55 protein-coding genes, 1 tRNA gene and 1 riboswitch (1 of these 57 only partly in view) are annotated in these 56,364 nt (G+C 65.6%); of the genes, 12 read left to right on the plus strand and 44 right to left on the minus strand.

Translation table 11 applies throughout. The features are described from left to right. Nucleotides 1-206, minus strand: a 206-nt coding sequence (locus tag GY791_10605) for a hypothetical protein (GenBank protein ID MCP4328872.1), incomplete at its 3' end; no start/stop codon positions are given. A gap of 607 nt (nucleotides 207-813) precedes the next feature. Further along, a riboswitch (TPP riboswitch) is annotated at nucleotides 814-912 on the plus strand. Here GY791_10605 and GY791_10610 point away from each other — a divergent pair. The 4 genes from GY791_10610 to GY791_10625 all read left to right on the plus strand — a co-directional run bounded on the left by GY791_10610 (nucleotide 901) and on the right by GY791_10625 (nucleotide 5,467). Further along, nucleotides 901-2,061, plus strand: a complete 1,161-nt coding sequence (locus GY791_10610) for an amino acid ABC transporter substrate-binding protein (protein ID MCP4328873.1) — start codon at nucleotides 901-903, stop codon at nucleotides 2,059-2,061. Its footprint overlaps the riboswitch before it by 12 nt. Before the next feature lie 39 nt (nucleotides 2,062-2,100). Beyond that, a complete protein-coding gene (locus tag GY791_10615) occupies nucleotides 2,101-2,973 on the plus strand; it encodes a branched-chain amino acid ABC transporter permease (GenBank protein ID MCP4328874.1) in 873 nt (290 codons plus the stop codon). A 2-nt stretch (nucleotides 2,974-2,975) separates the two neighbouring features. Then, a complete protein-coding gene (locus tag GY791_10620; GenBank protein ID MCP4328875.1) occupies nucleotides 2,976-4,760 on the plus strand; it encodes a branched-chain amino acid ABC transporter ATP-binding protein/permease in 1,785 nt (594 codons plus the stop codon). Next, the gene (locus GY791_10625) at nucleotides 4,757-5,467 is read left to right on the plus strand and encodes an ABC transporter ATP-binding protein (protein MCP4328876.1); all 711 of its coding nucleotides are present in this window, start codon (nucleotides 4,757-4,759) and stop codon (nucleotides 5,465-5,467) included. The genes GY791_10620 and GY791_10625 overlap by 4 nt, the downstream gene beginning before the upstream one ends. 3 nt (nucleotides 5,468-5,470) lie before the next feature. Here the strand turns inward: GY791_10625 and GY791_10630 are convergent, their stop codons facing one another. The 17 genes from GY791_10630 to GY791_10710 all read right to left on the minus strand — a co-directional run bounded on the left by GY791_10630 (nucleotide 5,471) and on the right by GY791_10710 (nucleotide 28,762). Beyond that, on the minus strand, nucleotides 5,471-6,250 hold the full coding sequence (locus tag GY791_10630) for an alpha/beta fold hydrolase (GenBank protein MCP4328877.1): 780 nt from the start codon (nucleotides 6,248-6,250) through the stop codon (nucleotides 5,471-5,473). Nucleotides 6,251-6,253: 3 nt separating this feature from the next. Further along, nucleotides 6,254-7,645, minus strand: coding sequence for a Re/Si-specific NAD(P)(+) transhydrogenase subunit beta (gene pntB, locus GY791_10635; GenBank protein MCP4328878.1), 1,392 nt, complete (start codon nucleotides 7,643-7,645; stop codon nucleotides 6,254-6,256). Between the two features lie 3 nt (nucleotides 7,646-7,648). After that, nucleotides 7,649-9,211 (minus strand): Re/Si-specific NAD(P)(+) transhydrogenase subunit alpha, encoded by a 1,563-nt coding sequence (locus GY791_10640; protein ID MCP4328879.1) that lies wholly within the window; start codon nucleotides 9,209-9,211, stop codon nucleotides 7,649-7,651. A 19-nt stretch (nucleotides 9,212-9,230) separates the two neighbouring features. After that, nucleotides 9,231-11,309, minus strand: coding sequence for a dihydrolipoyl dehydrogenase (gene lpdA, locus GY791_10645; GenBank protein ID MCP4328880.1), 2,079 nt, complete (start codon nucleotides 11,307-11,309; stop codon nucleotides 9,231-9,233). Nucleotides 11,310-11,330: 21 nt separating this feature from the next. Beyond that, on the minus strand, nucleotides 11,331-12,665 hold the full coding sequence (gene aceF, locus GY791_10650; GenBank protein ID MCP4328881.1) for a dihydrolipoyllysine-residue acetyltransferase: 1,335 nt from the start codon (nucleotides 12,663-12,665) through the stop codon (nucleotides 11,331-11,333). 48 nt (nucleotides 12,666-12,713) lie between these two features. Next, on the minus strand, nucleotides 12,714-15,383 hold the full coding sequence (aceE, locus tag GY791_10655) for a pyruvate dehydrogenase (acetyl-transferring), homodimeric type (GenBank protein MCP4328882.1): 2,670 nt from the start codon (nucleotides 15,381-15,383) through the stop codon (nucleotides 12,714-12,716). A gap of 88 nt (nucleotides 15,384-15,471) precedes the next feature. Beyond that, nucleotides 15,472-16,791 (minus strand): glycolate oxidase subunit GlcF, encoded by a 1,320-nt coding sequence (gene glcF, locus GY791_10660; protein ID MCP4328883.1) that lies wholly within the window; start codon nucleotides 16,789-16,791, stop codon nucleotides 15,472-15,474. Nucleotides 16,792-16,834: 43 nt separating this feature from the next. Further along, nucleotides 16,835-18,124, minus strand: a complete 1,290-nt coding sequence (locus tag GY791_10665) for a glycerate kinase (protein MCP4328884.1) — start codon at nucleotides 18,122-18,124, stop codon at nucleotides 16,835-16,837. A 161-nt stretch (nucleotides 18,125-18,285) separates the two neighbouring features. Continuing rightward, a complete protein-coding gene (locus tag GY791_10670) occupies nucleotides 18,286-18,627 on the minus strand; it encodes an MFS transporter (GenBank protein MCP4328885.1) in 342 nt (113 codons plus the stop codon). Next, nucleotides 18,590-19,108, minus strand: a complete 519-nt coding sequence (uraD, locus tag GY791_10675) for a 2-oxo-4-hydroxy-4-carboxy-5-ureidoimidazoline decarboxylase (protein ID MCP4328886.1) — start codon at nucleotides 19,106-19,108, stop codon at nucleotides 18,590-18,592. Before uraD ends, GY791_10670 begins: the two co-directional genes overlap by 38 nt. A gap of 224 nt (nucleotides 19,109-19,332) precedes the next feature. After that, nucleotides 19,333-20,238, minus strand: coding sequence for a 2-hydroxy-3-oxopropionate reductase (gene glxR / locus GY791_10680; GenBank protein ID MCP4328887.1), 906 nt, complete (start codon nucleotides 20,236-20,238; stop codon nucleotides 19,333-19,335). A gap of 29 nt (nucleotides 20,239-20,267) precedes the next feature. Continuing rightward, the gene (hyi, locus tag GY791_10685) at nucleotides 20,268-21,056 is read right to left on the minus strand and encodes a hydroxypyruvate isomerase (protein MCP4328888.1); all 789 of its coding nucleotides are present in this window, start codon (nucleotides 21,054-21,056) and stop codon (nucleotides 20,268-20,270) included. Nucleotides 21,057-21,147: 91 nt separating this feature from the next. After that, nucleotides 21,148-22,965, minus strand: a complete 1,818-nt coding sequence (gene gcl, locus GY791_10690) for a glyoxylate carboligase (protein MCP4328889.1) — start codon at nucleotides 22,963-22,965, stop codon at nucleotides 21,148-21,150. Nucleotides 22,966-23,233: 268 nt separating this feature from the next. Next, entirely contained in the window at nucleotides 23,234-24,067 is an 834-nt protein-coding gene (locus GY791_10695; protein ID MCP4328890.1) for a helix-turn-helix domain-containing protein, read from the minus strand. A 138-nt stretch (nucleotides 24,068-24,205) separates the two neighbouring features. After that, on the minus strand, nucleotides 24,206-25,414 hold the full coding sequence (locus GY791_10700; GenBank protein MCP4328891.1) for a glycosyltransferase family 4 protein: 1,209 nt from the start codon (nucleotides 25,412-25,414) through the stop codon (nucleotides 24,206-24,208). Nucleotides 25,415-25,521: 107 nt separating this feature from the next. Continuing rightward, nucleotides 25,522-28,239, minus strand: a complete 2,718-nt coding sequence (locus tag GY791_10705; protein ID MCP4328892.1) for a cation-transporting P-type ATPase — start codon at nucleotides 28,237-28,239, stop codon at nucleotides 25,522-25,524. A gap of 7 nt (nucleotides 28,240-28,246) precedes the next feature. Continuing rightward, a complete protein-coding gene (locus GY791_10710) occupies nucleotides 28,247-28,762 on the minus strand; it encodes a host attachment protein (GenBank protein MCP4328893.1) in 516 nt (171 codons plus the stop codon). 91 nt (nucleotides 28,763-28,853) lie between these two features. On the opposite strand from GY791_10710, the gene GY791_10715 reads away from it, so the two are divergent. Beyond that, the gene (locus GY791_10715; GenBank protein MCP4328894.1) at nucleotides 28,854-29,837 is read left to right on the plus strand and encodes an endonuclease; all 984 of its coding nucleotides are present in this window, start codon (nucleotides 28,854-28,856) and stop codon (nucleotides 29,835-29,837) included. Nucleotides 29,838-29,987: 150 nt separating this feature from the next. On the opposite strand, the gene GY791_10720 is transcribed toward GY791_10715, so the two are convergent. After that, on the minus strand, nucleotides 29,988-30,164 hold the full coding sequence (locus tag GY791_10720) for a hypothetical protein (GenBank protein MCP4328895.1): 177 nt from the start codon (nucleotides 30,162-30,164) through the stop codon (nucleotides 29,988-29,990). 118 nt (nucleotides 30,165-30,282) lie between these two features. Continuing rightward, nucleotides 30,283-31,743 carry a GMC family oxidoreductase gene (locus GY791_10725; GenBank protein ID MCP4328896.1) on the minus strand — a complete coding sequence of 487 codons (1,461 nt, stop codon included), beginning with the start codon at nucleotides 31,741-31,743 and terminating at the stop codon, nucleotides 30,283-30,285. A 414-nt stretch (nucleotides 31,744-32,157) separates the two neighbouring features. Here GY791_10725 and GY791_10730 point away from each other — a divergent pair, with 414 nt between their 5' ends. Continuing rightward, a complete protein-coding gene (locus GY791_10730; GenBank protein MCP4328897.1) occupies nucleotides 32,158-32,667 on the plus strand; it encodes a hypothetical protein in 510 nt (169 codons plus the stop codon). Nucleotides 32,668-32,697: 30 nt separating this feature from the next. Here GY791_10730 and GY791_10735 read toward each other — a convergent pair whose 3' ends face one another. After that, complete coding sequence (locus tag GY791_10735; protein MCP4328898.1) at nucleotides 32,698-33,165, minus strand: NUDIX hydrolase; 468 nt, start codon at nucleotides 33,163-33,165, stop codon at nucleotides 32,698-32,700. Between the two features lie 36 nt (nucleotides 33,166-33,201). Here GY791_10735 and GY791_10740 point away from each other — a divergent pair, with 36 nt between their 5' ends. After that, complete coding sequence (locus GY791_10740; GenBank protein MCP4328899.1) at nucleotides 33,202-33,963, plus strand: sugar transferase; 762 nt, start codon at nucleotides 33,202-33,204, stop codon at nucleotides 33,961-33,963. Here GY791_10740 and GY791_10745 read toward each other — a convergent pair. Next, entirely contained in the window at nucleotides 33,957-35,099 is a 1,143-nt protein-coding gene (locus tag GY791_10745; protein ID MCP4328900.1) for a glycosyltransferase family 4 protein, read from the minus strand. The genes GY791_10740 and GY791_10745 overlap by 7 nt on opposite strands. Nucleotides 35,100-35,175: 76 nt before the next feature. Between GY791_10745 and GY791_10750 the strand changes: the two genes are divergently transcribed. After that, complete coding sequence (locus tag GY791_10750; GenBank protein MCP4328901.1) at nucleotides 35,176-35,985, plus strand: WecB/TagA/CpsF family glycosyltransferase; 810 nt, start codon at nucleotides 35,176-35,178, stop codon at nucleotides 35,983-35,985. Here the strand turns inward: GY791_10750 and GY791_10755 are convergent. The 9 genes from GY791_10755 to GY791_10795 all read right to left on the minus strand — a co-directional run bounded on the left by GY791_10755 (nucleotide 35,941) and on the right by GY791_10795 (nucleotide 43,851). After that, entirely contained in the window at nucleotides 35,941-37,557 is a 1,617-nt protein-coding gene (locus tag GY791_10755; protein ID MCP4328902.1) for an efflux transporter outer membrane subunit, read from the minus strand. The genes GY791_10750 and GY791_10755 overlap by 45 nt on opposite strands. A 49-nt stretch (nucleotides 37,558-37,606) precedes the next feature. After that, the gene (locus GY791_10760; GenBank protein MCP4328903.1) at nucleotides 37,607-38,755 is read right to left on the minus strand and encodes an HlyD family secretion protein; all 1,149 of its coding nucleotides are present in this window, start codon (nucleotides 38,753-38,755) and stop codon (nucleotides 37,607-37,609) included. 21 nt (nucleotides 38,756-38,776) lie between these two features. Then, a complete protein-coding gene (locus GY791_10765) occupies nucleotides 38,777-39,115 on the minus strand; it encodes a DUF3302 domain-containing protein (GenBank protein MCP4328904.1) in 339 nt (112 codons plus the stop codon). Between the two features lie 118 nt (nucleotides 39,116-39,233). Further along, nucleotides 39,234-40,406, minus strand: a complete 1,173-nt coding sequence (locus tag GY791_10770; protein ID MCP4328905.1) for a coenzyme F420 hydrogenase — start codon at nucleotides 40,404-40,406, stop codon at nucleotides 39,234-39,236. 156 nt (nucleotides 40,407-40,562) lie between these two features. Further along, on the minus strand, nucleotides 40,563-41,792 hold the full coding sequence (locus tag GY791_10775) for a diaminopropionate ammonia-lyase (protein ID MCP4328906.1): 1,230 nt from the start codon (nucleotides 41,790-41,792) through the stop codon (nucleotides 40,563-40,565). Between the two features lie 110 nt (nucleotides 41,793-41,902). Continuing rightward, the gene (locus tag GY791_10780; GenBank protein MCP4328907.1) at nucleotides 41,903-42,286 is read right to left on the minus strand and encodes a hypothetical protein; all 384 of its coding nucleotides are present in this window, start codon (nucleotides 42,284-42,286) and stop codon (nucleotides 41,903-41,905) included. Nucleotides 42,287-42,470: 184 nt separating this feature from the next. Beyond that, nucleotides 42,471-42,884, minus strand: coding sequence for a hypothetical protein (locus tag GY791_10785; GenBank protein MCP4328908.1), 414 nt, complete (start codon nucleotides 42,882-42,884; stop codon nucleotides 42,471-42,473). A 66-nt stretch (nucleotides 42,885-42,950) separates the two neighbouring features. Further along, a tRNA-Arg gene (locus tag GY791_10790) sits at nucleotides 42,951-43,027 on the minus strand. A 113-nt stretch (nucleotides 43,028-43,140) separates the two neighbouring features. Next, complete coding sequence (locus tag GY791_10795) at nucleotides 43,141-43,851, minus strand: glycosyltransferase family 25 protein (protein ID MCP4328909.1); 711 nt, start codon at nucleotides 43,849-43,851, stop codon at nucleotides 43,141-43,143. Between the two features lie 256 nt (nucleotides 43,852-44,107). On the opposite strand from GY791_10795, the gene GY791_10800 reads away from it, so the two are divergent. Beyond that, a complete protein-coding gene (locus GY791_10800; GenBank protein ID MCP4328910.1) occupies nucleotides 44,108-44,773 on the plus strand; it encodes an exopolysaccharide biosynthesis protein in 666 nt (221 codons plus the stop codon). Between the two features lie 28 nt (nucleotides 44,774-44,801). On the opposite strand, the gene GY791_10805 is transcribed toward GY791_10800, so the two are convergent. Genes GY791_10805 through pip form a run of 3 tightly spaced genes read right to left on the minus strand, consistent with a single transcriptional unit; the run spans nucleotide 44,802 to nucleotide 46,837 of the window. Beyond that, nucleotides 44,802-45,401: a 2-hydroxychromene-2-carboxylate isomerase gene (locus GY791_10805; GenBank protein ID MCP4328911.1), complete on the minus strand. Its 600-nt coding sequence runs from the start codon at nucleotides 45,399-45,401 to the stop codon at nucleotides 44,802-44,804. 3 nt (nucleotides 45,402-45,404) lie between these two features. After that, nucleotides 45,405-45,848: a hypothetical protein gene (locus tag GY791_10810; protein MCP4328912.1), complete on the minus strand. Its 444-nt coding sequence runs from the start codon at nucleotides 45,846-45,848 to the stop codon at nucleotides 45,405-45,407. An 8-nt stretch (nucleotides 45,849-45,856) separates the two neighbouring features. Then, a complete protein-coding gene (gene pip, locus GY791_10815) occupies nucleotides 45,857-46,837 on the minus strand; it encodes a prolyl aminopeptidase (protein ID MCP4328913.1) in 981 nt (326 codons plus the stop codon). Nucleotides 46,838-46,911: 74 nt separating this feature from the next. On the opposite strand from pip, the gene GY791_10820 reads away from it, so the two are divergent. After that, entirely contained in the window at nucleotides 46,912-47,679 is a 768-nt protein-coding gene (locus GY791_10820) for a thermonuclease family protein (protein MCP4328914.1), read from the plus strand. Between the two features lie 15 nt (nucleotides 47,680-47,694). Here the strand turns inward: GY791_10820 and GY791_10825 are convergent, their stop codons facing one another. Next, nucleotides 47,695-48,186, minus strand: coding sequence for a molybdenum cofactor carrier (locus GY791_10825; protein MCP4328915.1), 492 nt, complete (start codon nucleotides 48,184-48,186; stop codon nucleotides 47,695-47,697). Nucleotides 48,187-48,366: 180 nt separating this feature from the next. Between GY791_10825 and GY791_10830 the strand changes: the two genes are divergently transcribed. Continuing rightward, a complete protein-coding gene (locus GY791_10830) occupies nucleotides 48,367-50,298 on the plus strand; it encodes a hypothetical protein (GenBank protein MCP4328916.1) in 1,932 nt (643 codons plus the stop codon). 127 nt (nucleotides 50,299-50,425) lie between these two features. Here GY791_10830 and GY791_10835 read toward each other — a convergent pair whose 3' ends face one another. From GY791_10835 to GY791_10865, 7 genes are all read right to left on the minus strand, one after another. After that, nucleotides 50,426-50,656 (minus strand): hypothetical protein, encoded by a 231-nt coding sequence (locus tag GY791_10835; protein MCP4328917.1) that lies wholly within the window; start codon nucleotides 50,654-50,656, stop codon nucleotides 50,426-50,428. A 44-nt stretch (nucleotides 50,657-50,700) separates the two neighbouring features. Then, the gene (locus tag GY791_10840) at nucleotides 50,701-50,940 is read right to left on the minus strand and encodes a hypothetical protein (protein MCP4328918.1); all 240 of its coding nucleotides are present in this window, start codon (nucleotides 50,938-50,940) and stop codon (nucleotides 50,701-50,703) included. 85 nt (nucleotides 50,941-51,025) lie between these two features. After that, nucleotides 51,026-51,265: a hypothetical protein gene (locus GY791_10845; GenBank protein MCP4328919.1), complete on the minus strand. Its 240-nt coding sequence runs from the start codon at nucleotides 51,263-51,265 to the stop codon at nucleotides 51,026-51,028. A gap of 92 nt (nucleotides 51,266-51,357) precedes the next feature. Further along, nucleotides 51,358-52,158 (minus strand): hypothetical protein, encoded by an 801-nt coding sequence (locus tag GY791_10850; GenBank protein MCP4328920.1) that lies wholly within the window; start codon nucleotides 52,156-52,158, stop codon nucleotides 51,358-51,360. An 83-nt stretch (nucleotides 52,159-52,241) separates the two neighbouring features. Further along, entirely contained in the window at nucleotides 52,242-52,721 is a 480-nt protein-coding gene (locus tag GY791_10855; protein ID MCP4328921.1) for a CarD family transcriptional regulator, read from the minus strand. Between the two features lie 296 nt (nucleotides 52,722-53,017). Continuing rightward, on the minus strand, nucleotides 53,018-53,353 hold the full coding sequence (locus GY791_10860) for a ferredoxin family protein (GenBank protein MCP4328922.1): 336 nt from the start codon (nucleotides 53,351-53,353) through the stop codon (nucleotides 53,018-53,020). Between the two features lie 55 nt (nucleotides 53,354-53,408). After that, nucleotides 53,409-53,873: a TerB family tellurite resistance protein gene (locus GY791_10865; protein ID MCP4328923.1), complete on the minus strand. Its 465-nt coding sequence runs from the start codon at nucleotides 53,871-53,873 to the stop codon at nucleotides 53,409-53,411. 79 nt (nucleotides 53,874-53,952) lie between these two features. On the opposite strand from GY791_10865, the gene GY791_10870 reads away from it, so the two are divergent. After that, the gene (locus GY791_10870; protein ID MCP4328924.1) at nucleotides 53,953-54,567 is read left to right on the plus strand and encodes a DUF938 domain-containing protein; all 615 of its coding nucleotides are present in this window, start codon (nucleotides 53,953-53,955) and stop codon (nucleotides 54,565-54,567) included. A 12-nt stretch (nucleotides 54,568-54,579) separates the two neighbouring features. Here GY791_10870 and GY791_10875 read toward each other — a convergent pair whose 3' ends face one another. Together GY791_10875 and GY791_10880 are read right to left on the minus strand one after the other, a co-directional pair. Beyond that, complete coding sequence (locus tag GY791_10875) at nucleotides 54,580-54,966, minus strand: RNA-binding S4 domain-containing protein (protein MCP4328925.1); 387 nt, start codon at nucleotides 54,964-54,966, stop codon at nucleotides 54,580-54,582. Further along, nucleotides 54,963-56,364, minus strand: the 3' portion of a protein-coding gene (locus GY791_10880; protein ID MCP4328926.1) for a disulfide oxidoreductase. The gene runs 1,106 nt beyond the window's last position; only the last 1,402 of its 2,508 coding nucleotides appear in the window; the start codon falls outside the window, past its right edge; the stop codon is at nucleotides 54,963-54,965. The genes GY791_10875 and GY791_10880 overlap by 4 nt, the downstream gene beginning before the upstream one ends.

The raw sequence follows: 56,364 nt of genomic DNA on the forward strand, positions 1-56,364 counted from the left end.
AATCCACGGTCCCCACTTGTCCTGCGCAGCCGCCTCGTCCACCGGCAGCTGCGCCGCCACCGCCACCGTCGCCGCGCCGCCACCGCAACCGTCGCCGCGCCGACCAGCAACGTGGTCTTCAGCGAGGCCGCCGGGCGGGCGGGCGAAAACTTGCTCGGAATGTTGGAAAGGTTGGCTAGCTTGGCGTCGTCAACGCGTGCGGCCATTTGGGCGGCTCCCCTTGCTCGCGCCGCTGCCAATCGCCTGAGGGTGCGGCGCCGATTGCTCTATGCGTGGGTACCGTCTGAAACGCAAGAATCGACGGCACCTCGGTTCATTCCGCACATTGCGCGCGCGGATTGGAGCCCATCTTGCCACCTTTGCGCGGCGATTTCCAGCCTCGTTCGGCACCGATTCCGGCCCGAATTCGGTCATTTTCGCCATTTCATGGTCCCGTGCGCGCCGCGGCGTCTTGGTGACGCGGACCCGGAACTTCGCCATTTCATGGTCCCGTGCGCGCCGCGGCACCTCGGTGACGCGGACCTGGTGCTCGAATTGCCCCTCACCCAGCTCCGGCTATTCTCGGCAGCGCCTCGCCGAGCCTCCGCATCCCTCTCCCCAATAGGGGCGAGGGACAATGCGCCGCGCTCGGTCGAACTCCCTCTCCCCTCGAGGGAGAGGGTCGGGGTGAGGGGGGATCGAAACAACCGGTCCTGCGCCGCGCCCGGGATGACGCATGAACCCGCGGGCATGGGGATGGCGGGGTCGGCCATGCCGGCGATTCAGCGCTGTGCGACGCGCTTTGACTGGCGCGCGGCAGGGAGTACACTGCCCCACGATACGCTGGGGTGCCGGACATCTGCGCCGGCTGAGAGCATACCCATCGAACCTGATCTGGATCGTGCCAGCGGAGGGAGCGTCATGTCGTCCAGCCTCAAACGCCTGTTTTCAGCCATTTCGACCCGTATCATTGCAGCGTTCTTGTGCTGCGCCGCGTTCGCCGTGCCGCCGGCCGACGCCGCCGATGCGAATATCCCCGTCCTGGTGCCGATCACCGGGTTCCTGTCGCTCGAAGGCACCAGCCAGCGCAACGGCGCGGTGCTGGCGCTGGAAAACCCGCCCGCCGAGATCTCGGTGACCTACGACGTCGCCGATACCTCGACCGCGCCGGAAGTCGCGGTCAACGCCCTCGAACGCGCGCTTGCCGACGGCGACGCGACGGCGGTGGCGGCGTCGATGTTCGGCCCCCAGATGCTGGCGATGATCCCGCTCGCCGACCGCCACGGCGTGCCGCTGGTCACCGTCTCGGGCACGGCCAAGATTACCGAGCTCGGCAGCCCGTGGGTGTTCCGATTCTTCCCCGGCGACACGGTGGCCAAGGTGGCGCAGGTCGACTACGCGGTCAACGAACTGGGCATCACCAAGCCGGCGATGATTTACCAGACCACCGCCTACGGCCAGTCGGGCGCCGCCCATATCGGCGAAAATCTGCGCCGGCTGGGGATCGCGCCGGTGCTCGAGGAGGGGCTCGACGTCAAGGTCAAGGACATGACGCCGGTACTCGCCAAGGCGCGGGCGGCGGGCGCCGACGCGCTGCTGCTCCAGCTCCATTCGGGACCGACCGCGCTGTTGGTGCGGGCGGCGGCAGCCGGCAATCTGGGCCTGCCTATCGTCGCCGGGTCGGCGATGCACCAGCCGTCGACGGCGGCGCTGCTCGACCCGGGTGAACTCGACGGCGTGTGCGCGGAAAGCGCGTCGTCGCCGATATCGGGCGGGACACCGGAGATGGATGCCTGGCTCGAGCGCTACCGCGCCGCTTTCGGCACCGAACCGGACGCCTTCGCGCTCGGCCAGTACGACGGCACCATGATGGTGTTGAGCGCAATCGCCGCCGGCGCCCGCTCGCCCGCGGAGGTGCGCGACTATCTCGCCGGCAATTCCCATGACGGGCTGGCCATGACCTACCGCAGCGACGGCAGCGGCAACATGGCCCATTCCGCGATCATCGTCTGCTATGACGGAGAGACCCGTATCCCCCGGGTCGTCAAGGTCTTCGACAACGTCACCGGCGCGCTCGACTGACCGCGGAATGACCGGCCGGCGGCGGAAGGCGGTCGTCCGATGACGCTGCTTCAGCTGGTCATCAACGGTGCCGCGCTGGGCGCCGCCTATGCTCTGGTGGCGCTCGGTTTCGTGCTGATCCTGAACGCCACCAACGCGGTCAACTTCGCCCAGGGCGACCTCGTCGTCGCCGGCGGTTTCGTCGCCGTCGCGCTGGCCGGCTTCCTGCCGGTCCCCGGCATCCTCCTCCTGCCCCTGGTGCTGATACTGACCTTCGTCCTCGGCCTGGCGTTCTCGCTGCTCGCCTATTTCCCGCTGCGCGACCGGCCGCCGGTGGCGGTGTTCATATCGACGATCGCCCTCGGCATCGTCTTTCAGAACGGCTTCAACGCCGGGTTCGGCCCCGACCCCCGCGCCACCCCGCCCTTATTCGCCGGCGGCTTTTGGCAGCTCGACGGGCTGACCATCGAGAAGCAGGGCGCGGCCATCGTGGTCACCGCGGCGGTGCTGATCGTGGCCCAGCACCTGGTATTCACGCGCACCCAGTTCGGCCGCCGCCTGCGCGCCACCGCGCAGGACCGCGACATGGCCCGTGCGCTCGGCGTCCGCGTGACCTGGATGATCGCGCTGACCTTCGGCTGGGCGGCGGCGCTCGCCGGGACCGCGGGGCTGCTGCTGTCGAACAAGTTCTTCGTCACGCCGACCGACGGCACCGCCTACATGATCCTGGCCTATATCGCGGTCACCATCGGCGGCTGGGGCCGTATCGCCGGCGCCGTCGCGGGGGCGGTATTGATCGCCGTCTTCGAGGTCGTCGTCTCGGCCTATCTGAGCTACACCGTCGCCATCGCCGCGCTCTATGGGGCGGTTCTGCTGGTCCTGTTTTTCAGGCCCCAGGGGCTGTTCGGCGACGTCATCCAGAGGCGGGCCTGACCATGGCCTGGCTCGGCCGCGGCCTCAATCTGCCGCTGGCGCTGGCGGCGCTGGCGCTCGCCGTCTACGCGCTCGGTTTCGCCAACGGCTACCAGCTGCGGCTGCTGACCGTCGCCGGCATCTACGCCATCCTGGTCATCGGCTATCAGTTCATCTTCGGCCACGCCGGCGCGCTGTCGCTGGCCCAGGGCGTGTTCTTCGGCGTCGGCGCCTATGTCGCCGGCGTCCTCGGCGCCAACCACGGCTGGTCCTTCGTCGAGACGTTCCCGCTGGCGATCCTGGCGCCGACGCTGCTGGCGGCGATCGTGGCGGTCCCGGTGCTGCGCCTGGAATCGCACTATTTCGCATTGGCGACTCTCGGCATCGGCCAGGTCGTGCTGTTGGTCGCCGTCAACTGGCAGAGCGTTACCGGCGGCGCCAACGGTATCCCCGGGGTCCCCGGCATAACGCTCGGCAATCTCGCCGTCGGGCGCGGCCTGCCGACCTTTCTGTTCGTCTGGGCGTGGGTCGCGTTGTGCGGGTTTACCGCCTGGCAAATCATGCGCGGCCTCTATGGCCGCATGTTCGAGCTGATGCGCACCAACGACTTCGCCGCCCAGGCGATCGGAATCAATATCGGCCGCCTGCGCCTGGCCGCCTTGCTGCTCAGCGCGGCAATGGGCGGCCTGGCCGGCACCCTGTACGTGCACACCCTCGGCGTGATCTCGCCCGATGCGCTCGAATTCCCGGTCATGGTGACCTGCCTGACGATCGCCGTGGTCGGCGGGCGCTACAGCGTCGCCGGGGCGATCATCGGTGCCGTGCTGCTGATCCACCTGCCGGAATGGTTCCGCTTTCTCGATAAGTACTACCTGATCGCTTACGGCGCGACGATGCTGGCGGTGATCGTCGGCGCGCCCTATGGCTTGGCCGGCGCGGCCCACCGGCTGCGCGACAAATGGCTGCCGCCGACGCCGGGACCGATGCCGACAGCGGCAACGATCGGCCCGGTTCGACCGGCCGCGACGACGCCCGCCGCGCCGGCGCTGGCGATATCGAATTTGGCCAAGCGGTTCGGCGGCGTTCATGCGGTCGACAAGGTTTCCTTCACCGCCACTCCGGGCGAAGTTCTGGGAATCATCGGACCCAACGGCTCCGGCAAGACGACCCTGATCAACCTGATCACCGGGTTCTACCGGGCCGACGCCGGCAGCCTCCATTTCCGCGGCCGCGATATCACCCGGGCCCTGCCCCATGCCATCGCGGCGGCCGGCATCGCCCGCACCTTCCAGAGCTGCCGCCTGGTCCCCGACATGACCGCGCTCGACAACGTCGCCGTGGCGCGCCACGCGGCGATCGGTGAAGGTCTGCGATCGGCGTTGAGCGACATTGGCGGCCTGTCGCACCTGGAACGCGCCCGGCGCGAGGCGGCGCCACTGCTCGATCGGCTCGGCGTTGCCGATGTCGCGTTGCAATGTTGCGGCACCCTGCCCTACGGCACCCAGCGACGAGTGGAGATCGCCCGCGCGCTGGCGACCGAGCCGGCGATGGTGATGCTCGACGAGCCGGCGGCGGGGACCAACGAGGACGAGCAGACCGACCTGGCGGCGCGGCTGCGCGGGTTGGCCGCCGACGGCCTCGCCCTGGTCATCGTCGAGCACAATATGCCGTTCCTGCTGCCGGTCGCCGACCGCGTCATCTGTCTCGACGACGGCCGCATCATCGCCGCCGGCAGCGCCGACGAAATTCGCCGCCATCCGGCGGTAATCGCCGCCTATCTCGGCACCACCGGGAGCGGCGGGCGGTGAGCGCGCCGCTGCTCCAATTGCGCGGACTGAGTGTCGCCTATGGCGCGCTCACGGCGGTGCACGAGGTGGACCTTGCGGTTGCCGCCGGCGAGGCGGTGGCGCTGCTGGGCGCCAACGGCGCCGGCAAGTCGACGCTGATCAACACCATCGCCGGGCTGGTCCCGGCGGCCGCCGGATCGATCCACTACAACGGCCGGGAGCTCGGCCGCCTCCCACCGGAGGCCAGGGCCAGGGCCGGCCTCGGCTATAGCCCGGAGGGGCGCCGCATATTTCCCGGCATGACGGTGCGCGAAAACCTCGAGGTCGGCTGCTGGGCGCCGAAGCGCGAGCGGGTGCGGCGTTTCGAACGCGTGTTCGATCTGTTCCCCGGGTTGCGCCAACGGTGCGACACGCCGGGTTGGCAATTGTCCGGCGGCCAGCAGCAGATGGTGTCGATCGGCCGCGCCCTGGTCGGCAATCCTCGCCTGATGCTGCTCGACGAGCCGAGCCTGGGCCTGTCGCCGATCCTGGTCGCCGAAGTGTTGGCGACGGTGCGCCGGATCGCCGATACGGGCACTGCCGTGCTGCTCGCCGAGCAGAACGCCGCCCGCGCGCTCGACGTCTGCGACCGGGCCTACGTGCTCAAGCTGGGCCGGGTGGCGGCGTCGGGGCCGGCCGCCGAGCTGCGCGACGGCGACCGCCTGCGCGACGCCTTCCTCGGCGGTTAGGCACTATCCGGTCGAATCGAGAAACCCGGTGACCGCGGCGACGAATTTGTCGGGCTGGTCGGCGTGGACCCAATGGTCGGCGTCGGCCACCGTCTCGACCACCGCCCGCGGGAACAAGCGCCCGATCAGGTCGCCGTGCTCGGCGCCGACGAAGTCGGAGCGCGCGCCGGCGACGAACAACGCCGGACCGGTGTAGCGCCGGTCGAGCAGCGGGCGCGGAAAATCCACCAGGCGCGGCATCTCGGCGGCCAGCGCGTCGAGATTGAGGCGCCAGGCCGCCCCGCCCTCGACCGGGGTCAGGTTCTGAAGCAGGAAGGCGCGGATGCCGGCGTCGGGGATCGCGTCGCGAAGGCGCGCATCGACCTCGCTGCGGCGCCGCGCGACGGCGAGGTCGACGGCCTGCATCGCCCGTACATAGGGCAAGTGTCTTTGGTCATAGGTCACCGGGGCGATATCGACGACGACCAGCGCCGAGACCCGGGCGCCTTGCTCGAGGGCCAGCGCCATCGCCGCCTTGCCGCCCATGGAATGGCCGATCACCGCCGCCGTTTCGAGCCCCTGAACGTCCATGAAGGCGACCACGTCCGCCGCCATGTCGATGTAGTCCATCGACGGATCCCAAGGCGAGTCGCCGTGGTTGCGGAGGTCCAACGTATAGACCCGGTGGCGGTCGCCGAGACGGCGGGCGATCGAGGTCCAGTTGCGCCCGCTGCCGAAGAGGCCGTGCAGGATGATCAGCGGCGGCCCCTCGCCGGCCGCCTGATAGGCCAGCTCGAGCGCCATGGATCAGCTTTCGACGTGACGCAGCACGCCGTCGACGCTGTCCTTGGCGTCGCCGAACAGCATGCGGGTGTTCTCCTTATAGAACAGCGGGTTGTCGACGCCGGCATAGCCTGTCGCCATGCTGCGCTTGAGCACCACGGCGGTCTTCGCCTTCCACACCTCGAGCACCGGCATGCCGGCGATCGGGCTGTTCGGATCCTCCTGGGCACCCGGGTTGACGATGTCGTTGGCGCCGATCACCAGCACGACATCGGTTTCCGGAAAGTCGTGGTTGATCTCGTCCATTTCGAGGACGATGTCGTAGGGCACCTTGGCCTCGGCCAGCAGCACGTTCATGTGCCCCGGCAGACGCCCGGCGACCGGGTGGATGCCGAAGCGGACCTTGATGCCCTTGGCCCGCAGCTTGGCGGTGATGTCGCTGACCGCGTTCTGCGCCTGGGCCACCGCCATGCCGTAGCCGGGCACGATGATGACCGCATTGGCGTCGCTCAGCATCGCCGCCACTTCTTCGACCGAGGTCGCGATGACTTCGCCGCCTTCGCTCTCCGCCGCAGCGCCGCCGCCGGTGCCGAAGCCGCCGAGGATGACGCTGATAAAGCTGCGGTTCATCGCCCGGCACATGATGTAGCTGAGGATCGCGCCGGAAGAGCCGACCAGGGCGCCGACGACGATCAGCAGGTCGTTCGACAGCATGAATCCGGTCGCCGCCGCCGCCCAGCCGGAATAGCTGTTCAACATCGACACCACCACCGGCATGTCGGCGCCGCCGATCGCCATCACCAGGTGGACGCCGAGAACGAAGGCGATCGCGGTCATGACCAGGAGCGGAAATAGCCCCCAGCCGACCGAGGCGGCGGTGAGGAATTCCCAGCCCAGCCACAGGCAAACTAGGATCGCCGCCAGGTTCATCCAGTGACGCGCGGGCAGCATCAGCGGCTTGCTGGAGATTCGCGCGTCGAGCTTGCCGAAGGCGATGACCGAGCCGGTGAAGGTAATGGCGCCGATGAACACGCCGAGATAGATCTCGACGTCGTGGATGACCTTTTCGGTCCCTTCGAAATGGGAGTCGGGGGCGATATAGGTGGCTATGCCGACCATCACCGCGGCGAGACCGACGAAGCTGTGCAGCATGGCGACCAGCTGCGGCATCTGCGTCATCTCGACCTTTGAGGCGACATAGGCGCCGGCGATGGCACCAAGAATCATCATCGGCACCAGCACGGCATAGCCGGTGACCTCGGCGGCGAGGATCGTCGCCGCGATGGCGATCGCCATGCCGATGATGCCGAAGATGTTGCCGCGGCGCGCCGATTCCTGGTGGCTCAACCCGCCGAGGCTGAGGATGAACAGGATGCTGGCGGCGATATAGGAGACGGTAACGAGCCCTTGGGTCATGGCCTAGCTCCTGCGGAACATTTTCAGCATGCGCTGGGTCACCAGGAACCCGCCGACGACATTGATCGACGCGATCAACACCGAGAACGCGGCCAGGATGACGACGATGACCGACGGGCTCGACACTTGGAGCAACGCGCCGATGACGATGATGCCGCTGATCGCGTTGGTCACGCTCATCAGCGGCGTATGCAGCGCCGGGGTGACATTCCAGATCACCTGGTAGCCAATGAAACAAGCCAGCACGAAGACCGTGAAGTGGGCCATGAAGTCCGGCGGCGCTACGCTGCCGATACCGATCAGGGCGAGCGCTCCCAGCGCGATGACGATCAGCGACGCGATGCCTTTCTTGCGGGCCGCTTCGGCCGGCGACGGCGGCGGCGGTGCGGCCGGCTTGGCCGCCGCCGGCGCGATCGCCGGCACTTTGGGCGGCGGCGGCGGCCAGGTGATCTCGCCATCCTTGATGACCGTCGTCCCGCGGACCACGTCGTCGTCCATGTCGACCACGATCTGGCCGTCCTTTTCGGGCGTCAGATCGGTCAGCATGTGACGCAAATTGGTGGCGTAGAGCTGGCTCGACTGGGTCGCCAACCGGCTCGGCAGATCGGTATAGCCGACGATCGATACACCATTGCGAACGACCACGTCACCGGGTTCCGTGAGCTCGCAATTGCCGCCCTGCTCGGCAGCCATGTCGACGATGACGCTGCCGTCGCGCATGCTCTCGACCATGCCGGCGGTGATAAGCTTGGGGGCCGGCTTGCCCGGAATCAGCGCGGTGGTGATGATGATATCGACCTCCATCGCCTGTTCGGCGAAGAGCTCCATTTCGGCCTTGATGAACTCTTCGCTCATCACCTTGGCATAGCCGCCGGCGCCCGAACCTTCTTCCGCGAAATCGAGCTCGAGGAACTCGGCGCCCATGCTCTCCACCTGCTGCTTGACCTCGGGCCGGGTGTCGAAGGCGCGGACGATGGCGCCGAGGCCGCGCGCCGCCCCGATCGCCGAAAGCCCGGCAACGCCAGCGCCGATGATCATGACCTTGGCCGGCGCGACCTTCCCCGCCGCGGTGATCTGGCCGGTAAAGAAGCGGCCGAAGCGGCCGGCGGCTTCGACCACGGCCCGATAGCCGGCGATGTTGGCCATCGAGCTCAAGGCGTCGAGTTTCTGCGCCCGCGAGATTCGCGGCACGCTGTCCATCGCCAAGACGGTCACCTTACGCGCCGCCAATCGCTGCATCAGCTCCTCGTTCTGGGCCGGCCAGATGAAGCTGATCAAGGTCGCGCCCTCGGGCAGCAAATCGGCTTCGTGCACGCCGAGATCGGGATGGATCTGCGGCGGCCGGACCTTGAGTACGATCTCCGACTGCACCCAAAGCGCCTTGGCATCGCCGACGATTTCGACGCCAACCTCGCGGAAGGCGTCATCCGAATAATTCGCTCGCGCGCCGGCGCCGGCCTCCATCGCCACCGTGAACCCGAGTTTCGCGAGCCGCTCGGCCACTTCCGGTGTCGTCGCGACGCGGCGTTCACCGTCGTGGATTTCTTTCGGTACTCCGATCTTCATTTCATTGCCCACAGTTCGTTTATTTCATTTTCGGCATGTACAAATCCGTGATCGTGCCCTCGAAGGCCTCCGCCGAGAAGGCGACGGTTTCCGAAAGCGTCGGATGGGCGTGGACGGTTAGCCCAATGTCCTTGGCGTCGCATCCCATTTCGATCGCAAGCGCAACCTCGGCGATCAGGTCGCCGGCGTTCGGACCGACGATACCGGCGCCAAGAACGCGCTCGTTTTTGTCATCGAACAGCAGTTTTGTCACGCCCTCATCGCGACCCAGACTCAGCGAGCGTCCGCTGGCTGCCCACGGGAACACGCCCTTGCCGACCTTCAGCCCCGCCGCCTTGGCTTCGCCCTCGGTCATACCGACCCAGGCAACTTCGGGATCGGTATAGGCGACCGACGGGATGACCCGGGCGTCGAAAGCCACCTTCATGCCTGCCGCCGCTTCGGCCGCGGTCTTGCCTTCATGGGTCGCCTTGTGGGCCAGCATCGGCTGACCGACGATATCGCCGATGGCGAAGATATGCGGCACGTTGGTGCGCATCTGCTTGTCGGTCGCGATGAAGCCGCGGTCGTCGACCGCGATGCCGGCGTTCTCGGCACCGATCGATCCGCCGTTGGGACGGCGGCCGACCGCGACCAGAACCTGATCGAAAGTATCGGACTTGGTTCCATCCGGACCGTCGAAGGTGACTTCGAGCCCGTTCGACCTCGGCTCCACCGCCGTCACCTTGGTCTTGAGAAAGATGTTTTCGTAGCGCTTCTTGATACGGTTGTGGAGCGGCCGCACGATGTCCTTGTCGGCGCCCGGGATCAGCGCGTCCATGAGTTCGACAACGGTGATCTTCGACCCCAACGCGTCGTAGACGGTCGCCATCTCGAGCCCGATGATGCCGCCGCCGAGGACGAGCAGGCGCTCGGGGATCTCGCCCATCGCCAACGCTCCGGTCGAATCGACCACCCGAGGGTCGTCGTGGGGCACGAACGGTAGCTCGACGACCCGCGACCCGGCGGCGATTATCGCCTGGTCGAACGACACCGAAGTGGTGGCGCCATCCGCGGTTTGGACCGAGATCAAATTGGCGCCGGCGAAGCGTCCGTAACCGGTCACCACTTGGACCTTGCGCTGTTTGGCCAGCCTGGCAAGACCGCCGGTCAGTTTGGCGACCACGCTTTCCTTCCACCCGCGCAACTTGTCGAGGTCGATCTTGGGCCGGCCGAAGGCGAGACCGTGTTCGGACATCTCCTCGGTCTCGGCGATCACCTTGGCGGCATGAAGAAGCGCCTTGGACGGGATGCAGCCGACATTGAGGCAGACGCCGCCGAGCGACGGATAGCGTTCGATGAGGACGGTCTTGAGGCCGAGGTCGGCGGCGCGAAAGGCCGCCGTATATCCGCCGGGGCCGGAGCCGAGTACGACGACCTCAGCATGGACATCGCCTGACATCGTGACCGGCCGCGCCTTCGTTGCCGCCGCCGGCGCGACGGCCGCCTCCGGTGCCGCGACCGGTACCGCTTCGTCCGGGACGTCGCCGGTCTCGAGGATCAGTATCAGCGAACCCTCCGACACCGTGTCGCCGACCGCCACCTTGAGCTCCTTCACCGTTCCGGCGACAGGAGACGGGACCTCCATCGACGCCTTGTCGCTTTCCAGGGTGATCAGCGGGTCCTCGGCTGCCACCGCATCGCCCGGCGCGACCTGGATTTCGATGATTGGAACGTCCTTGAAGTCGCCGATGTCGGGGACCCGCACATCGACGAATTCGTAATCGCCGCTCGGCGAGCCGTCGCTCGGCGGATCCGGCGGCGCCAACGCGGCGGGTTCCTCCACCTCATCGCGCGGCGCCGCTTCCGCCGTCTCACCTGCCTCCTCGAGCAGCAAGATGACCGAACCTTGGGCGACCTTGTCGCCGACCGCGACCCTGACCTCCTTGACCACCCCGCCTTGGGGCGCCGGCACCTCCATCGTCGCCTTGTCGCTCTCGAGTGAGATCAGCGCGTCTTCGGCGGCGATGTGGTCGCCGGCGGTGACATAGATCTCGATAATCGGCACATCGGTAAAGTCGCCGATGTCGGGGACGGCGATTTCGACAACCTTGCTCATGGCTCTCCCCCTCCCCGGCGGCTAGTGCAGCAACCGGCGGACGTCGCCGAGGAGGTGGCACAAATGGGCGGCGAAGCGCGCCGCCAGTGCGCCGTCGATGACCCGATGATCGTACGACAGTGAGAGCGGCAGCATCAGCCGCGGCTTGAAGTCGGCGCCATTCCATACCGGCTTCACCTGCGACCGGGTGACGCCGAGGATTGCAACTTCGGGCGCGTTCACGATCGGCGTGAAGCTGGTGCCGCCGATGCCGCCGAGGCTTGAGATCGTGAAGCAAGCGCCTTGCAAATCGTTGGGGCCGAGCTTGCCGTCGCGAACCCGTGCGCTGGTCTCGCCCATCTCCCGGGCCAGCTCGACAACGCCCTTGCGGTCGACGTCGCGGAATACCGGGACGACCAGGCCGCCCGGCGTGTCGACGGCGATGCCGATGTGGAAATATTTCTTGAGGATCAGGCTCTGCCCGTCGGGCGATAATGAAGAGTTCACCTCGGGGAACTGCTTGAGCGCCGGGATGCAGGCCTTCATCAGGAAGGCGAGCAACGTGATGCGGTAGCCCTGTTCCTTGGCGGCCGTATCCATTTCCTTGCGATAGGCGTCGAGATCGGTGATGTCGGCCTCGTCGTTGTGGGTGACGTGGGGAACGTTGAGCCATGACCGGTGCAGCGCCGGACCGGAGAGACGTTTGATGCGGCTGAGCTCGACGGTCTCGATGTCGCCGAACTTGGAAAAATCGACCTCGGGGACCGGCGGGATGCCGACACCCGCCGCGCCCGCGGGAACCGCCGCCGCGGTTTCGGCGCGCGGCCGGATCAACTCGCCCTTGACATAGGCGATGACATCCTCGCGCACGATACGGCCCTTGGCGCCGGTGCCCTGAACCCGGGACAGGTCGGCGCCGAGCTCGCGCGCGAAGGCGCGCACGGACGGGCCGGCATGAGCCTTGCCGAACCCCGCCTCATCGACCGGCGCCAATGGTCCACCCGCGGCGGCGCCGCTTGGCGGCGGCGGCGGCGGTGCCGGGGTATCCTCGGTGCTTTCGACGACCGGTGCCGGGGGTTCCGAATCCGGTTCCTGGACCCCTTCCGGCGACGGCGGCGCCACCGGAATCGACGCTTCGCCGGGCTCGATCAGCGCGACCACGGTCCCTTCGGAAACGCGGTCGCCGAGCCCGACCTTGATTTCCTTGATCTTGCCGGCGTGGCTCGACGGGATTTCCATTGATGCCTTGTCGCTTTCCAAGGTGATCAGCGGATCTTCTTCGTTGACCGAGTCGCCGGCGCCGACATGCACCTCGATGACCTCGACATCGCTGAAATCGCCGATGTCCGGCACCTTCAACTCAACGAGATCGGCCATGGTCACACTCCCCTGAATGAGTTTTCCGTTGCGGTCCGGCACGCCGACTTAGGCCAGGCGTGGATCGGGCCTTTCGGAATCGATTTCATACGCCGTGATCGCTTTGGTCACCTCCGACGTCGGGATCGTTCCTTCGTCGGCCAACGCCTTCAATGCCATCGCCACGATGTGAAAGCGGTCGACCTCGAAATGCCTGCGCAATTGCCGCCGCGTGTCCGAGCGGCCGAAGCCGTCGGTGCCGAGGACGTGATAGGACCGCGGCACGAAGGCGCGAATTTGTTCGGCGTAGTTCTTCATGTAGTCGGTCGCCGCGATTATCGGGCCGGACCGCTCACGCAGGCATTGTTCGACGTAACTCGTCTTCGGCTGCTGTTCCGGGTGGAGTCGGTTCCAGCGCAGACAATCATGGCCTTCGCGTGCCGCTTCGTTGAGGCTGGGCGCACTCCAGATATCGGCGGCAACGCCGAAATCCTGTTCCAACAGTTCGGCCGCCGCGATCGCTTCGCGCAGTATGGTGCCGCTGCCGAGCAGTTGGACGCGCTTTTTTTTCGCCCGCCCGCCGGCTTCGCGGAACAGGTAGAGCCCCTTGCGGATGCCGTCCTCGGCGCCCGCCGGCATGGCCGGATGGACATAGTTCTCATTCATCACGGTGACGTAGAAATAGACGCTCTCGCGATCGACGAACATACGCCGCAGCCCGTCCTGGATGATGACCGCGAGCTCGTAGGCGAAGGTCGGGTCGTAGGAGATGCAATTGGGCACCGTCCCCGCCAGGATATGGCTGTGGCCGTCCTGGTGCTGAAGCCCCTCGCCGGCGAGTGTGGTCCGCCCCGCGGTGCCGCCGACGATGAAGCCGCGAGCGCGGATATCGCCCGACGCCCAGCACAAATCGCCGACGCGCTGGAAGCCGAACATCGAATACAGAATAAAGAACGGAATCATCGGCACACCGTGATTGGCGTAGGAAGTGGCGGCCGCGATCCACGACGACATCGCGCCGGCCTCGTTGATGCCCTCCTGCAAGACCTGGCCCTTGCTGTCCTCCTTGTAGAACATCAGCTGGTCGGCGTCCTCGGGCCGGTAGAGCTGGCCCGCCGGCGAATAGATGCCGAGCTGGCGGAACATACCCTCCATGCCGAAAGTACGGCTTTCGTCGGGCACGATCGGGACCACATATTTGCCGATCGCCTTGTCACGGCACAACGTGTTGAGGATGCGGACGAGCGCCATCGTCGTCGAAATTTCTCGCTCGCCACTGTCTTTGAGCTGTGCGTCGAACGCCTTGAGATCGGGTATGGGCAAGGCCGGTACGTCGTGGTGCCGGGCCGGCGTCGCGCCGCCGAGCGCGGCGCGCCGTTCCTTGAGGTACTTGGCCTCGGCGCTGTCCTCGGGAAAATCGATGAACGGTGCGTTTTCCAGCTCGTCGTCGGGGACGGGAATATTGAAGCGGTCGCGGAACGCGGTCAGTGCTTCCTCGCCCATCTTTTTCTGCTGGTGGGTGATGTTCTGCCCCTCGCCGGCGATGCCCATGCCGTAGCCCTTGATCGTCTTGGCCAGGATCACCGTCGGCTGACCGCTGTGGGCAACGGCGGCGGCGTAGGCGGCATAGACCTTGTGCGGGTCGTGACCGCCACGGTTGAGGCGCCAGATATCCTCGTCCGACATGGTCGCGACCATTTCCTTCAACTCGGGATACTTGCCGAAGAAATGCTCGCGCGTATAGGCGCCGCCCTTCGCCTTGAAGGCTTGGTACTCGCCATCGACGCATTCCTCCATCCGCCGGCGCAACAGACCGGTCTCGTCGCGCGCCAGCAAGGGATCCCAATTTGCCCCCCATATTACCTTGATGACGTTCCAGCCGGCGCCGCGGAACTCGCCCTCCAGCTCTTGGATGATCTTGCCGTTGCCGCGCACCGGCCCGTCGAGGCGCTGCAGGTTGCAGTTGATGACGAAAACCAGGTTATCGAGGTCTTCACGCGCGGCCAGGCTGATCGCGCCCAGGGATTCCGGTTCGTCCATTTCGCCGTCGCCGAGGAACGCCCAGACCTTGCGGTCCTTCATGTCGATCAGGCCGCGATTGTGGAGGTACTTCATGAACCGCGCCTGGTAGATCGCCATCAGCGGCCCGAGCCCCATGGATACCGTCGGGAACTGCCAAAAATCGGGCATCAGCCAAGGATGGGGGTAGGATGACAGCCCACCGCCGTCGACCTCCTGGCGGAATTTGAGCAACTGCTCTTCGGTCAGGCGGCCTTCGAGGTAGGCGCGGGCATAGATCCCGGGCACCGCATGGCCCTGATAATAGACGAGGTCGCCGCCGTGATCGTCGTTGCGCGCGCGCCAGAAATAATTGAGCCCGGTGTCATAGAGTGTCGCCGACGAGGCGAAGCTGGCGATGTGTCCACCGAGCTCGCTTGTGATGCGGTTGGCCCGCAGCACCATCGCCATCGCATTCCACCGCGTGATCGCACGGATACGCCAATCGAGACCGGGATCCCCGGGAATTCGGGCCTCCTGCTCGCGCGGGATCGTGTTGAGATAGGCCGTGGTCGGGCGGTAGGGAAGGTTGGCCCCGGCGGCGCGGGCGCGGGCCATCGTTTTCTCGAGCAGAAAATGCGCGCGATCGGGCCCTTCGGCATCGATGACAGATTCGATCGAATCCAGCCATTCGCGCGTCTCGATGGGATCGATATCGTGGTCGTCCTGGGGTCGTGGCATGGGTCTTTCTCCCCGTAATCCGCGGCCTTGCCGTCGGCCGCGAGCGCGGCGAGCCGCACTCGATTCGTCCCTTTGGGTCGCCAGCGCGCTAGTTCGGAAGCGCGCTCATCTCGACCGTCCTGCCCAAGGCGTCGACAGGTGCCGGCCCGCCGGTCGCCCAGTCGAGAAGGGCGATCGTGTGTACGATTGGAATATCGGTCCCGCCGGCGATCTGCATCATACATCCTATATTGCCGGTGGCGATAACGTTGGGCCTGGTGCGCTCGATATTGGCGACCTTGCGGTCCCTGAGCCGCGCCGCGATCCGCGGTTGCATGAGGTTGTATGTTCCGGCGGAGCCGCAACAGAGATGGCTTTCCGGTACGTCGTTGACGGTGAACCCCGCCCCGGCGAGCAGTTGCTTGGGAGGTAATCGAATTTGTTGACCGTGCTGCATCGAGCAGGCCGAGTGATAGGCGACCGCGGCATTTGTCCGCCGCACCGGCGGCATGAGCTCGAGCGTGGCCATGAATTCGGTAACATCCCTGGTGATCGCGGAGATGCGCGCGGCCCGCTCGGCCCAGTCGTCGTCGTGGCGCAGCATGTAGCCGTAATCCTTGACCGTGGTGCCGCAGCCCGAGGCATTTATGACCACCGCGTCCAGACCGTCGCCTTCGAGTTCGGCGGTCCACGCCGCGATGTTGGCCTTCGCCGCCGCCAGGGCGGACGCCTCCTCGCCCATGTGATGGACCAGAGCGCCACAACATCCGGCACCCTTGGCGATGATCACCTCGACCCCGTGGCGGGCCAGCAGGCGCACGGTCGCCTCGTTGATCTGCGGGGCCAGCACCTGCTGGGCACAGCCCGACAGAATGGCGACGCGGGCCCGGCGGTCGCCCTCGGCGGGAATGATCTGCGGCCGGTCGACCGGGCTCGGACTGGCGATTCGTGCCGGCGCCATGCCGACGATGGCCTTGAGCCGTCCCGGGAACAAGCGCGCTGCCCGCCGTACGAACCACGCACCGAGCAACGACAGGCGAAACAACATCGGGTTGGGCAGAACGATCTGCAGGATGCGGCGCAGCCAGCGCTCAGGCGCCGGCCGCGTAAATGTCTCCGCGATGTGCGCGCGCGCATGATCGACGAGATGCATGTAGTGGACGCCGGATGGGCAGGTCGTCATGCAGGACAGGCAGGAAAGGCAGCGATCGATATGCTTGACCACATGGCCGCTGGCCGCCTTGCCGTTCTCCAGCATGTCCTTGATCAGATAGATGCGGCCTCGCGGGCTGTCCAATTCGTCGCTGAGCAACACGTAAGTCGGGCAAGTCGCAGTGCAGAACCCGCAATGGACACAGGCGCGAAGAATGCGCTCCGCTTCCTCGATATCGGGGTTGGCCAATTGGGCAATTGAGAAATTGGTTTGCATGGAAGCGTCAGTCTAGAGCGCTGTGCGTTCAGGTACAGACATTCTATGCGTCGTACCGCGCTTCGATCAAAATGGCGCGGAAATCGTTGACGTTGGTGAGCGTGGGACCGGTCTTGATCAGATCGCCGAGGGCCTCGAAAAACGCGTAGCCGTCGTTGCGGCCGAGATAGTCCCGCCGGTCCAGGCCGGCGACCCGGGCCCGCGCCAGGGTGTCCGGCGCGACGAAGGCGCCGGCGTTGTCCTCGGTGCCGTCGATGCCGTCGGTGTCGCAGGCCAAAGCATAGACCCCGCCCAGGCCGTCGAGGGCAATGGCGAGCGCAAGCAGGAATTCGGCGTTGGGACCGCCGCGCCCATCGCCGCGGACGGTGACCGTGGTCTCCCCTCCCGACAACAGGACCGCCGGTGGCGCCACCGGTTGACCGTGGGCTGCCACCTGGCGCGCGATCGCGGCATGGACGGCGGCGACGTCGCGGGTCTCGCCCTCGATGCGGTCGCTCAGAATGGCCGCCGTCAAGCCGGCTGCCTCGACCGCCGAGGCGGCTTCCTCGAGCATGGCCTGGGGGGTCGCGATCATGTGGATCTCGGAGCCAGCGAGGCCGGGATCCCCGGGCTTGGGCGTTTCCGAGTCCGCGCTGCGGAGGAGCGCGGCGACGCGTCCCGGCACATCGATACCATACTTTTCGAGAATCTCGATTGCGTCGGCCGACGTGGTCACATCGGGCACGGTCGGGCCCGACGCGATGACCGAGGGGTCATCGCCGGGAACGTCGGAGATCGTCAGCGTCACCACCCGAGCCGGCGCCGCGGCGGCGGCCAACCGCCCACCCTTGATCGCCGACAGATGCTTGCGGACGGTGTTCATTTCGTGAATCGTGGCGCCGGATTTGAGCAGCGCCCGGTTGACGTCCTGCTTATCCTCGAGGTCCAGCGGCGGGGCCGGCAACGACAGCAGCGACGAACCGCCGCCCGAGATCAGACAGAGCGCGAGATCGTTCGCTGTCAGGCCGCCGACCAGTTCGAGGATGCGCCGCGCGGCATCGCGGCCGGCAGCGTCCGGTACCGGGTGCGCGGCCTCGACCACTTCGATGCGGTCGCATGGCACCGTGTGTCCATAGCGCGTGGTGACCAACCCTTCGAGCGGACCGTCCCAGTTGTCCTCGACCGCGCGTGCCATCGCCGCCGCCGCCTTGCCGGCACCGACGACGACGGTTCGGCCGGGCCCCGGCTCGGGCAGATAGGGCGGCACGCAACGCGCCGGGTCCGCGGTCGCAAGCGCGCGATCGAGCAGGAAGTGGAGGAACTCACGTTGGGATTTGTGCGTGGGATTTACCATCGATCGGCGTTATCTCCGTTTGAACCGGTCATCCGGGACCTGCCCCCGGCCTCGTCCACATCACGAGCGCGAGGATCGATCCCGCCAACGTGCCGGCGGCAACGCAGAAGCGAATTACGCCGGTGGTTCCGTGATTCGATCCGCCCCGCTTCGGCGCGTCGTCAGGCTGGCTTCTTGCGCTTCCGGATAAAGACCAAAATCAGCACCAGAGTCATGGCCTCGATGGCGGCGATCCCGAATAACCCGATCGACAGCTCGCCGGTCGCGTCGCGGATCGCGCCCAACGCCCAGGGCGCGCCGAACCCGGCCAGATTGGCGATCGAATTGATCAAGGCAATGCCGCCGGCGATCGTCGCACCCGTAGCGGGCTGGGACCCGGCTTCGTCGAATGTCTGATGGATGCTGTCCTCCTCGGTACCGATTGGGCGCCGCCCAATGTCGACGGCCGGGGCCCGGTCATGGCGGTCAGCCGGTGTCGGCGGCGGGCTCCGCAAATCCGCCACGGTCCGGAACGATGTCCTCGAGTCGCAATCGGGTGATCGCGAATACCTGCTTCAGATCATTGGTGAGTTCGGTCTCAGGTTCGTTACCCAAGCGCTGCTCGAGTTCATTGAAAATCGAACCCTTGGTGTGATTTCGAACCGCGATGATAAACGGAAAACCGAACTTCTCTCGATACTCCGCGTTGAGCCGTCTGATGCGGGCGGCTTCCTCAGACGACAGAGCATTGAGGCCGACGCCCGATTGCTCGTCTTCCGAATAGGACGTCAGCGCGCCGGCATCCGCTTCCTTGCCCGAAAGCTCCGGATGGCTGCACAGCAATGCCAGTTGCTTGTCGCGATCCGCGGCTTCGACTACGCCGGTCATGGCACGATGAAGGTCGTCGGTGGAGGAGAAGGGCCGCGCCTGCCAAGCCTCGCGGGCGACCCAGGGCGAATGTTCGAAAACGCCGCCGAGCAAGTCGACGAAAGCCGTCTGGTCCATCGCATTGATGTCAGCGAGGCTTGTCGCTCTAGGCCCTTGTGCCACCCCCTTGCCTTTCTTGTATGGATCCGAATGGGATACAAAAGATTTTCATTTATGGATACAATACTAAAACTGCACTGTATTCACAAGCAGGAACCGAGCGCCGATGGAGCGCTCCCGACAACCGGAAACCGCTGCCGCCTGGCGAAACACCGCGGCGGAGAGCGGACTGGCGGACATGATCATCCCGCGGCGCCATCCGTGCCCTGGCCGATTTCATGGGCGGCCAACAGTTCCAGCGCCTTGACCATGGCCGAATGATCCCACGCCGCGCCGCCGTTGGCGACGCAGCCATTGAAGAGTTCCTGGCAGGTCGCGGTATTCGGCAACGCGACGCCGAGGGCGCGGGCGCCGCTCAAGGCCAAGTTCAAATCTTTCTGGTGCAACTCGATGCGGAACCCGGGATCGAAGGTGCGCTTGACCATGCGCTCGCCATGGATTTCGAGAATCTTCGACGACGCAAACCCGCCCATCAGCGCGCCACGCACCTTGGCGGGGTGGGCGCCAGCCTTCGATGCGAACAGCAACGCCTCGCCGACCGCCTCGATGGTCAAGGCGACGATGATCTGGTTGGCGACCTTGGTCGTCTGACCGTCGCCGTTGCCGCCGACCAGGGTCACATTCTTGCCCATCGCGTCGAACAGCGGCTTGACCTTGTTGAAGGCATCTTCGGGCCCACCGATCATGATCGTCAGGGTCGCCGCCTTGGCGCCGACCTCGCCGCCGGAAACCGGCGCATCCAGATAGTCGCACCCGGCCTCGTTGATGCGGCGTGCGAAATCCTTGGTTTCGATTGGCGAGATCGAGCTCATATCGACGACCGTCTTCCCCGGGCTCAAGCCTTCGGCAACACCGCCGTCGCCGAACAGTACATCTGCGACATGCGGGGTATCGGGAACCATGGTGATGATAATGTCGGCCTGTTCCGCTACTGCCTTGCCGTTCGCGCACGCCACCGCGCCGGCGTCGATCAACCCCTGCGGCGGCGCGGAACGGCTATGAACGAACAGCTCATTGCCGGCGGCCAGAAGATGCTCCGCCATCGGCGCGCCCATGATACCGAGTCCGATAAACCCTACCTTTGCCATTGCGGTTTTCCTTTCGAAATGGGGATGCGTTAAGCCGTGCCCGAGAGGTATGGAGCGGCCCACGACAGGCCCTCGACCGTCGTTGTCGCGGGCTTGTATTCGCAGCCGATCCAACCGTCATAGCCGAGCCCATCGATGAAGCCGAACAGGAACGGATAGTTGATCTCGCCAGTCCCCGGCTCATGTCGTCCCGGATTGTCGGCGAGCTGGAGATGGTCGATGCGGGCCAGGTTGGCCTCGATGGTCGGCGCCAGGTCGCCCTCCATGATCTGCATGTGGTAGATGTCGTATTGCAGCCAGAGATTGTCCGAACCGACCGCATCGATGATGGCGCAGCCCTGCGCCGTGCCGGAGAGGAAGAAGCCTGGAATATCGCGCGTGTTGATCGGCTCGATGAGCAGTTTGATGCCGGCGTCCGCGAGCTTGCCGGCGGCAAAGCGTAGATTGTCGACCAAAGTCGAGGAGAGCCGGTCCGGATCGACACCATCGGGTGCGATCCCGGCCAAACAGTTGATCCGAGGGCAATCGAGCGCGCGGGCGTAGTCGATGGCGGTGCCGACCCCGTCCTGAAACTCGCCGACCCGGTCGGGGAGACAGCCGATTCCGCGTTCGCCGGCACCCCAATCTCCGGCCGGCAGATTGTGCAGGACCTGAACCAAATTGTTGTCGTGCAGGCGTCGGGCCAGTTCGGCCTTGTCGAAATCATAGGGGAACAGGTACTCGACACCCTTGAAGCCGGCCTCGGCGGCGGCCTGGAAGCGATCGAGAAAGTCGACCTCGTTGAACATCATCGTCAGGTTGGCGGCAAGCTTGGGCATGGCGGTGTTCCTCACCTATTGGCAGTCGATCCTGGTTCGTTTCGCGCTCCCCGGCCGGCCAGTCATTCGCCGATCATGGGGCGCGACCCTGTCATCGTCCCGGCGCCGCTCCGTCGTCGTCGCCGGTATTGAGAACGGATCCCGAGACGTCATCGATCGTCAGCGACGGATCGAGGCACAGGATCTCCTCGAACTCATTGACGCCGTCGACTTCGGTCCCCATCGAGATATTGGTGACCCGCTCGAGAATGAACTCGAGCACGACCGGAACCCGGTGTTCCGCCATCAGCTGGGCGGCGCGGTCGAAGGCCTCCTTGAATTCGTTCGGGCTCTTGACCCGGATCGCCTTGCAGCCCAGCCCTTCGGCGACCGCCACGTGGTCGACGCCGTAATCCTGCAGGTCCGGCGCGTTGATGTTCTCGAACGACAGCTGGACGTTGTAGTCCATCTCGAAACCGCGCTGAGCCTGGCGGATCAGGCCGAGATAGGAATTGTTCACGACGATATGCAGGTAGGGCAGCTTGAACTGAGCACCGACCGCCAATTCCTCGATCATGAATTGAAAATCGTAATCGCCGGAAAGGGCGACGATCTCACGGTCGGGGCAGGCCTTGCGCACGCCGAGCGCGGCCGGCAGGGTCCAGCCCAAGGGGCCAGCCTGGCCGGCGTTGATCCAGTTGCGCGGGTTGTAGACGTGGAGGAATTGGGCCGCCGCGATCTGCGACAGACCGATGGTCGTGACGTAGCAGACGTCGCGCCCGAAGGCTTCGTTGATTTCCTGATAGACGCGCTGCGGCTTGAGCGGCACGTTGTCGAAGTGGGTCTTGCGCAGCATGTTGAGCTTGCGGTGTTCGCCCTCGGCGGCCCATGCGCTGCGGTCCTTCAGCTTGCCCGCCGCGCGCCATTCCTTGGCCACTTCGACGAACAGCTCGAGCGCCGCCTTGGCGTCGGATACGATGCCGTAGTCGGACATGAAGACGCGGCCGATCTGGGTCGGCTCGATATCGACGTGAACGAAGGTCCGCCCCTTGGTATAGGTTTCGACCGAGCCGGTGTGGCGGTTGGCCCAGCGGTTGCCGATGCCGAGGACGAAATCGGATTTAAGAAAAGTGGCGTTGCCGTAGCGGTGGCTGGTCTGCAACCCAACCATCCCCACCATCAGCGGATGGTCGTCGGGGATCGTGCCCCAACCCATCAGGGTCGGAACCACGGGGACACCGGTGATCTCGGCGAATTCGACCAGCAAGTCGGACGCGTCGGCATTGATGATGCCGCCCCCGGATACGATCAACGGACGCTCGGAATCGTTGAGCATCGTCATTGCCTTCTCGATCTGCCGGCGGCTCGCCGTCGGTTTGTAAACCGGCAGCGGTTCGTAGGTCTCGTCGTCGAACTCGATCTCGGCCATCTGGACATCGATCGGCAGATCGATCAGCACCGGACCCGGGCGGCCCGACCGCATGACGTGAAAGGCCTGCTGAAAGACCCGCGGCACCAGCGCCGGTTCCTGCACCGTGATCGCCCATTTGGTTACCGGTTTGGCGATCGATTCGATATCGACGGCCTGGAAATCCTCCTTGGCCAGCTTGGCCCGGGGCGCCTGCCCGGTGACGCAGAGGATCGGGACCGAATCGGCGCTCGCCGAATAGAGCCCGGTGATCATATCGGTGCCGGCGGGGCCGGACGTGCCGATACAGACGCCGATATTGCCCGGCTTGGCGCGGGTATAGCCCTCGGCCATGTGGGAGGCGCCTTCGACATGCCGAGCCAGAACATGGTCGATCGTCTGCCGACGTCGCATCGCCGCGTAGAGCGGGTTGATGGCCGCGCCGGGGACGCCGAAGGCGACCGTCGCGCCTTCCCGCTCCAATACGCGGATTGCCGCTTCCGCCGCGTTCATTCTTGCCATCGGTGTCCTCCCGAGAATGCATAGCTTTTGTCCGGCCCATGATCGCGAGTGACGGCTCGCCCGTCAACAAAAATGAACTATCATTCCGCATCATGGGATATTCACAGAAAAATATTTAATCACAATATGTTACCTATTTCTTTTTTCGGATACATGCGCGATTTCGAAGCCGGACAAGCGAATCACGGCCGGATTGGCGGGTTGCCGGGAAGCAGGTGCGGAACTCCAACACCGGGCCGAACGACGGGCCGCCGCGTGTGGCGATGTGCTAGTCGGGCGGGCGGCCGCCCATTTCAGTGGTAATACGGCCGGCCATGGCCTTGACCGTAGTTCCAATCACCGGCAACCGCTCATCGTCGATCCGCGCCTTGGGGCCAGACACCGACAACGCCGCCAGCGGGCGAGTGTATTCATCGTAGATGACCGAGGCCACGCAGCGCAGGCCGATCGCCTGCTCTTCGTCGTCGTAGGCATAACCCTTGCGGCGGCATTCGATGAGCTCGTCGCGCAGCACCGCCGGCGAGGTGATCGTGTTGGGGGTCAGCTTCAGCAAACCGCGCTTGCGCACCATCTTGGCGACGGTCGCCTCTGCCTGCGCCGCAAGCAGCGCCTTGCCGACGCCCGAGCAATGAAGCGGCGCCTGCGATCCGGGTACGACGAAGGCCCGCATAACCTGGGCGCATTCGATCTGGGCCAGATAGACCGCGATGCCGTCGTTCTCGACCGCCAGGTTCGCGGTTTCCCCGGCCTGCTCCATCAATTCCTGCATCACCGGATAGGCGATCGCGACCAAATTCCGCGACCGGATGAATGAGTTGCCGACGATGAAGGACTGCACGCCGACGGTCCACACGCTGCGGGCGGAATCGAAACGCACATAGCGCTCGGCCTGCAGTGTGGTTAGCAGCCGGTGCGTCGTCGATTGGGCGAGACCGACGCTTTGGGCAAGATCGGAGAGACTGAGGCCGAATTCATGCTCGGCCAGGCGGCCCAATATCCGCAGCGCCCGTGACACCGACTGCACCTGACCGGCGGCGCGATCGTTCTCCGGTTTGGCGGCGCGTCGCTTCCTGGCGGCGCCCGATTGATTTCTTGCGACCATTCTCTCCATCCGCGGCAGTGTCAAAGATCGATCTCATCGCGAGCGCGGGCCGGCTTGACCCAATTTTCTCCCAATTCCACATTATGGAATGAAATACCACGGAACGGCAATAGCGCTGTGGTCAGGAGCGCCGCATAGTCACGACGAAGCTGACAGCGCCGGTTCGGGCCCGGCCCGGGCACGGATGAGTTGCAAGAGCTTCGCCTCGAGACCGGCGGTTATGACCGCCAGATCACGCCGATCTTGCATTTTTCGCCGCACCGCCGCGCCAATGCGCCGACGGCGTTCGCTGTCCTCCAACAGGTCCATGAGCGTCCGGGCCAAGGCGCCGACATCGCCCTGCCGGTAAAGCACGCCATCGATGCCGTCGTCGATGATTTCACGCGACGCGGGAATATCGCTGGCAACGACCGCCGCCCCACAGGCCATGGCCTCGAGCAACGCCAGGGGCGCGACCTCGGTTGACGAGGCCAGCACGAAAAGGTCGGCCATGCGGTAGTAATCGGGCAAGGCCTGATGCGAAACCCAACCCGGAAAGCGAAACCGGTCAGACAATCCCAGCCCCGCCGCCTGCGCCTCCATCCCGGCGCGTTCACCGCCCTCGCCGACGAGGACATAGAAGATATTCGGGTCGGCGGCCATCGTCTCCGCCGCCGAGCCGACGATGTCGGCGATGCACTTGACCGGTTTGAAATTGGAGACATGGAGGACGATGCGGGCATTCCCCGGGATTCCCAACCGGCGTCGCAGCCAGCCGTCGTCCGGTCGCGGCGCGAAGTGGCCGACATCGACGCCATTGGGGTGGGCCGACACGTTTACCAACCCCTTCCGTTCAAGGTCTGCGGCCAGATGGCTGGCGACCGGAATGGCCCGATCGGCCTCCCGGCACCCATCGATCACCAGAGACCCGAATTCGGGATCGGCGAAGGTATCATTCGCAATGGCCTTCATGATGCCATGCAGGAACACGACCCAGGGCGTGTCCCATCGTCGCGCGACATCAGCCACGCCCGGTATGAAATCCTCGCGGCAAACCCAGATCAGATCGTACGAATCGGTAGCGAGCGCACGTCCAAGCCGGGTCACGACCTGATGAATTTGGCGATCCCGATAGGCTTGATCGAAAGTAGAAAAGATATCCGTTGCCATGTAGGGCATCTGGAACCGTTCGATCTCTATGCCCGGCCACGAATCCACATTCTCAGCGTCCACCGACTCGCCGGCAACGGTCGGCGTGATGATTCGGATGCGGTGACCCTTCGCCGCCAACCGGCTCAGATAGGACCAGGAACATACCGCCGAACCACCCCGATGCGGCGGCAGTGTTCCGACATAGAGTATACGCATAACGGCAATATCCCCTGACCGGCCGTTGGTGTGGATGTCCGGTTCTTGGTGGCTTTGATATCGAAAAAGCGAGGTGCTGTCGATTGCCTGGCTTCGGATTCCTGCGATCAATCTTCGAACCACCGGCGGGCCGCCCGTTTGTAGGCCTCCATGATCAGGATCAACGAGGCGGCGATGACCGCGACGACAACCCAGTCGAAGACGCCCACTGGAGCAATACGAAGGACGGACGACAGTCCGGGCAGGAACATCGCCACGACGTGCAGACCCTGGGCGCTGACGATTGCGATCAGTAGAAACCAATTCGCCGCCAGGGGAATTCGAAAGACGGATCGGCGTTCCGAGCGCGCGTTCAAGGCGTGGGCGTTCTCGAACAGCACCATCAGCAGCAGGACGAGATTCCGAGCGATCTCAACCACCATTCCCTGGCTCAGAAACCAGGCGAATGCAACGAAGCTCATCGCCCCCATATACGCCCCGGCGACGACGACCTGAGCGATCATCCGCCGGTCGAACAGCGCCTCGTGACGGGGCCGCGGCCGGCGCAGCCCAATCGCCGGCTCGCCCTTCTCGAAGGCCAGCGCCACGTCCTGAATCCCGTTGGTGACCAAATTCAACCACAGCAGTTGAACCGCGAACAGGGGCGGTGGCAGGCCGAACAAGATGGCGAGAACGAACAGCACGATCTCGCCGAGGCCGGTGGCAATCAGCAAATAGATCAGCTTGCGAATATTGTCATAAGCAATTCGCCCCTCTTCGATGCCGGCGACGATGGACGCGAAATTGTCGTCGGCAAGAACAAGGTCGGCGGCGCTTCGCGCCACGTCGGTTCCACCGCGTCCCATCGCCACCCCGATATCGGCCGCATGGAGGGCCGGCGCGTCATTGACGCCGTCGCCGGTCACCGCAACCACATGGCCGGCGCCTTGAAGCGCCTCGACGATGGCCAGCTTCTGAACCGGGTCGACGCGGGCGAACACGCGCCTGCGCGCCACGATGTCAGCGAACCCCGTCGAGCCGGGCGCATGTTTCCTGAGCTCCGGTTCGCCGGCAACGTCGTCCGCCGAGGCCGCAATGCCGAGCTCGCGCGCCACGGCCAGCGCAGTTGCCGGATGGTCGCCGGTGATCATGCGCACCGAAATGCCGGCGTCGCGGCAGCGCGTCACCGCCGCCGGCACCTCGGGCCGGACCGGATCAATCAGGCCGACGAGACCGAGAAGCCGCAAGTCATGGAGGGCCCTTTCCGGAGCCATCGCCGCGGTGGCCGCATCGACCGGTCCGGAAGCGACCGCGAGAACGCGGTAACCCGCCTCAGCGAGCCGATCGGCCTCGGCCAATATGCGTTGCTGGTCGACGACGCCGCACATCGGAACCAGGGTTTCCGCGGCCCCTTTTACATGAGCGATGATGGCAGTGTCGGCGGCGCCGTCCCGCCGCGCCGACATGACGGCCGCAAAGCGGCGCTCCGGCTCGTAGGGGATCACCGCGACGTCACGCCAAGCTGCGCGCCAGCGGTCGAGATCGATGCCCAATTTCGCGGCAAAGACCAGAAACGCCACGTCCACGGTGTCGCCGAGATGCTCGGCGCCGTTTTCGGTAAACCGCAGCGCGGCCTCGTTGCAAAGCGCCACGCTCTCCGCCATCGGACGAAGGCGCGAATAGTCGCCCGCCGGGTTCGGTGGGCGATGCGGCAGCAGCGCCTCGTCGACTTCGTAACCCTGACCGGGAATGTCGACGGCGGCGTCGGGCACACCATCGCAAAATGGCAGAGCCACCTTCACCGTCAATTGATTGCAGGTCAGCGTCCCGGTCTTATCGCTGGCGATCAAAGTGCAGGCGCCCAAGCCCTCGACCGCCGGCAGCGACCGGACGATAACCCGCCGCCGCTGCATCCGCTTGACCGCGACAGTCAGGGCGACCGTGATGGCAACCGGCAGCCCCTCTGGAATGGCGGCCACCGCGAGCGCGATCGCAATCAGGAAAACCGAAGCCAGGGTCGCCCCCTGGGCGAACAATGCGACAGCGATGGCGAGAATCAGCACGACCGTTATCGCGCCGATGACCCGCCCCAGGCGGTCCAGTTGGCGCAACAGCGGTGGCGGTGTCGTGTCGGCGGCTCGCAGCGATTCGGCGATGCGGCCGATCTCGGTGGCTTGTCCGGTAGCGACGACGATCCCCCGCCCGCGACCGGCGGCGATCGTCGTTCCCGCAAAGACCATGTTCGCCCGGTCCGCCACCGCGACATCAGCGGCCAGGTCCGCGCCGGCGTTCTTGTCGACCGAGACCGATTCGCCGGTCAACAGCGACTCATCGATCAACAGGCCCTTGCTCGACAACAACCGCAAATCGGCGGCCACCTGCTCGCCGCTTTCCAGCCGCACGATATCGCCGGGCACGATCTCGTGCGCCGAGATTTCGATCCAGGCATCGTCTCGTCGCACAATCGAACGATGTCTGATCAGATGGTCGAGTTCGGCGGCGCTCTTCTGCGCTTGCCATTCCTGGGCGGCGCCGATCAGCGCATTGATCAGCAGAACCGCGAATATGAAGATCGCGTCGAGAACCTGGTCGATGAACAACGATACCGCCGTCGCAGCCAGCAACAGATAGACCAACGGATTGCGGAACTGTCTGACGAACAGCGCGGCGAGGCCCGGACGCGCGGGGGGCGGCAGCACGTTGGCGCCATATTGCGCGCGGCGCGAATCGATCTCGGCCCGGGACAGACCGTCCCGACCGCTGTCGAGGCGGCGAAGGACATCGTCGACCGACCCGATGTGCCACGGCGCGGCTGGTTTTTTCCGGATCACAACGGCGTGCCGCAGTGCAGGCCTATAACAGGACGATCCCGTCTAACGCATCGACGATCGCCGCGGCCGGAGCGGCGACAAGATCCTTGTCCAAATCGCCGACAACCTTGGCCCGCGTCTGCGGCGACAACTCCGCGCGGAGCCCGCCGAGGGCATGCGGCGCGGCGACGACGACAATGCGGTCACAGCGACCTTCCGCACACGCCTTGTCGAGCCAATCGGCAACCCCGCGCAGAAACGCGTGCCGCTCGTGGCGCGCCGGATCGCTGCGCGGTTGCTTGGCGTGGCGCCCGACGCCGTGAGAATCGAAGGTGCGTCCGGGCCGGTCGCTGACCACCTCCCGGTCCGGCCGGTTGGGGCCCGCGAAGACTCCGTCCTCCACCTCGACTAGGCCGCGGCCGGGGCCCGTGTTCTCGAGCACCCGCGCCTTCGTGCCGTTGGCAACCACGACCCAAGTTATCGTCTTCCTCATCACGAACCCATCCTGGACGACATTGAAACCCGGCCGCGCCACCGGGATCATAGTGCACACCGCCACTGCGGCGGCTCATTGATTCATGTCAAATCCGGCGCCATCGGTTACCGCTAGGAAGGCATCGGACGCCGGGCCGAGACGACCCGGCAGCAGCATGGAAGAGCGGCCGATGCGGCTGGCGACGTACAATCTGGAAAACCTCGATATCGAAGCCGGCAACCGGCACAGCGAACACCGCTTCGCCCTGCTGCGCCGCCACCTGGTGCAGGTCTCGGCCGATATTCTGTGCCTGCAGGAAGTCAACGCGCAACATCCGTCGCGCCCCCGGCGTGGCGAACCGCGCGAACTCCGCGCCCTCGACCGACTACTCCAGGGCACCCCGTATGCGAACTACCATCGCGCCGCGACCCGATCGCCGGTCGGCGGGGGCTATGCCGACGTCCACAACTTGGTCGTCCTGAGCCGCTGGGAAATCGGCACCGAACGCCAGATCCACCACGACATCGTGACCGCCCCTGTCTATCGGCCGGCCATGGCCGCGGCCGAACCGGCATTGCCGATTCGATGGGACCGGCCCATCCTGTGTGCCGAAATTCCGCACCCCGGCGGCCGAACGCTGCATGTTCTGAACCTTCATCTCCGTGCCCCCTTGGCGGCCCCGGTCGGCGACGCGAAGGCCGGAGCCTCGTCGTGGAGCGACAGCGGTGCGTGGGCCGAGGGTTACTATCTCGCCGCCCTCAAACGCGGCGGCCAGGCGCTCGAGGCGCGCCTCTATGCCGAACGGCTGCTCGATAGCGACCGCGATGCCCTGATCGCCGTCTGTGGCGATTGCAACGCCGAGCTTTCCGAGGTGCCGTTGCGGATTCTCGCGGCCGCGCCGGAGGATGTCGGCACCCCGGACTTGGCGGCGCGGCGCCTGATCGCGATCGAAGAGCGGCTTTCCGACGAGCATCGCTTTTCCCTGCTGCATGACGGCCGCAAGGTGATGTTCGACCATATCCTGGTCAGCGAAGCGCTCCATGCTCATTTCCTCCGCGCCGAAGTGCACAACGCCGATCTCAGCGACGAATGCCGCACTTCGACACCGCGATCGGGGTCCTATCACGCGCCCGTGGTCGCGATCTTCGACCTCCCGTGACACCGCGCGACCGCGTTTGACCTGCCGCGTCCACGAGACGGTCCGCAAGACCTACATGATCCGGTAGCGCGGAGGGGCCGGGGGATTAGGCCAGGCGAAAGGCGTGCACTCCGCGCCCCCGGTATCACCGATCGTGGCGCCTTACCCGGTCTAAAGGGTGGTTCGGTCTATGTCCTCTCGACGCAGAATCCAGCCGTCGACGACCACAAGCGCGCCGTCGCTGCGCGCCGGCCGCGAAACCGGCGAAATCGCGACCAGCGTCAGGGCGGCGAAGGCTTGCAAGACCCGACGTCGCGCCACCGCGGCGGAAAAAATGGAACTGGTCATCGCATCGTTTCCCCCTATCAGGGTGCTGTCCGTGCCCCGGCGGGAGCGACCGTGCCCACCTTGATAGCGCGACCGGGCCGGGCGGTCACGTTTTTCGGCGGACCGGTCCGGCCGGACCTCATGCCCGGTCACGCAGATGCTCGGCCAAACGCAAGGAAAGCTGCACGATCGACAGGGTCGGGTTGGCCACGCCGAAGGTCGGGAACACGCTCGATCCGGCGATGAACAGGTTGGGCGTGTCGAAGACCCGGCAATCGGGGTCCACCACGCCGTCGCGGGGGGACACCGCCATGCGGGTTGTTCCCATGTGGTGCGATCCGCCGATCAGGTCGTCATCGGGAAATTCGGCGTCCCCGTCGAGCACCCAATCGTAGATCTTGATGCGGCCCAGGTTGGACCGCGCGTAATATGCGCCGAGAGCGATCGCCGGCTCGCTCAGTGTCCGCCGGTCGATTGGGAGGCGGCGCCATTGCAGCCGCACGCGCCGCAAACCGAACTCATCCCGATCGTCCGACAGCATGACGCGGCTGGCCGGATTGGGCGCCTGCTCGGTCATGATGCGGAGCAAGCCGGCCCGGCACTCGCGGCCCTGGCCGCCATAGATCCAACGTGCCAATTCGGGTGCCGCCCGGCAGAGTTCATGGGTGATTTCCGACCGTGCGGCATGATGGTAGGCGGTCTCGTCGAGGACTTCGGCGATGATCGCGGACGACAATATCCCGCTGCGTTGCTTGAAGGCGCGCGACGGCATCACGAACCGGCGTTGCCGGCCGAGCCAATCGGAGAGATCGACATACAGGCCGATGTCGAAGTGAAGGTGATCGCTGAAGTACCGGCCCACAAGATCGTGCCGATTGCCGATTCCGTCCACGGCTTGACGGTTCGCGTTCAAGAGAATTCGGGCGTTTTCGATCCCGCCGCAGGCCAGCACAAAGCGGTCGGCCCGGATGTCCATTGTCGGTGCGGCCGCCCCGTAGCCGCGAACGGCGAAGCCGCGAACGGCGCCGTTGTCCGGGTCGATCGGGATATCGACGAGGTTGGCGTTCAGGATAACGGTGACATGCTCCGAATCGGCAAGTTCTTGGCCGTATTTCGCCCCGAAGGCTACGTACGGACTGAAGGACCAGTGCGCGTTTTCGAAGTCGCCCGACGAGCCCGGCATCGCGACATTCGGCGGCGGCGGTTCGATCTCCAGGATGCGGGCCGCCTCGTCCAAGTGGCGCCGCAGCGCCAATTGCGGGATCGGCCAACCGCTAACTGCGACATTGGCCCTAGACTCGAAGACGTCGCTGTCGAGTTCGCGGCACCAACCGCCCCAGTGATTCGTCGACCCGCCGAAATACCGCAGTCGGCAGGTATCGAGTGGCAAGTAGGGTTCGCCCGCATTCTCGCCGGCATAAATGTCTTGGGAACGGCCGGAGATCTCCATCGATCCGGCTTCGAGCAGGATCACGCGGCGCTGGGCCTTGGCCAATTCCCGCGCGATCGTGATACCGGCCGCGCCGGCGCCCGCGATGCACACATCCGCCGGGCCGAGAACGGCGGCATCCGGCTCGAGATCCTGTGCGTCGACGATCATTTCCGGTTCCGACCCCGGGCGGATACCGCCCTCGGCGGCACCGCAAAATGGACCGCATCGGTCGACGTGCGCCGACTCAAGACGAGTCCCGCCGTATCGGAACGGTCAAACACTGAGACTTTCCTCGCTTTCATTGGGCCGCGACGCGAGCACCCCTACGCAAACTGAGGAGCCGGGTCCAGTACCCTATGGGCCGTCGATGTGGCAGAGCTGTGGCAAATTCGGCCACGGTCAGGTCGTGGCCACCATTTGCTCGCCGGTTTCGTGTCGCGGGTTGATTGCAACGCGGACAGAAATGCCCCAGCATGCTCTCAACAGCACGGACACCCATCCGAAAATCATATCAAAGGGGCGACGAGTGCGGCGTCCCGACCGCCGATTGGACATGCCCTATCGATTGAATGGAGCATCAATATGACGAAACGACGTTTTGGTATTGCAGGTCTCGTTGGCGCCTTGCTTTTGCTGGCGTTTCCTTTGTGCGCGACGGCCGAGAACGGCACGCCGCCCTTCCTCTATGTCGTGGTCGCGGATGAAGGTGAAATACGGAAGCATGGTGAAGACTACGTCATTAGTTTGGAGAAGGACGACATCGACCACGTCCTTGAGATCGGCGAATCGCCGTTCAAGCTCGAGAACTACATTTCCGCGGATCGTATCGAATCGACATGGAAGGAGGGGGCCGGAAATTTCGGCCCCGGAGTGACAATGAAGGGCACCATTCTTTCGGAGGACGGTGCCATACCCGGCATCAACATCAGGTCGATTTCGAAGACCGCCGATGAGATGGTCTTGGTCTTCTTTCTCGACAACAACGCCCCGATTGATTCTCGCCTTCTCGGCGAGATCGAGGACGTGACAATTGTCAACTATTGCTGCCATCCAACAGGCGGCAGCGGCGAGTGGCTGTGGGGAGAAAGGTAGCGCTCGACCGGCACCAGCGGCCGATCTCGATCACGGCGTCGATCGATCAGGCGGTAGGTCGCTGTCCAACGGCGGCAGACCGTTGGGGAACGCGGTTTCCCACGGCACGAACTCGGCCCGCACGATCTCGCGCCCGTCGACCCGCAATGCCGGAATGTCATCGAGGTCGAGGGCGAAGACCATATGGTGCAGCCGGCGATAATTGGCGGTCACCCGTTCACTGCCGAGATAGCGTAATGCCGCGGGATCGGCTCGGATTCCCGTCTCCTCCGACAGTTCCCGGGCGGCGGCATCGGCCGCGTCCTCACCGCGTCCGACATAACCGCCGGGAGGGGCCGAGCGACGGCGATAGGAAGGCCGTACCACCAGGACATTTCGATCGCAGCGGACGATCACCGTCACGCACCGTTTTTCGGGACGGGTGACGAACGCCCAGCATGTGGCCGCGCGATAGGCGGCTCGGTAGCCGATACGGACTATTGCATTCCAGACGTTCATCGCTACAACATTGCTACAATAGCCGGGAAGACTACCATGCTCCGGTCGGCTCCCCTGCAGGCAACCCGAATGGTCATCATGGACGGATTTTTCCACGATTACGACGACAAGGCTGGACTGACCGTCTCGGCCATGGATGTGGCCGCGATCGAATCGGCTCACCATAGGGGGTTGCCGCTATATCGCCGTGCGTGGCCGGCGAAACGCGCCGTCGACGTCGCCGCCGCGTTGCTATTGTTGATTGTTCTGGCCCTGCCGATGGCGGTGATCGCCATCGCTATCCGGCTCGAAAGCAAGGGACCGGCGATCATCCGAAGCGGCAGGATGGGGCACCGGGGTGACGCCTTCGGGATGCTTAAATTCCGCACCATGCAGGTTCGTGCCGACGACGTCCTCGCCGCCCATTTGGCGGACTGCGCCCGCGCTCGAGCGGAGTTCGCCCGCTTCCGCAAGCTGCGCGACGATCCGCGTCGGACGCGGCTCGGCCAATTTCTGCGGCGCTACAGCCTCGATGAACTGCCGCAACTGATCCATGTCCTCCGCGGCGAGATGACGCTGGTCGGACCACGGCCCTACACCCCGGACGAGGCCGCCACCCTGACCGGCGTCGCGAAGGACATTCTAAAAGTCGTACCCGGCCTGACCGGACCGTGGCAGGTTTCGGGACGGAGCCTGCTGTCGTTTCGCGACCGGGTCCGATTTGATCTCGATTACGCCAAGGGTTTCACTCCGGCGCTGGATCTGTCGGTGTTGCTCAAGACCCCGCGCGCCGTCCTTTCCGCCGACGGCGCCTACTGAACGCTCTCCACTTTTTCGTCGGCCAAAAGTCGATCGTAGGTCCGGACGATCTCGGCACAATGCCGCCCAATGCCAAACCGCGTCTGCTGCCGCTGTCGGGCGTTGCCGCCGAGTCGGGTGCGCAGTCCGGGATCGATGACCAGACGGCGCAGGGCACTGGCGAGCGCCGCTGCGTCTCCGACCGCGACCAGGAGCCCACATTCTTCGTCGATAATCGCCTCCGGAACGGCGCCGACCGGTGTCGCCACCACCGCGCAGCCCGCCGCCATCGCTTCGAGGAGGGCGATCGACTGGACCTCGCCATGGGATGGCAGCACGAATATATCGGTCCCGGCGAGCAGCCGGCGGACCTGATCCAACTCCTGCCAGGCGAGGATGCGAACCCGGCCGTCGAGGCCCCGCGTGTCGACCTCGCGCCGCCAGGGCTCGAGCGGACCGGGTCCGGCGAGCACGGCTTCCCACGCGAGCTCGGCGAGGCACGTGTCGGACAGGGCCGCGAGCAGGTCGGGGGTGCCTTTTTTCGCCTCCAGTCGCCCCAAGTAGGTGATGCGGCAGCTCGTCACAGTTCCGGAATCATCATTTTCCGCCAAATCCGGGACCGCGTTGGGAATGATCGTGATGCGATCCGAGGGGACGCCGAATCGGTCGGTCGCTTCCCGCTTCAGTGCCTGGCCGATGACGATGACCCGGCCGGCGCCGTTGAGCAGTCGCCGCAACATCCAACGACCGGGCCGGGGCAGCCAATCGTCGAAGCCGGCGAACGCCGATCCGTGCAGATGCAATACGACCGGCCGTCCCAGCAGCCGCGCCAGCCAGACGAACGATCCCTCGCGCAGGCTGCTGCCATGGGTCGCCATATGAACGTGGAATAATCTGCAACGCCGAAAGCCGGCCAGAACGCGCATTACGGCATATAGGTAATGAAACGGCATCGCCGCGAAGCGCATACGCGGCCCATAGGAATCGACAATCCATAACCGGTAATTCGAACCGGCGTCCCAGGCGTCGACCTCGTAGCGAACCAATCGCGCGATGCCGCCGCGGCCAAGGATCCCGCCAGGTGAAATAATGCAAACGGTCGTCGCCGCCGGTGGTTGCTGCGCGTCGCCGGAAATCGCTTTATTGTCGACCGTCATGCCGGACCCATCACCAATAGCCGCCTCGGTCTCAACGGATTGCGGCGACGCCGTTCGCCGGACGAAGGTATTCGGGTTGGATTTCGACATCCTCGACGTCGAAGGCGCGAGCGACCGGATCATGGATTGTCTGAACCGCGGCAGCAAGATCCACGTCGTCACGCCAAATCTATACTCGCTCCATTTCTGCCGCACGCTGCCGGCCTTCGATCACGCGATCCGTGCCGCCGATATGCGGTTGGCCGACGGCATGCCGGTCGTCTGGGGCAGCCGCTTCGCAGCCTTTCGCCTGCCGGCGCGGGCGTCGGGCGCCGACCTGTGGGAGCCGCTGTGCCGCAAGGCCGCCGCTCAAGGCCGCTCGGTCTTTCTCTTCGGCGCCACCTTCGCCACCTTGACCCGTGCAGCGCGGCGTCTGGTAGGCCGATTTCCCGGCCTCGTCATCGCCGGCATTTACGCGCCACCCATGGGTTTTGAGATCGGAACCGCGGCCGATCGCGACGCCCGGTCCTTCATCACGGCGTGCCGACCCGACATCGTGATCGTCGGGTTGGGCGCACCGGTCCGCGAGATCTGGGTTCACGACAACCTGGCCGACCTACCGCGCGCGGCCTATCTGAGCATCGGCGCCGCGGTCGATATCATCGCGGGTAGGCGAAGGCGGCCGCCGGCATGGGTCAGTCGGGTCGGTTTCGAGTGGCTGTGGCGCTTCGTCGCGGAACCGCGGCGCCTCGGCCACAGGACTGCGATATGCCTCGCCCTGTTCCCGGTCGTGATGACCGAACAATGGCGCGCCTGGCGCCGGTCGAAGAAGCGGCGCGAACCGCATTCGCCGGATGGTTCCCTACCAATCCGGGGTCCGGGTGAAGAAGGTCGGCGGCTCCGGTGACGGCGGCGGGTCCAAGGATTCGTCCATTTCGGGAATCGCCTGGGGGCCAAGGATATCGCCCCAGTCGGTGCGCCGCCGCATTTCTTCCTTGGTCGCCTCGGGCAGGAACGGATGGCCGGCACGGATCTGCCAACCGCCGCCCAACGCCTTGTAGACCGCGATCAGGTTGGCGACGATCTCGCCCTTGGTCGCGGTCAGCCGGTCCTGGGCGTTGACCAGCGCATTCTGCGTGTTCAGGACTCGCGTGTAGTCCGCCGTGCCTTCCTGATATTGGAGCAGCGCGAGACCCACCGAGTGCGCCGCCGCCGCCGCGCTCACCGCCAGGTACTGGGCCTGCCGTTGCGCTTGCAGGAAGGCGACAAGCGCGTTCTCCACTTCGAGGTAGGCATTGAGAACGGTGTTTTGGTAGTTCACCAGCAGTTCCTGGAACACCGCGTCCTGGACCCTGACGTTGTTCTTGATGCGCCCGTAATTGAAGATGTTCCACGACACCCCGGGATTGATGAATCCGGTGAAGCTGTTGCCGGTGAACAACTCGGCGAAATCGCTGGCCTCGAAGCCGACCGAGCCGGACAGCGTAAACGCCGGATAGAGGTCGGCCTCGGCGATGCCGATCTGGGCGCTTTGCGCCGCCGCTTGCAGTTCGGCAGCGCGGATATCGGGCCGGCGGCGCAGCAGATCGGCGGGCACGCCGACGCCGACGTCGGGCGGCGGCACCGGGATCGTGCCCGGTTCGACGAGGATCCGGCCGAGATCGCCCGGCGGCATGCCGAGCAGGACGCTGAGCGCATTCTTCGACTGGCGGAGCGCGATCTCGAGCTGGGGAATCGTCGCCCGGGTGTTGTTGAGCAGCGTCGTCGCCTCGTCGACATCGAGTTCGGTCGCGACCCCGTTGCGGAACCGCGCCCGCGCGATTCTCAATCCTTCTTCCTGAAGCTTGACGTTTTCGTGGGCATCGACGAGCCGTTGCTCGATGGTGCGGATGTTGACATAGGTGCCGGCGACGTCGCCGGTCAGTGTGACGATGACGTCGTCGTAATTGGCGATCTGTGCCACCAGGTTGGCGTCGGCGGCCTCGATGCCGCGGCGAAACTGACCCCAGATATCGAGCTCCCAGCCGGCGTCGAAGCCCAATTGCCAGCGGCTGAACGTGTCGTTGAGCGGAACCACCGAGGAGATCTCGCGCAGGATGCCGACATTCTCGCTGATCTTCTCGTGCTTGAAATCGGTGCCGACCGATTGTTGCTGGGGATACTGTTCGCCGACGACGATGCCGAGCTGGGCGCGCGCCGCGAAGATGCGAATGCCCGCCGTGCGCAAGGTCAGGTTCTGCGCATAGGCGGTCTCGATGAGATCGTTGAGCACCGGGTCGTCGAACAGGGTCCACCACTCGGTGACCGGCTCGTCGCGCGGGTCGACTTTGTCCTTGTCGCCGGCCTCGTCGGCATCGATCCAGGTCTCCGTCGTCGGCGCCTGCGGGCGCTCGAAATCGGGGCCGACCACGGTACACCCCGCGATCGTCGACAGTACCAGCCCCAACCCTGCCGCGCGGATCGGCCGCGACGGCGTCATGGGGCGGGGTGGGCGCGCAGCAGATCGAATAGGCAACGCCCCCTCGTATCTAGATGAAGTCCAGCGGATAGAGGTAGTTTGCCCACGTATAGAGGCGAATGCCAATACGCCGCAGGGGATCGGTCTGCGTCCCCTTGCCGGTATAGATGGCGGCCGCGCCGTGGGCGCCGGCCGGGAGATTGACCTGGTGGAGATTGTCGATGCGGATCTGCACCGCGAACCGCCCCTGCGGCTTGGGGAACAGGAACATCGGAATATCCCCGGACGGCTTGTACTGGCCCTGGCCGGTCGCCCACCAAACGTTGTCGACGACACCGTCGAGGATCACCCCGGGATAGATGTCGAGCGCCACCTCGACCGGTTGACCGGTTTCGACGAACTTCAGATGCTCCTGATAGAACGAGGCCAAAAGATACGGCGCCTCGTGCGAAACGAAGCTGGCAATGGCGCCGACGCGGAGGATGCCGACGACGAGGCCGGGCCGCGCCTGCAGGTTGGTGATGAAGCCGTCTTCGGGGGCATAGATGGTCGTCTGCTCGAGATAGTATTTCGCCTGCGCCAGCTGGGCCTCGGCCTGGGCGACGCCGGTGTTCACGCCGTCGACCTCGGAATCGAGGGCGACCTTCGTCTTCACCAGATTGGCTTCGGCCTGTTTGAGCTGGGCCTGACGGCTATCGAGCTCGTCGTTCCAGCGATCGAGGTCCTCCTGCCGCGCCGCACCTTGCCGCGCCAATTTGGCGAACCGCGCCTGCTGCGCCTCGGCGAAGGCCAGATTGGCCGCGGCAAGGACCACGCCTTGTTCGGCCTCGACGACGTCGGCCTCAAGGATGAGGACGTTCTGCTTGGCCGCCTCGAGCTGCGCCTCGGCCTCGAGCACCTGGGCCTCGTATAGCGTGCGGTCAAAGCGGAACAGCGGGTCGCCCTTCTCGACCGGCACATTGGCCTCGACCACGACTTCCTCCAGTGTGGTCGGGTGGGGCAGCCGCGGCACGAGCTGGATGGTGTGGCGGATGATATGGGCGTCGATGGTATAGGGCTGAAAAAAGCGCAGCATGATGACGATGACCAGCATCAGGTGGAAGCCGACCCAGAACGAGACGATGCCCCACACGATGTTGAATTTGAGCAGCTTGAGCTTGAAGAAGATCAGCCAAACGAAGGCGCCGTAAAAGAAGGTGATGAGAAGGACGACGACCATGAACGTTCTCTGCCCGGAATATTAGGCGCTGGCCTCGGGTTTGGGCTCGTCCTTCTTGGCACCGAGACGCTCCAGCTCCTCATCGATCGCCTTGGCCTCTTCCTTGGGGAAGCGCCGGACATCGATCGTCAGCGAATCGTGGAACGCCCAGATGAAGGCGTGGATCCAGGGCAAGACGGCGAACAGCCCGATCCAACCCATCAGCTTGACCGTTTCCGCGTGCGGATGGCGCCGCCGCATGGCGATCTTGCCCGGCAGGCCGCCGATATAGATGAAGATCATCATGAACGCGATGAGGATCAAAACCAGTACGCCGAACGTCAGGTAGTCCCACGAATCGACCGAGTCGAATGCACCCATCACGTCCTCTTCCGCCGTCAAGCCGAGCCGATTATGCCCGACCGCCGCCGTTTGCGCCAACCGACAAATACCCGGCGAATGAAACCTATGGCAGTCGCGCCGGAACCGCGCCGACGGCTCAGTCGGTCGCCGCGCGCGGACGCGGCTCGCGGGCGCGGCCTTCGCGCGCCCGGCGCCGGGTGCCCTTGGCTTGGGCTAGATTGGCGGCGATACCGTTGTCGCGGGCAAGTTCGACGAGACGCAGCCGGCGCGCGTCAGGCGCCAGCTGCCCGGCGGCCTTGAGCCCGACATATCGCGCCCACGCCGCATGCTTCTTGCGAACCTGGTGCGGTTGATAATCGTCCATATCGCGGGCGGTGATTTCGCACTCGATCGAAATCGCACCGGCCGCCGCCGCGGCCGCCAAGAGCTCGGCCCCGGCGCGGGTCCGCGCGACGACGCCGTTGGTTCCCTTGTCCCCGGCCTGCCCGTCCCAGGTCGGCGAGCCCCCGGGCCAGGTATCGGAGGCGGCGATGTCGGCCGCCTCGCCGATACCGTCGGGGCAGATTTTGCAGCGAAACGGTAACCGCCACGCGGCTTCGTCCTCGCCCCACATGTCGAGATAGTTCTTCTCGATCACACGCCCATCGGTGGTCTCGATTCGGGTCGGTCCCGGACAGCCGTTGCCGCGATAGTCGAACTTGGCGAGCTGCCGTTCCGCGATGTTCAGACTACGAAGGAACGCGCGCATACCGACCGGCTCCATGAACCCGCCGCAGACGGGAACCATCTGATAGCGGCACAGCGCGTCGACCCGGTCGTCATACCGCGCCAGGTTGCGCACCGCGGCGACATCGCACGGCTTGCCGATGAAGGCAAACGGTCGGCCGCGGTCGAGAATTTCACGAAAGTCCTTGAGCGGCGCCGTCGGCCCATAGCGCGATCCGGCGCCCGCCACGATCTCCGCCCGATCGAAGCTGAGGTGCCGCTCGCCCCATGTCGGATGGGTCGTGGAAGCCTTGGCATGGACGATGAATTCGGCCCGACCGCTGTCGAGCAGATAGATCGCCAAGGCGGTGAGAACGCCGCCGGTCGAGGCGCGAAAGCGTATTTCGGGATCGGCGGCAAAAGCGCGCACGATGCGCAAATGAGGGCCCCACACCGGATCGATCTCGGCCGCCGGATCGAGAAGCGCTTGCGGAAGCCCCTCGACCCGGGTGCCGGGGCAGGTTTCGTAGATTCGATCGACGGTCGCCGTATCGAGCGGCGCCTCAACCACCGGCCGCTCGGTCCCCTCCGGGGTCAGCACCATGCGGATGCGCTGCGGCCCGGCGACGCTCTGGCACAGCCCGCAGCCGATGCACAATCCCTCTTCGACAATGCGGTAGAAGCGATCGGTCGGCTCGCCGGGACGGTCGCGGCGGTCGTTCACCGGCTTGGGTCCCCTGCGTCGGATTGAACGGAGCGCTTAGGCGGCGCGGGCGTCGACCGCCTCTGCCGTTTCGCCGACGACCTCGGCAAATACCTCGCCGTCGGTCGCCCCTTCGCTGCCGATAACGACGATCCGGGCCGCATCACCGAGGCCGAGCGCGGCGGCGAGATCGCCGTCCTGGGCCGCGGCGATAAGACCGGCCAAGGCGGCGGCGCCCGATTCACCGGCGACCACGGGGCGGTCGCCGTCGATGCCGCGAGCCAGGACTCGCATGGTCTCGGCGGCAGCCTCGTCGGGCAGGCTGACGACATCGTCGACGGCCCGCGCCAAAACCGGCCATGCGATCGGCGATATTTCTCCCGCCGCCAGGCAGGCCATGAAGGTCTCGTAATCGCCCGGCACCGGCGTCGGTTCGCCGGCGGCGATGCTGCGGAAAATGCAATCGGCGCGGGTCGGCTCGACGACGACCACGCGCGGGCGCCCGGCGCCGAGGGTGCGCCACATATGGGCCGCGACGGCGGCGGCGATGCCGCCGACCCCGCCGGGGACGAAGACATGGCTCGGCGGCTCGGCGCCGATCTGGTCGAGGAATTCCTGGACCAGGACCGTGTAGCCCTGCATGACGTTGATCGGCACCGACTGGTCGCCGCCGCCGGCATTGGTATCGGCGACCAGCACCCAGCCCTCGCGGGCGGCGTCGGCGGCGCATTGCCGGACCGAATCGTCGTAATTGCCGGCGACCCGCACCATGGTGGCGCCGTAGCGGGCGATCTCGCGCTCGCGTGATGCGCTGACATGGGCGTGCAAATAGATCGTGCAGCGGGCGCCGAACATGCCGGCACCCCAGGCGACCGAACGGCCGTGATTGCCATCGGTGGCGCAGGCCACGGTGACCTCGCCGGCCTGGTCGCGGTGGGCGCCGGCGATCAGATCCGCGGCCGTCACCCCGGCCAACCCGTGCCTCCGTTCGAGATGTCCTTGCAGCGCCCGCAGCACGGCATAGGCCCCGCCCAGCGCCTTGAAGCTCTTGAGGCCGAAGCGCCGGCCCTCGTCCTTGTAATGGATTTCGCCGATCCCCAACCGGCCGGCGAGTCCCGGCAGTTCGACAAGCGGGGTCGGCGCATAGCCGGGCCAGGACCCGATCTCGGCGCGCGCGCCGGCGAACCCGTCGGCATCGAATATGAGACGCGCGTCCTCGCCATAGGGCGCATCGGGGATCGCACCGGCGTTATGGACGTGGCGGGCGGGAAAGCGGGCGAGGTCCATGGTTGCAGCCTCAATTGATGTGACGGGAGCGGCGCACCGAGCGTCCGCGCCCCTTTTCATCATCATTCGGCCGCCGGCGCAACCATGCGGATGGGGGACCGTTCAGCGGGTCATGATTTTTTGTGGCCGGCGGATTCGAAATCGGCCGGGATACAATTGATCGCGATAAACGTCATACCGATATCGGCCTTGCTGTCACAATCCAGGCCCTTCTTCGCCCCGTGCGGCGGATCGATGTTGTAGACCTTGTGGCCCGGATCGTCGGCCGGTTCGCTCACCCGGAGCGTGGACTCGCCATCGCTGCAGGTGACGCTCTTGTAGTCGTCGAATACCGCAATGGGCACGATGAAAATATGCGCGAAGTCGCGGCTGGCGGCGCAGAACTTATTGCGGAAGTCGTCATAGGCGACCGCCTGCGTGACCATGCTCTGGGATGCCGCCGGGCCGATCGAGAAGAACGCAAAAGCACATGCGAGAGCAATCAATCGATACATTTTTCTATCCTATTCCTTGTGCTTGCCATCAACCATGACCAGGACTATGCCACAGCGCACGGCGCAACATCAAAGGCGCCGTGCCGAGGCGGCGGTGGCCAGGATAGGGGCGGAGGCGATTGCGATTGACACGACAGAGCAGAATAGGGCCGGAACCTTATCCGCCGACGCGCGTTCGCGTTTCCTACGGATCGACGACGTGGAGCTCTTCGAACTCGAATTCCTGAAGGATCAGCGGTTGGCGTCGCAGCGGGTTCAGTTTCTTCACCACTTCTTGCCGTCCCATCGCGTCGTGCCACCTGTCCACATCGGTCCCGTTCAAAAAGATCGAGACGGTGACCACTTCGCTGGCGTCCTCATGGACCAAGAAAAAGGTGAGCCGGTCCTTGCCGTGATCCGCCATCGCTTTGCTGAAACCCTCGATAACCAGCTTCTTGCCGGCCTCGAAATGCTCGGGCTTGAACCGGTTGGTATAGACGACGACCGGATCGCCATCGTTCGGAACGGTTAACGCCATATCCTCGGCCGCCGCCGGGCCGCCAAGCAATGACAAACCGTACACCGCCAATCCCGCGACAAGAATCCCAGACTTGGTCATGCGTGTCATCCCTCCTCTGTGCTCGACCCAGTTCGACGGCGGCATCTCGGCAAACGGGAAGGCTCGTGGCGCGCCCGGCAGGACTCGAACCTGCGACCCCCTGATTAGGAATCAGGTGCTCTATCCGGCTGAGCTACGGGCGCATGGCGGCGGTTATAGCGCAACGGGCGGCCGCTGGCGACGGTCAACGGTGCCTGGCTCCGCGATCCGCGGCGCGAGAGAGGCGCCGGCCGTCGACGCCCGGGGCCGGAGCCGCCTATCCGCCAGGGTAGACATTGGAGCGAAACCTTTCACCCCAATACCGCGACCGCAGCTGTCCCAAATTTTCGATCAACCGTCCGCTGGCGCATTTCATGACGATCCCGCCGCGCGCCGCCAATGCCGCCACCATCATGTCGCCGTGATCGCCGACGGTCCGAAACTCGGCCGCCAGCTTCGCCGCTCCATTGCCGCTCACCAGGTAGGCCGACCGGCCATAGCCCGGGACGAACCGGACCACGCTCCCCGACGATTTCGCCCTCCCGACGGCGAGTCCGTCGTGGAATTGGGGGTGGACATACAAATGGACGAAATCGCAGCCGCTACCCTTTTGAGCCCGGATGGCGGCGAGTTCGATCTCGAAGTCGTCGAGAACCGCGATGTCGTCCTCCAATACGACCGCCTGCGGGATTCGCTCCTTGACGATCGTTTGCCACACGCGAAGATGCGATATCGTGCAGGCGAGTTTCGAGTCCGTGACCTTCTTATAGCTTGACCGATCGACCGCTGTCGGGTTGCGGGCCAGCCATTCCGCGACCGCGCCCGACTGGTAATCGGTGGCGTCGACAACCCGCGCCGACGGCAGCCGCGGCAAAATGTTTTCGTAGACATGGCGGCGCCGGACCGCATCCCTTTCGAGCGAGATGACGAAGATGGGGAGGCCGGTCGCCGCCGCGCGCGCACTCGGCAGGTATGCGTTCTTATACATACAGGGCCTCCCCAAACGCCGCGATACGCATGCGTTACCCTTTCACCGCCGCCCGGAGAGCCGGGCCAGCAGCAGGGAAATGTATCCCACCCGCCACGCACGCGCCAGCGGCGCATGCCCCGGCTTCCAGCCAAGTTCCAATCGGGCGACAGTCTCCGCCTGGATTCGCCGAGTCAAGGCGCATGTTCGGTCGCCTCACACCGCCGGCGCCGGTTTAAATCCTTCGCCCGCGGGCCGGTGCGGGCGATAATGGCCGGTGATGGACGCAACCGATCCCCTGCTGCCGGCCCTGCCCGAAACACCGGACACGCCGCGCTACGATACCCATGCCTCGATCGTGCTGCGCGCGGCGATCGAAGCCGCGCCCGGCGAGACGGTCACGCTCGATGCGTTGATCGCCGGCCTGCGCGGGCGCGCCTACGGCCTGGCCTATGTCCTACTCTCGGCCGGCAACCTCATCCCCGGGCCGCCCGGCGTCGGCGGCATCTTCGGCATCCCGCTGCTGTTCATCGCGGTCCAGGGAGTGGCCGGGTATCCGGTGCCCGTGCTGCCCCGCGCGCTCGGCCGCATGGGTGTCAGGAAGACGACCGCGCTCGGCGCCCTCGACCGCATGGCGCCGCTACTCACCGCCATCGAGGCACGGTTCGGCCCGCGGCTGGAGCGGTTCGCGCGCGGCGGCTGGGAACGGTTCGCCGCCGGCATCGTCTGCGTCCTGGCGCTGGCCATGTCGTTGCCGGTGCCGTTCACCAACTTTCCCCCGGCCGCCGCCGCGCTGGTGATCGCCCTCGGCCTGGTCGAGCGCGACGGCCTGGCGGTGCTCGCCGGGCTCGTCTTCGCCGTCTTCGCGGTGGCGGTGGTCGGCTTCGCGGTCTCGATCTACATCACCAGCATCGTCTTGTTCTTCGACGCCATTGTGATTTAGCGGCGCCCGCACCACCACAGGCCGCCGGTCATGGTATCCGCGTCTCCGGCCGCGCCGCCCAATCGAGCGCCTGGTCGAGGCGGTCGTGGCCCCAAAACAGCTCGTCGGCGGCGCGGAAGGTGGGCGCGCCGAAGATACCGAGCGCCACCGCGCGGTCGCCCGCCGCCTTGAGCGCCGTCTTGGCCGCGGGCTGTTCCGCCTGGTCCAAGAGATCGGCCGCCGGCAGGCCGAGGCCGTCGAGGATCGCGGCCACCACGCCGGTGTCGGCGATATCCCGGTCGTCGGCGAAATTGGCGTGGAAGACGGCGCGGGCGAAGGCCGGAGCCCACGCGGCGGCGTCGGCAATCGTCGCCACCAGGCTGCCGCGGGGATAGTTGCTCGGCCAGACCAGCGCCAGGCCGAAGCGGGCACACAACCGGGTCACATCGCGGCGGCGGTAGCGGCGCTCCGCCGGCGACGCGTTCTGGGTCGGCACCGGGTTGCCGGGCCGCGCCTTGAGAATCGGGCCGAGCAGGAACGGCCGCCACGTCACCGCGACCCCGGCCGCCGCCGCCCGCTCTTCGATCCCCATGGCGGCGAGATAGCAATAGGGGCTGGCGAAGTCGTACCAGAATTCGACCGGAACCATGGTTCAACCGCAGGGCGCGAAGTTGAAGACCAGGCGCGGGCCGGGCTCTTCGACGAGCCGTTCGATGGTGACGCAGGCGTTGTAGCGCCGGCTGGCGTCGGCCGATGGTTGGGCCACGCCGTCGGCGTCCCAATCGACCCGGACCGCGCCGATCTCGCCGCCGGCGAGGTGGTAGAGCCCGATACCGAGCGCCGGCGACCGCTCGGCGCAGGCGCCGTCGCGGTTCGCCTCGAGCACGGCCGCCAGACGCGGGCGTTCGATCAGCACCGTGCGGCCGTCGAGCGCCGCCGTGCCGGAGAGGCAATCGGCGCGATCGACGGCGGTCAGCACCGCCTCGGTGACATGGTTGAGGATTTCGACGGTGATGCGGCTCTCGGCGCCCGGCGCGGGGCCGCAGGCCACGACCGTCAGGACGAGGACAGCGGCGGCCAGCGGTTTCCGACCCATCGTCCCGCTCATGAATGCTTGAATTTCTCGGTCGCCGCCACCAACGCCGACGTGATGCCCGGTTCGAGCGCCGAATGGCCGGCGTCGGGCACCACGACCAGTTCCGCCTCCGGCCACGCGCCGGCCAGCTCGTCGGCGTTCTTGAACGGACAGACGATATCGTAGCGGCCCTGCACGATGACGCCGGGGATCGATTCGATCGCCGCGACCCCGGCCAACAGGGCGCCGTCGTCGAGGAACACGCGATTGACGAAATAGTGGGATTCCATCCGCGCCAAGCCCAGGGCCCAGCGGTCGCCGGCGGTCAGCGGGCCGTCGGTCGGCGGCTCGGCCGCGGACGACCCACCCCCCTTGCCCTTGGGCAGCAACGACGAACAGGCGGTCTCGTAACCGCTCCACCGCCGCGCCGCCGGCAGATGGATTGCGGCCTCGGGGTCGAGCAAGCGGCGATAGTACGCGGCCAGCAGATCGTCGCGTTCCGCGTCCGGCAGGAACTCCGCGAACCGCCGCCACGCCTCTGGAAAAACCGCCCGCATGCCGTAAAGGAACCACTCGATCTCGCGCACGCGGCCGAGAAAGATGCCGCGTAGAATCAGGCCGCGCACGCGATCAGCGTGGCTTTCGGCGTAGGCCAGCGCCAGCGTGCTGCCCCAGGAGCCGCCGAACAGAAGCCATTGGTCGACACCGAAATGTCCGCGCAACGCCTCGATATCGCCGACCAGGTCCGTGGTCGTGTTGTGCGCGGTTTCGCCGAATGGCGTCGACCGGCCGCAACCGCGCTGGTCGAACAGCAGGATACGATAGGCCGAGGGATCGAAAAATCGGCGATGGACGGCGGCGGTGCCTGCGCCCGGCCCGCCGTGCAGGAACAGCACCGGAATCCCATCCGGGTTACCCGATTCCTCCCAATAAACCGCGTGGCCGTGATCGCGTGGCAGGTGGCCGGTCTTACGCGGTCTCAGGGACGGGTATAGGGAATGCCGGGTCATTTTGCCGTGGGTCGTCCTCATGCGATGCAAAACGGCTCTTGGTCGGGCGCCGCCTCGTCTTCTATATAACAGCGATGGTCCCGCTCCGCGCCATTGCCGTGATCGTTGTCGGCGTTTTGCTCGCCGCCGCGGACGGCGATCCCGACCGCCGGCCCGGCGTTGTCGCCGAGGTGATCGACGGCGATACAATCGTCTTGACCGATGGCCGCGAGATCCGGCTGGTCGGCATCCAGGCGCCCAAGCTGCCGCTGGGCCGCGCCGAGTTCCGCGCCTGGCCGCTGGCCGGCGCGGCGAAGGACGCGATGGAGGATCTTGCCGGCGGCCGGCGGGTCTCGCTTTCCTTCACCGGCCGGCGTGTCGACCGTCACGGTCGTTGGCTGGCGCACCTCCACGATGACGGCGGCACCTGGCTCCAGGGCACGATGCTCGAGCACGGCCTGGCGCGGGTCTATACTTTTGCCGACAACGATGGGCCGATCGACGCCATGCTGGCGCTCGAACGGACGGCGCGGGATGCGCGGCGTGGGATCTGGGGACATCCCTATTATGACATCCGAACACCGGCGAGCGTGACGCGGGATGTCGGCTCGTTCCAGCTGGTCGAGGGCCAGGTCCTCGATGCCGCGATTGTGCGCGGGCGGGCATACCTGAACTTCGGGCCCGACTGGAAGACCGATTTCACCGTGACCATGGCTCCCGACGCGCGGCGCCGCTTCGAGGATGCCGGCATCGACCTGACCTCGCTCGCCGGCCATCGGGTTCGCGCCCGGGGATGGATCAAGTCGTACAACGGGCCGATGATCGAAGCCACCCATCCGCATCAGCTCGAAATCCTGGACTGAGGCCGCAGCCGGCGATCACTGCCGATTGGCCGCGGCGCGCAGAACACGAACCAGATAAGGCTCGGCAGCGGCGCCGATGCCGGGGCTTCGGCTTTCCCGCGGGCCGGCTACGTTGAGGGTCCGGACACGGTGTCCGCGGAGCCATTCCGCCACCACCGCCGGTGCCGCGGGCCGCCGCAGGTCGATCCGGCGCCACGGGCGTCCGAGCCGGCGGGCGAGGTCCATCGTCAGGCTGGTTCCCGGGTCGGGCGGGCCGGCGACCAGGACCAGCGTGGCATCGCTGTCGCGCACGTTGAGGCGTGTGCGCACGGCATAATCGCCGACCGGGGCCTCGCGCAACGGATAGCGGGGCGGGATTTCGCCATCCTCGGCGCGGCGTCCGCGCGGACACCAGCCGCCGCGGCCGAGGCCGACACACGCCGCGGCATCGAGCGCCGCCCGGTCGACGCCGGTTTGACCGCCACTGACGATTTTCGACGGAAAGCTCCCGATTTCTCCCAATCGCATTCGCCGCTCCCGATCGCGGTCCGCCGACCGCACTGGTCAAGCTGCCCTCTCAGCCTATAGATTACCCGGACTGTCGTATCGGCCAATCCGGTTTTCACGATGCTCGAATCGAAACCGCCTGGTGAAGGCGCCCCGCGACCGGCGTGGGATGAGCCGCGACCAGGGCCCGATCGCGCGGGCATGGAGGCGCGGCCGGCGATGGTCGCGCGGGGCGGCGGTGACCGAACCCCGCTGGCCGCGTCGCGGGACGAATCGCCCGACGAAAAAGTGCTACGCGCCGGCGGCTGGCCGATCAGCGTCGCGCTTTCGGTCAATTTCGGCATTCTTGTCGCGGTGGCGGTGACGATCGTCCTCGCGCTCGGACTCTATAGCGGGCGCGAGACCTCGTTCGAGCAAATCCGAGACAAGACCGAATTGATCCTGGCATCGGTGGCGGACCGGGTCGATGGCGAGTTGCGGCCGGCCTGGCTGCAATCGAAATTCGTCTCCGAAGCGCTCGCCCGGGGCGATATACCGATCGATGACCCGGTCCGGCTTTCGGATTTTATGATCGCCGCGATGATGGGGACGCCGCAGGTCACGGCGATGATGTTCGTTTCACCCGATCTGCAGGCGTTCCGCATTACGAGGATCGACGACGGCTTCGAGATCGATCAACTCAGCTATGCCGGTGTCCCTGAATTCGATACGTTCCTCGACGTGATGTCCGAACGCGACGAGCCGTTTTGGGGCGAGGTCGTCTGGTCCCCCGAGCTTGAACAATCGCTGATCAATCTGCGCGCACCGGTCAAGTCAAACGGTGTCTTCATGGGAGTTCTGTTCTCGGCGATCAGCGTCTCCGATTTCTCCGCCTATTTGGAAGGCTTCGACGATAAGCGCACGGCGAACGTGTTCATCCTTTATGGCAACGACAAGGTGCTCGCTCACCCCGCCCTGATCGGCGGCGCAATCGAGTTGTCCGAGGAAAACCCGCTGCCCGACCTGCCCGAGGTCGGCGACCCGATTCTCAATCGCACTTGGATCGGCGACCCGCCGCCGGAACTGCCGGGACTCGAGGGCGACACCAAAGGGTACCTCATCGATTTTGGCAGTTCCGAATACGCGGTACTGTACCGCGACATCGACGAGTACGGGGAGGTTCCGTGGCGCATCGGAGCCACGGTCGCGGTCGAGGATCTCCTCGCCGGGCTCGAGCGCCTGCTCTATGCCGGGATCGCCGGTGTCGTCGTTCTGATCATCGCCTTGATCCTGTCCTACTTCCTCGGCCGCAGCATGGCGAAGCCGGTGCACCGCCTGGCGTTGGCGGCTCAGGATGTCGGGCACTTCGATTTCGACGACGTGCCGGCAATCAAGGGCGGCGGTTTCAGCGAAACGCGCGAGGCGGCACTCGCCTTCAACTCGATGCTGTCGGGGCTGCGCGCGTTCTCGATCTATGTCCCGCGGTCGCTGGTACGCCGCCTCATCCGGCAAGGCGATGTCGCCAGCCTGGAATCGGAAGAGCGCGAGGTCACCGTGTTGTTTACCGACATCGTCGGGTTCACCACCCAGGCAGAAGGGCTGACCCCGGGCCAGACCGCCGGATTGCTGAACCAGCATTTCACGTTGCTGACGGGAGCGGTGGAAGACGACAACGGGACCGTCGACAAGTATATCGGCGATTCGGTCATGGCATTTTGGGGGGCACCGGAAATCCAGCCCGATCAGGCCAAACTCGCCTGCGCCTCGGCACTCGCGATGGTGGCGGCGATTGAACGGGACAACAGCCGCCGCCGGGCGGAGAACAAATTGCCGGTGCGGATCAGAATCGGAATTCATACCGGACCCGCGATCGTCGGCAATGTCGGCGGTCCGACGCGCGTCGACTACACCCTGGTCGGCGATACGGTGAACACGGCGAGCCGGCTGGTCGATTTGGCGCGGAACTATATGGCCGACACCGACACCGTCAGCATCCTGATCAGCGAGCGGACGGCGGCCGGCCTCGATGACAGCTTCGTCGTCGAGCGCCTGGGCGAGGAAGGCATTCGGGGGCGCCACGAACGGCTCGGCTTGTGCCGCCTCCTCGGCCGCGCCTGGGACATCGGGGTGCCGCCGCGAAAGCCGGGATCTTAGGCGGGCCGACCGGCGTCACGAAACGTGGACGCGCGGTAACGGACCGGCGATCGGGACCGTCGACAAGGAACCCGAGCGGGCGGGTTTAGGTCGAAAAATTCGCGCCGGACGTAACCGAGGAGACCAATTATTCCTCGCACACCTCGTAGGCGTCGCACGGTGTGCAAGGTTCGCAGACTTCACTCGGGTATTCGCAAATATACTTAGTGAGAGCGTTCGACTGCCGGCTGCCCGCCGCCAGCATCATCGTCACCGCCGCCGGCGTGACGACGCCGACCTTGGCCGCCTTGTGCAGGAACGCGCGGCGCTCGGCGCCCGAAACGTCATGCCGCGGCTTGGCCGGTTGGTTTGTTTTCATGGCCGATCCCCTATTCGTTCGTCGGTTGCAATCCGTTAGTAGCGCTAATAGTCCTTGCAGATAGCGTCGCAGGGTGTACAGGTCGAGCACGGCTCGCAATTCACCACCAAGTCTTCGCAGACATACTTCAAAAGGGCCGCCTTAGACTGTCGGCTGCCCGCCGCCAGCATCATCGTCACCGCCGCCGGCGTGACGACGCCGACCTTGGCCGCCTTGTGCAGGAACGCGCGGCGCTCGGCATCCGAGACGTCGTGCCGTGCTTTGGCCGGTTGGTTTGTCTTCATGGCCTATCCCCTATTCGTTGGCTCGATGCGACCCCGCTCTTCCGGCAACGTGTGACTGCAAAGTCCGGGCGATCCGGGCTTACCGCTACCAGTCCTTGCAGATGACATCACATGGCGTGCAGGTCGAGCAGGGCACGCAATTCACCTCAACCTTATCGCAGACATATTTCAAGAGGCCGGCGTGCGCCTGCCGGCTGCCCGCCGCCAGCATCATGGTCACCGCAACCGGCGTGACGGCGCCGACCTTGGCCGCCTTGTGCAGAAACGCACGGCGCTCGGCGTCCGAGACGCCGTGCTTCGGCTTCGCCGATTGGTTCGGTTTCATGCTGGGTCCCCCTTTTGTACCGTACACGCGCACAAATCTTGCACAATCGTTCCGGTTGTGCAAGCGAGCCACGCCGGCCTGAGGGGTGTCATTCAGACTTCGATCCGGTCGGCCAATTCGCCGCTGGATTCGAAACAGGCGGCCGTCAAAGGCCCGCCGAAGCCACAGCCGCCATCGATGGTGGCGCTGATCGGACCGATCTGAAATCCGCCGTGGGACGGGTCATAGCCGCGCACGATCCGCCGATAGCCCTCGAACGGTTCGGCGATGTCTTGAAACCCGCCGCTGCCCCACCAGAAACTGTCGCCTTGGGCCGACAGCGGCCGCGACCGGTCGAGACCGCAATTGACGAACAGCAGGTTGCCGTCCTCGGTATAGGCGGCGTGGCGCAATGAAGAAATCAACGGCGCGTGGCCGGGCGCGGCGTTCAACGCCTCGCGCAAGCCGGCGGTCCAGCGGGTGATCGAGACCGCACCGTCCCGGGCCGCGACCTCGCCATGGCCGACGACCCCACCATAGGCCTTCACCGTCGCACCGACCCCGTGGTGCAGGAGCCACGGCAGCACCTCGCACGGGTTGGGCGCCATCTGCAGCTGCAACAGTTTCTGCCACATCTCCTCCTGGCTGCCGCGGAGATAGGCGATATCGCACACGTGGGCCCGGGGACGGGCGAGGAATTGGCCGCGAAACGACAGCAGCTCGTCGACGACCGCACGGACGCCATTGCCGCGGCCGAGGAAATTGCCGAGGTAAACCAGCCTGTCGCCAGCTTCCAGACCCTCTTTGAGGCGCTCGTGAAGATCGGCCAGCCGCCCATCCTCGCCATGAATGGCGGCGACCGCCCATACCCTCCGGGCGCGGCGAAATTCGGCAAACTTGGTTGATTCCACCATGCTTTATTCCGTCCGCCTCTGCCAAAACAACACCGGCGCCGCTGGAAGACGCCGGTGCAGTGGCCTTGAACCTGTGGAACGGATCAGGCGGCGAGAAGCTTTTCCAGCTTCTCGGTTGCCTTGTCCTGGTCGATCTTTTCGACAGCGGCGAGTTCTCGAGCGAGCCGGTCGAGCGCCGCCTGATAGATCTGCCGTTCGCTGTAGGATTGGTCCGGCTGATCGGCATTGCGATGCAGATCGCGAACCACCTCGGCGATCGAAACCGGATCGCCGGAATTGATCTTGGCTTCGTATTCCTGCGCCCGGCGGCTCCACATCGTGCGCCGCACGCGGGATCGTCCGCGCAGGGTCTCGAGCGCGGAATCCATGATCTTGCGAGTGCTCAGCTTGCGCAGGCCAGCCGACTGCGCCTTGCTTACCGGGACCCGCAGCTTCATCTTTTCCTTTTCGAAGTCGATGACGATCAAGTCGAGCTCTTCTCCAGCGATCATCTGGGCCTCGAGCCCCTCGATCCGTCCCACGCCGTGCGTCGGGTACACGACGTAATCGCCCGACTTGAACATCGCGCTTCGCAACGTTTGCTTCCTAATCTTCGTAGTCACATTATCACCCTAAATCCGAGTTATTGGCGGCACGCACACAGCCCCCGCTGTCTGCCAGTGCAGATGCCCGAACGCCCTCCCATAGAACTTTAGGCTTCCAAATCGGCCTATTCACGACAACGACGGCCTCTGCGGGCCGTCGCATTCTTGGAACCTTCGCAGAATAGCACAATTTTGCCCCCAAATACAGGGCAAAGCGCCTCGAATCAGCGTTGCGAGCTGAATCTAGGACCCAAATGCGTCCAATCTATGGCCGCTCAGCGCGCCGCCGGTTTGGCGTCGAAATACTTCTCAAACTTGTTCTCGACCGTCGCCCATTCGTCCGCGTCGGGCGGCGAATCGCCCTTGCGGTCGATATTCGGCCACGCCTCGGCGTACTCTCGGTTCATCTCGACCCATTTCTCGGTGTCGGGGTCGGTGTCGGGAACGATCGCCTCGACCGGGCATTCGGGCTCGCAAACGCCGCAATCGATGCACTGATCCGGATGGATGACCAACATGTTTTCACCCTCGTAGAAACAATCGACGGGGCACACCTCGACACAGTCCTGGTACTTGCACTTGATGCAGCTCTCGGTAACGACGTAGGTCATCGCGATCTCCGGATTGGCCGTCATGGGAGGGGCGGCGGCGAAACTCCGCCCTGATCTATTCCGTGTTGTCCGCTAAATCAAGTCGTTCGAGGACTCGTTTCCGGGCCGCGCCGCTCTCCGCGTCGGAAACGTAGAGAAGGCCGGCAACCCGGCGCATCAGGTTGGCCTCGTAGTCGTCGAGTTTGCGGTCCGAATAGACCACCGTCCACATCATCTCGATCAGTTCGACACGCTCGTCATGGGAAAACCGGTTCCTGATCGTCCGCACGTAGGTCGAAAGCTCGACAAGTTGCTCGGCTTCCGCATTGGCGGCCGCGATCAACGCGTCGGCATCGCCATTCGAAATCTCGAAACGCCAGGTCAGCAGGGTGCGAATCGTCGCCCGCTCATCGGCGTCGAAATGGCCGTCCATCCGCGCCGCCTCGACCAGCAATATGGCCGCTGCCAAGCGGAGCGAATCCGCCCCGGGTGGCGGCGTTTCTTTGTCGTCGGAAAAAATCGCGGCGAGCCGATCGAACATGAAACCCGCCCTAGCACAGCGGCGGCGATCGGGCAACCCGCCCGCTTGTCCGAGGCCGTAGCACGGGTTAGCGTTCCCCATGACCGACGCTTCGACGCACCGGGGACGCCATGCACCGGCCACCGCCCGCAACCGCGACGCGATCCTGGCGGTGCTCGAACGAGTGCTGCCCAACTCGGGTCTGGTTTTGGAAATCGCCAGCGGCACCGGCGAACACGCCGTCCATTTCGCGGCGCACCTGCCGACCCTTCGGTGGCAGCCGAGCGACCCCGACCCGGCGGCGATCGAGAGCATTTCCGCCTGGAGCGCCGACGCCGCCGGCGACAACCTTCACCGGCCCTTGGTCATCGATGCCGCGGCCGAGACCTGGCCCCTTTCCAGCGCCGACGCCGTGGTCTGTAGCAACATGGTTCACATCGCGCCGTGGTCGGCCGCGGAGGGATTGTTCGCCGGTGCCGCCCGCATCCTGTCGGCGGGGTCGGTGCTTTTTCTTTATGGTCCGTTCAGCGTCGGCGGCGTCCACACGGCGCCGAGCAACGAGGCGTTCGACCGCTCCTTGCGGCGGCAGAACCCGGCGTGGGGCGTGCGCGACCTCAATGACATCGCGGCCCTGGGTCAGCGCCATCGGTTCGTCCTGGCCGAGATTGTCGACATGCCGGCCAACAACAAGTCGGTCGTCTTGCGCAGGGTTTAGAGCGCCATGTGTTCAGACCTGCCGTCCGCGCAGCCGATCGACGGCGCGGCGGTCGGCCTTTGTCGGCCGGCCGGTGCCTCCGGGCCGCCGCGGCCGCGACGAGTATGCACCGGCAACACGGCTTTCGGGTGTCGGCGGAGCGAGGTCCTCATAGAGCGTTTGCGCCTCTGTCGCGGGGCCCCTGCGGGTGCCTAGGGCGACGATACGGACAACCCGAATATGGCCGCCCAGGGGAAAGGTCAGCACATCACCTGGCCGGACCTGGGCATGGGACTTGGTCACGATTTCACGATTGAGCCGCATTTTCGCGCCCTGGCAAAGACGCGCCGCGAGCGTCCGACTTTTGCAGAACCGGGCCTGCCACAACCACTTGTCGAGACGAAGCGACTCGACGTTCATGGCGCGATCTTGAGATCCTTGAGCTTGGCAAACGGCGAATCGGGATTGGTCTTGGCGCGGCCGGCGCGGGCGCTTTTTCCACGCCGGGCGGGTCGCTGTCGCGTCTTGGTGGCGGAAGAAGCGGCATCGGCGAAGGTGCCGTCTTTGGCGTCGGTTATGAAACCGATTCGGTTCAGCAGATCGGGAAGCTGGCCGGCGTCCATGCCGATCATCGCCGCCAGCGCCGGCGTCGGCAGGCATGGCCCCTGACCGGCCAGGCGCCGGGCCTCGGCGACCATTCGTTCCAATGCGTCGACACGCACCGCCCATGGGCCGGCACAAGTAAAACCCTGGGCCCGATAGGCGTCGTCGTCGACGTCAGGCCGGCGCGGGAGCGAAAGGACAGCGGCGGGAATGCGCCCGGCATCGGCACCGTGGTGGACGGCCCACAGGGTACGGCGCAGGGCGCGCCCGCGGCCGAGCCCGGACAAGTAGACCGATTCGACTCCGAAGCGGACGCCCAGTCCGCGCAGCGCTTTGCGCGCCTTGCTATCGAGCGCGTCCAATGTGGTCTTGAGACGTCGGCGCGGCGCGGCGCCGAAAGCCTCGCCGAGCTGAAACGCCAGGGCGCGACACGGCCCATCCATCGCCGCCGCTCCGGCGTGCAGTCGCAGCAGGGCGCCGAGCTCTTGTTCGACCCGTTGGTTGATCCAAACCGCGACGCGCCGGCGCAACAGTTCGCGGTCGGCGGGCTCAAGCAGGTCGGTCGCCATGATTCGCACTTGGGGTGCAAGGACATCGCGGCCCGGAACCAGTTCGGCGATAGGCGCATCCAACCAATGTATGCGCCCGACCTCGTCGAATTTGAATGCCCGGTCCGCCGATTCGCAGCATGCGCGCAGCCGCGCCGGCACCACGCCGCGTAAGGCCAGCAACGCGGCAACACGAATGGCGCGGGCGTCTTCGCCGGTTGCCGAATCGTCGGCGACGAATTGAAATCCGGCGAGCCGACCGACGAATTGGCCCTCGACGAGCACGTCATCGTCACGGGTGACCGCCGCCAACGGCTTTCGCCCGCCGGCCAGACCGCGGGCGAGCGCCGCCGCGCGACGGTCGACAAAGCGCTGGGTGAGCCGCTGATGCAGCGCATCGGATAGCCGGTCTTCGATTGCGCGGGTGCGTTCCTGCCAATGGGGCCCATCGTCGAGCCAGGCCGACCGGTGCGAGATATAAGTCCAGGTGCGGATGAACGATATGCGTTGGGTCAAGGTTTCGATCTCACCATCGGTGCGATCGATCGCCGCGATTTGCCGCGCCACCCAATCCGTCGGCAGCCGGCCGTCACCGGTGAGGTGGAGGAAAACCCGTTCGAGGAAGCGGGCGTGGCTGTCGCTGAGAATCTTGCGGAAATCGGGAACC

It is taken from the genome of Alphaproteobacteria bacterium, assembly GCA_024244705.1.
Classification (GTDB): domain Bacteria; phylum Pseudomonadota; class Alphaproteobacteria; order JAAEOK01; family JAAEOK01; genus JAAEOK01.

Excerpts from the sequence above, each read along its gene's own strand:
- GY791_10715 (MCP4328894.1), top strand. The coding sequence starts at position 28,854 with ATGGAAGAGCGGCCGATGCGGCTGGCGACGTACAATCTGGAAAACCTC.
- glxR (MCP4328887.1), bottom strand. The coding sequence starts at position 20,238 with ATGGCAAAGGTAGGGTTTATCGGACTCGGTATCATGGGCGCGCCGATG.
- GY791_10860 (MCP4328922.1), bottom strand. The coding sequence starts at position 53,353 with ATGACCTACGTCGTTACCGAGAGCTGCATCAAGTGCAAGTACCAGGAC.
- gcl (MCP4328889.1), bottom strand. The coding sequence starts at position 22,965 with ATGGCAAGAATGAACGCGGCGGAAGCGGCAATCCGCGTATTGGAGCGG.
- GY791_10745 (MCP4328900.1), bottom strand. The coding sequence starts at position 35,099 with ATGACGGTCGACAATAAAGCGATTTCCGGCGACGCGCAGCAACCACCG.
- GY791_10640 (MCP4328879.1), bottom strand. The coding sequence starts at position 9,211 with ATGAAGATCGGAGTACCGAAAGAAATCCACGACGGTGAACGCCGCGTC.
- GY791_10850 (MCP4328920.1), bottom strand. The coding sequence starts at position 52,158 with ATGGTGGAATCAACCAAGTTTGCCGAATTTCGCCGCGCCCGGAGGGTA.
- GY791_10855 (MCP4328921.1), bottom strand. The coding sequence starts at position 52,721 with ATGTTCAAGTCGGGCGATTACGTCGTGTACCCGACGCACGGCGTGGGA.
- glcF (MCP4328883.1), bottom strand. The coding sequence starts at position 16,791 with ATGCAAACCAATTTCTCAATTGCCCAATTGGCCAACCCCGATATCGAG.
- GY791_10695 (MCP4328890.1), bottom strand. The coding sequence starts at position 24,067 with ATGGTCGCAAGAAATCAATCGGGCGCCGCCAGGAAGCGACGCGCCGCC.
- pntB (MCP4328878.1), bottom strand. The coding sequence starts at position 7,645 with ATGACCCAAGGGCTCGTTACCGTCTCCTATATCGCCGCCAGCATCCTG.
- GY791_10870 (MCP4328924.1), top strand. The coding sequence starts at position 53,953 with ATGACCGACGCTTCGACGCACCGGGGACGCCATGCACCGGCCACCGCC.
- GY791_10735 (MCP4328898.1), bottom strand. The coding sequence starts at position 33,165 with ATGAACGTCTGGAATGCAATAGTCCGTATCGGCTACCGAGCCGCCTAT.
- GY791_10875 (MCP4328925.1), bottom strand. The coding sequence starts at position 54,966 with ATGAACGTCGAGTCGCTTCGTCTCGACAAGTGGTTGTGGCAGGCCCGG.
- GY791_10755 (MCP4328902.1), bottom strand. The coding sequence starts at position 37,557 with ATGACGCCGTCGCGGCCGATCCGCGCGGCAGGGTTGGGGCTGGTACTG.
- GY791_10610 (MCP4328873.1), top strand. The coding sequence starts at position 901 with ATGTCGTCCAGCCTCAAACGCCTGTTTTCAGCCATTTCGACCCGTATC.
- uraD (MCP4328886.1), bottom strand. The coding sequence starts at position 19,108 with ATGGACCAGACGGCTTTCGTCGACTTGCTCGGCGGCGTTTTCGAACAT.
- GY791_10845 (MCP4328919.1), bottom strand. The coding sequence starts at position 51,265 with ATGAAACCGAACCAATCGGCGAAGCCGAAGCACGGCGTCTCGGACGCC.
- GY791_10835 (MCP4328917.1), bottom strand. The coding sequence starts at position 50,656 with ATGAAAACAAACCAACCGGCCAAGCCGCGGCATGACGTTTCGGGCGCC.
- GY791_10795 (MCP4328909.1), bottom strand. The coding sequence starts at position 43,851 with ATGTATAAGAACGCATACCTGCCGAGTGCGCGCGCGGCGGCGACCGGC.
- GY791_10720 (MCP4328895.1), bottom strand. The coding sequence starts at position 30,164 with ATGACCAGTTCCATTTTTTCCGCCGCGGTGGCGCGACGTCGGGTCTTG.
- GY791_10760 (MCP4328903.1), bottom strand. The coding sequence starts at position 38,755 with ATGGTCGTCGTCCTTCTCATCACCTTCTTTTACGGCGCCTTCGTTTGG.
- GY791_10700 (MCP4328891.1), bottom strand. The coding sequence starts at position 25,414 with ATGCGTATACTCTATGTCGGAACACTGCCGCCGCATCGGGGTGGTTCG.
- GY791_10770 (MCP4328905.1), bottom strand. The coding sequence starts at position 40,406 with ATGGTGCTGACCCCGGAGGGGACCGAGCGGCCGGTGGTTGAGGCGCCG.
- GY791_10785 (MCP4328908.1), bottom strand. The coding sequence starts at position 42,884 with ATGACCAAGTCTGGGATTCTTGTCGCGGGATTGGCGGTGTACGGTTTG.
- GY791_10840 (MCP4328918.1), bottom strand. The coding sequence starts at position 50,940 with ATGAAGACAAACCAACCGGCCAAAGCACGGCACGACGTCTCGGATGCC.
- pip (MCP4328913.1), bottom strand. The coding sequence starts at position 46,837 with ATGACCCGGCATTCCCTATACCCGTCCCTGAGACCGCGTAAGACCGGC.
- GY791_10765 (MCP4328904.1), bottom strand. The coding sequence starts at position 39,115 with ATGGGTGCATTCGACTCGGTCGATTCGTGGGACTACCTGACGTTCGGC.
- GY791_10740 (MCP4328899.1), top strand. The coding sequence starts at position 33,202 with ATGCTCCGGTCGGCTCCCCTGCAGGCAACCCGAATGGTCATCATGGAC.
- GY791_10665 (MCP4328884.1), bottom strand. The coding sequence starts at position 18,124 with ATGGTAAATCCCACGCACAAATCCCAACGTGAGTTCCTCCACTTCCTG.
- GY791_10725 (MCP4328896.1), bottom strand. The coding sequence starts at position 31,743 with ATGATCGTCGACGCACAGGATCTCGAGCCGGATGCCGCCGTTCTCGGC.
- GY791_10730 (MCP4328897.1), top strand. The coding sequence starts at position 32,158 with ATGACGAAACGACGTTTTGGTATTGCAGGTCTCGTTGGCGCCTTGCTT.
- GY791_10630 (MCP4328877.1), bottom strand. The coding sequence starts at position 6,250 with ATGGCGCTCGAGCTGGCCTATCAGGCGGCCGGCGAGGGGCCGCCGCTG.
- hyi (MCP4328888.1), bottom strand. The coding sequence starts at position 21,056 with ATGCCCAAGCTTGCCGCCAACCTGACGATGATGTTCAACGAGGTCGAC.
- GY791_10865 (MCP4328923.1), bottom strand. The coding sequence starts at position 53,873 with ATGTTCGATCGGCTCGCCGCGATTTTTTCCGACGACAAAGAAACGCCG.
- aceE (MCP4328882.1), bottom strand. The coding sequence starts at position 15,383 with ATGCCACGACCCCAGGACGACCACGATATCGATCCCATCGAGACGCGC.
- aceF (MCP4328881.1), bottom strand. The coding sequence starts at position 12,665 with ATGGCCGATCTCGTTGAGTTGAAGGTGCCGGACATCGGCGATTTCAGC.
- GY791_10780 (MCP4328907.1), bottom strand. The coding sequence starts at position 42,286 with ATGTATCGATTGATTGCTCTCGCATGTGCTTTTGCGTTCTTCTCGATC.
- GY791_10830 (MCP4328916.1), top strand. The coding sequence starts at position 48,367 with ATGGAGGCGCGGCCGGCGATGGTCGCGCGGGGCGGCGGTGACCGAACC.
- GY791_10620 (MCP4328875.1), top strand. The coding sequence starts at position 2,976 with ATGGCCTGGCTCGGCCGCGGCCTCAATCTGCCGCTGGCGCTGGCGGCG.
- GY791_10820 (MCP4328914.1), top strand. The coding sequence starts at position 46,912 with ATGGTCCCGCTCCGCGCCATTGCCGTGATCGTTGTCGGCGTTTTGCTC.
- GY791_10615 (MCP4328874.1), top strand. The coding sequence starts at position 2,101 with ATGACGCTGCTTCAGCTGGTCATCAACGGTGCCGCGCTGGGCGCCGCC.
- GY791_10810 (MCP4328912.1), bottom strand. The coding sequence starts at position 45,848 with ATGGGTCGGAAACCGCTGGCCGCCGCTGTCCTCGTCCTGACGGTCGTG.
- GY791_10775 (MCP4328906.1), bottom strand. The coding sequence starts at position 41,792 with ATGGACCTCGCCCGCTTTCCCGCCCGCCACGTCCATAACGCCGGTGCG.
- lpdA (MCP4328880.1), bottom strand. The coding sequence starts at position 11,309 with ATGAGCAAGGTTGTCGAAATCGCCGTCCCCGACATCGGCGACTTTACC.
- GY791_10825 (MCP4328915.1), bottom strand. The coding sequence starts at position 48,186 with ATGCGATTGGGAGAAATCGGGAGCTTTCCGTCGAAAATCGTCAGTGGC.
- GY791_10805 (MCP4328911.1), bottom strand. The coding sequence starts at position 45,401 with ATGGTTCCGGTCGAATTCTGGTACGACTTCGCCAGCCCCTATTGCTAT.